53 protein-coding genes (1 of these 53 running past the window's edge) are annotated in these 57,671 nt (G+C 52.3%); 36 read left to right on the top strand and 17 right to left on the bottom strand.

The annotated features are described in order from the left end of the window. From mrcB to fhuB, 5 genes are all read left to right on the top strand, one after another. Nucleotides 1-2,248, top strand: partial view of a bifunctional glycosyl transferase/transpeptidase gene (gene mrcB, locus ACJHYR_RS10565; protein WP_000918166.1) — the 3' portion only. 287 nt of this gene lie to the left of the window's left edge; the window shows 2,248 of its 2,535 coding nt (coding positions 288-2,535); the start codon falls outside the window, past its left edge; the stop codon is at nt 2,246-2,248. A 219-nt stretch (nt 2,249-2,467) separates the two neighbouring features. Next, a complete protein-coding gene (fhuA, locus tag ACJHYR_RS10560) occupies nt 2,468-4,717 on the top strand; it encodes a ferrichrome porin FhuA (protein WP_000124396.1) in 2,250 nt (749 codons plus the stop codon). 50 nt (nt 4,718-4,767) lie between these two features. After that, nucleotides 4,768-5,565, top strand: a complete 798-nt coding sequence (gene fhuC, locus ACJHYR_RS10555) for a Fe3+-hydroxamate ABC transporter ATP-binding protein FhuC (RefSeq protein WP_001158929.1) — start codon at nt 4,768-4,770, stop codon at nt 5,563-5,565. After that, nucleotides 5,565-6,455: a Fe(3+)-hydroxamate ABC transporter substrate-binding protein FhuD gene (gene fhuD, locus ACJHYR_RS10550; RefSeq protein WP_001295787.1), complete on the top strand. Its 891-nt coding sequence runs from the start codon at nt 5,565-5,567 to the stop codon at nt 6,453-6,455. The genes fhuC and fhuD overlap by 1 nt, the downstream gene beginning before the upstream one ends. Beyond that, the gene (gene fhuB, locus ACJHYR_RS10545) at nt 6,452-8,434 is read left to right on the top strand and encodes a Fe(3+)-hydroxamate ABC transporter permease FhuB (protein WP_000044040.1); all 1,983 of its coding nucleotides are present in this window, start codon (nt 6,452-6,454) and stop codon (nt 8,432-8,434) included. Before fhuD ends, fhuB begins: the two co-directional genes overlap by 4 nt. Nucleotides 8,435-8,468: 34 nt before the next feature. Here the strand turns inward: fhuB and hemL are convergent, their stop codons facing one another. Next, entirely contained in the window at nt 8,469-9,749 is a 1,281-nt protein-coding gene (hemL, locus tag ACJHYR_RS10540) for a glutamate-1-semialdehyde 2,1-aminomutase (protein WP_000045291.1), read from the bottom strand. Nucleotides 9,750-9,914: 165 nt separating this feature from the next. On the opposite strand from hemL, the gene yadX reads away from it, so the two are divergent. From yadX to erpA, 4 genes are read left to right on the top strand one after another with little or no spacing between them, the layout of a single operon-like run. Then, a complete protein-coding gene (gene yadX / locus ACJHYR_RS10535) occupies nt 9,915-9,962 on the top strand; it encodes a protein YadX (RefSeq protein WP_211180485.1) in 48 nt (15 codons plus the stop codon). A gap of 11 nt (nt 9,963-9,973) precedes the next feature. Further along, a complete protein-coding gene (gene clcA / locus ACJHYR_RS10530) occupies nt 9,974-11,395 on the top strand; it encodes a H(+)/Cl(-) exchange transporter ClcA (protein ID WP_000845394.1) in 1,422 nt (473 codons plus the stop codon). 23 nt (nt 11,396-11,418) lie between these two features. Continuing rightward, nucleotides 11,419-11,484, top strand: a complete 66-nt coding sequence (gene yadW / locus ACJHYR_RS10525; RefSeq protein WP_120795373.1) for a small protein YadW — start codon at nt 11,419-11,421, stop codon at nt 11,482-11,484. Continuing rightward, nucleotides 11,477-11,821, top strand: a complete 345-nt coding sequence (gene erpA / locus ACJHYR_RS10520) for an iron-sulfur cluster insertion protein ErpA (protein ID WP_001295564.1) — start codon at nt 11,477-11,479, stop codon at nt 11,819-11,821. Before yadW ends, erpA begins: the two co-directional genes overlap by 8 nt. Nucleotides 11,822-11,867: 46 nt before the next feature. On the opposite strand, the gene ACJHYR_RS10515 is transcribed toward erpA, so the two are convergent. Genes ACJHYR_RS10515 through mtnN form a run of 3 tightly spaced genes read right to left on the bottom strand, consistent with a single transcriptional unit; the run spans nt 11,868 to nt 14,020 of the window. After that, a complete protein-coding gene (locus tag ACJHYR_RS10515) occupies nt 11,868-12,491 on the bottom strand; it encodes a TRIC cation channel family protein (protein ID WP_000964221.1) in 624 nt (207 codons plus the stop codon). A 37-nt stretch (nt 12,492-12,528) separates the two neighbouring features. Further along, nucleotides 12,529-13,329: a vitamin B12 ABC transporter substrate-binding protein BtuF gene (gene btuF / locus ACJHYR_RS10510; RefSeq protein ID WP_059328303.1), complete on the bottom strand. Its 801-nt coding sequence runs from the start codon at nt 13,327-13,329 to the stop codon at nt 12,529-12,531. Then, complete coding sequence (gene mtnN / locus ACJHYR_RS10505; RefSeq protein WP_000689844.1) at nt 13,322-14,020, bottom strand: 5'-methylthioadenosine/S-adenosylhomocysteine nucleosidase; 699 nt, start codon at nt 14,018-14,020, stop codon at nt 13,322-13,324. The genes btuF and mtnN overlap by 8 nt, the downstream gene beginning before the upstream one ends. Before the next feature lie 83 nt (nt 14,021-14,103). Here mtnN and dgt point away from each other — a divergent pair, with 83 nt between their 5' ends. From dgt to cdaR, 3 genes are all read left to right on the top strand, one after another. After that, complete coding sequence (gene dgt / locus ACJHYR_RS10500; RefSeq protein ID WP_000057067.1) at nt 14,104-15,621, top strand: dGTPase; 1,518 nt, start codon at nt 14,104-14,106, stop codon at nt 15,619-15,621. Between the two features lie 129 nt (nt 15,622-15,750). Then, entirely contained in the window at nt 15,751-17,175 is a 1,425-nt protein-coding gene (degP, locus tag ACJHYR_RS10495) for a serine endoprotease DegP (RefSeq protein ID WP_000753946.1), read from the top strand. Between the two features lie 154 nt (nt 17,176-17,329). Beyond that, the gene (cdaR, locus tag ACJHYR_RS10490) at nt 17,330-18,487 is read left to right on the top strand and encodes a DNA-binding transcriptional regulator CdaR (protein WP_000929439.1); all 1,158 of its coding nucleotides are present in this window, start codon (nt 17,330-17,332) and stop codon (nt 18,485-18,487) included. A 53-nt stretch (nt 18,488-18,540) separates the two neighbouring features. Here cdaR and ACJHYR_RS10485 read toward each other — a convergent pair whose 3' ends face one another. The 4 genes from ACJHYR_RS10485 to map all read right to left on the bottom strand — a co-directional run bounded on the left by ACJHYR_RS10485 (nt 18,541) and on the right by map (nt 23,624). After that, complete coding sequence (locus tag ACJHYR_RS10485; protein ID WP_000272188.1) at nt 18,541-18,927, bottom strand: DUF3461 family protein; 387 nt, start codon at nt 18,925-18,927, stop codon at nt 18,541-18,543. A 313-nt stretch (nt 18,928-19,240) separates the two neighbouring features. Next, nucleotides 19,241-20,065 (bottom strand): 2,3,4,5-tetrahydropyridine-2,6-dicarboxylate N-succinyltransferase, encoded by an 825-nt coding sequence (gene dapD / locus ACJHYR_RS10480; RefSeq protein WP_001186656.1) that lies wholly within the window; start codon nt 20,063-20,065, stop codon nt 19,241-19,243. 30 nt (nt 20,066-20,095) lie between these two features. Then, nucleotides 20,096-22,768: a bifunctional uridylyltransferase/uridylyl-removing protein GlnD gene (gene glnD, locus ACJHYR_RS10475; RefSeq protein ID WP_001094548.1), complete on the bottom strand. Its 2,673-nt coding sequence runs from the start codon at nt 22,766-22,768 to the stop codon at nt 20,096-20,098. 61 nt (nt 22,769-22,829) lie between these two features. Beyond that, nucleotides 22,830-23,624, bottom strand: a complete 795-nt coding sequence (gene map, locus ACJHYR_RS10470) for a type I methionyl aminopeptidase (RefSeq protein WP_001018194.1) — start codon at nt 23,622-23,624, stop codon at nt 22,830-22,832. A 367-nt stretch (nt 23,625-23,991) separates the two neighbouring features. On the opposite strand from map, the gene rpsB reads away from it, so the two are divergent. The 20 genes from rpsB to tilS all read left to right on the top strand — a co-directional run bounded on the left by rpsB (nt 23,992) and on the right by tilS (nt 47,745). Then, nucleotides 23,992-24,717, top strand: coding sequence for a 30S ribosomal protein S2 (gene rpsB, locus ACJHYR_RS10465; protein ID WP_000246882.1), 726 nt, complete (start codon nt 23,992-23,994; stop codon nt 24,715-24,717). A 257-nt stretch (nt 24,718-24,974) separates the two neighbouring features. Then, nucleotides 24,975-25,826, top strand: coding sequence for a translation elongation factor Ts (tsf, locus tag ACJHYR_RS10460; RefSeq protein ID WP_000818114.1), 852 nt, complete (start codon nt 24,975-24,977; stop codon nt 25,824-25,826). A 146-nt stretch (nt 25,827-25,972) separates the two neighbouring features. Next, a complete protein-coding gene (gene pyrH, locus ACJHYR_RS10455; RefSeq protein WP_000224573.1) occupies nt 25,973-26,698 on the top strand; it encodes a UMP kinase in 726 nt (241 codons plus the stop codon). Nucleotides 26,699-26,989: 291 nt separating this feature from the next. Then, nucleotides 26,990-27,547, top strand: coding sequence for a ribosome recycling factor (gene frr / locus ACJHYR_RS10450; RefSeq protein ID WP_000622418.1), 558 nt, complete (start codon nt 26,990-26,992; stop codon nt 27,545-27,547). Nucleotides 27,548-27,638: 91 nt separating this feature from the next. Beyond that, nucleotides 27,639-28,835, top strand: coding sequence for a 1-deoxy-D-xylulose-5-phosphate reductoisomerase (gene ispC / locus ACJHYR_RS10445; RefSeq protein WP_032204246.1), 1,197 nt, complete (start codon nt 27,639-27,641; stop codon nt 28,833-28,835). 188 nt (nt 28,836-29,023) lie between these two features. Further along, entirely contained in the window at nt 29,024-29,782 is a 759-nt protein-coding gene (gene ispU / locus ACJHYR_RS10440) for a (2E,6E)-farnesyl-diphosphate-specific ditrans,polycis-undecaprenyl-diphosphate synthase (RefSeq protein ID WP_001295562.1), read from the top strand. Between the two features lie 12 nt (nt 29,783-29,794). Next, nucleotides 29,795-30,652, top strand: coding sequence for a phosphatidate cytidylyltransferase (gene cdsA / locus ACJHYR_RS10435; RefSeq protein ID WP_000922446.1), 858 nt, complete (start codon nt 29,795-29,797; stop codon nt 30,650-30,652). 11 nt (nt 30,653-30,663) lie between these two features. Next, the gene (gene rseP / locus ACJHYR_RS10430; protein ID WP_001306222.1) at nt 30,664-32,016 is read left to right on the top strand and encodes a sigma E protease regulator RseP; all 1,353 of its coding nucleotides are present in this window, start codon (nt 30,664-30,666) and stop codon (nt 32,014-32,016) included. Between the two features lie 29 nt (nt 32,017-32,045). Further along, the gene (bamA, locus tag ACJHYR_RS10425; RefSeq protein WP_001240896.1) at nt 32,046-34,478 is read left to right on the top strand and encodes an outer membrane protein assembly factor BamA; all 2,433 of its coding nucleotides are present in this window, start codon (nt 32,046-32,048) and stop codon (nt 34,476-34,478) included. 121 nt (nt 34,479-34,599) lie between these two features. Further along, the gene (gene skp, locus ACJHYR_RS10420) at nt 34,600-35,085 is read left to right on the top strand and encodes a molecular chaperone Skp (RefSeq protein WP_000758956.1); all 486 of its coding nucleotides are present in this window, start codon (nt 34,600-34,602) and stop codon (nt 35,083-35,085) included. Nucleotides 35,086-35,088: 3 nt separating this feature from the next. Then, nucleotides 35,089-36,114 (top strand): UDP-3-O-(3-hydroxymyristoyl)glucosamine N-acyltransferase, encoded by a 1,026-nt coding sequence (lpxD, locus tag ACJHYR_RS10415; protein ID WP_001139298.1) that lies wholly within the window; start codon nt 35,089-35,091, stop codon nt 36,112-36,114. Nucleotides 36,115-36,218: 104 nt separating this feature from the next. Then, complete coding sequence (gene fabZ / locus ACJHYR_RS10410) at nt 36,219-36,674, top strand: 3-hydroxyacyl-ACP dehydratase FabZ (protein ID WP_000210739.1); 456 nt, start codon at nt 36,219-36,221, stop codon at nt 36,672-36,674. A gap of 3 nt (nt 36,675-36,677) precedes the next feature. After that, nucleotides 36,678-37,466, top strand: a complete 789-nt coding sequence (lpxA, locus tag ACJHYR_RS10405) for an acyl-ACP--UDP-N-acetylglucosamine O-acyltransferase (RefSeq protein ID WP_000565966.1) — start codon at nt 36,678-36,680, stop codon at nt 37,464-37,466. After that, nucleotides 37,466-38,614: a lipid-A-disaccharide synthase gene (gene lpxB, locus ACJHYR_RS10400; RefSeq protein WP_000139686.1), complete on the top strand. Its 1,149-nt coding sequence runs from the start codon at nt 37,466-37,468 to the stop codon at nt 38,612-38,614. Before lpxA ends, lpxB begins: the two co-directional genes overlap by 1 nt. Further along, nucleotides 38,611-39,207 (top strand): ribonuclease HII, encoded by a 597-nt coding sequence (gene rnhB, locus ACJHYR_RS10395; RefSeq protein WP_000569441.1) that lies wholly within the window; start codon nt 38,611-38,613, stop codon nt 39,205-39,207. The genes lpxB and rnhB overlap by 4 nt, the downstream gene beginning before the upstream one ends. Nucleotides 39,208-39,243: 36 nt before the next feature. Continuing rightward, on the top strand, nt 39,244-42,726 hold the full coding sequence (gene dnaE, locus ACJHYR_RS10390; protein ID WP_001294757.1) for a DNA polymerase III subunit alpha: 3,483 nt from the start codon (nt 39,244-39,246) through the stop codon (nt 42,724-42,726). A 12-nt stretch (nt 42,727-42,738) separates the two neighbouring features. Further along, nucleotides 42,739-43,698 carry an acetyl-CoA carboxylase carboxyl transferase subunit alpha gene (gene accA, locus ACJHYR_RS10385; RefSeq protein ID WP_000055746.1) on the top strand — a complete coding sequence of 320 codons (960 nt, stop codon included), beginning with the start codon at nt 42,739-42,741 and terminating at the stop codon, nt 43,696-43,698. A 99-nt stretch (nt 43,699-43,797) separates the two neighbouring features. Beyond that, complete coding sequence (gene ldcC, locus ACJHYR_RS10380) at nt 43,798-45,939, top strand: lysine decarboxylase LdcC (RefSeq protein WP_059328301.1); 2,142 nt, start codon at nt 43,798-43,800, stop codon at nt 45,937-45,939. A 56-nt stretch (nt 45,940-45,995) separates the two neighbouring features. Then, entirely contained in the window at nt 45,996-46,385 is a 390-nt protein-coding gene (locus ACJHYR_RS10375; RefSeq protein WP_000901098.1) for a VOC family protein, read from the top strand. A gap of 64 nt (nt 46,386-46,449) precedes the next feature. Next, nucleotides 46,450-47,745 (top strand): tRNA lysidine(34) synthetase TilS, encoded by a 1,296-nt coding sequence (tilS, locus tag ACJHYR_RS10370; protein WP_059328300.1) that lies wholly within the window; start codon nt 46,450-46,452, stop codon nt 47,743-47,745. Nucleotides 47,746-47,793: 48 nt separating this feature from the next. Here the strand turns inward: tilS and rof are convergent, their stop codons facing one another. Further along, nucleotides 47,794-48,054, bottom strand: a complete 261-nt coding sequence (rof, locus tag ACJHYR_RS10365; RefSeq protein WP_000062315.1) for a Rho-binding antiterminator — start codon at nt 48,052-48,054, stop codon at nt 47,794-47,796. After that, complete coding sequence (locus ACJHYR_RS10360) at nt 48,041-48,241, bottom strand: YaeP family protein (protein ID WP_000417058.1); 201 nt, start codon at nt 48,239-48,241, stop codon at nt 48,041-48,043. Before ACJHYR_RS10360 ends, rof begins: the two co-directional genes overlap by 14 nt. Before the next feature lie 165 nt (nt 48,242-48,406). Here ACJHYR_RS10360 and ACJHYR_RS10355 point away from each other — a divergent pair, with 165 nt between their 5' ends. Genes ACJHYR_RS10355 through nlpE form a run of 3 tightly spaced genes read left to right on the top strand, consistent with a single transcriptional unit; the run spans nt 48,407 to nt 50,095 of the window. Beyond that, nucleotides 48,407-48,952, top strand: coding sequence for a YaeQ family protein (locus ACJHYR_RS10355; protein ID WP_001185300.1), 546 nt, complete (start codon nt 48,407-48,409; stop codon nt 48,950-48,952). After that, nucleotides 48,949-49,371, top strand: coding sequence for an alternative ribosome rescue aminoacyl-tRNA hydrolase ArfB (gene arfB, locus ACJHYR_RS10350; RefSeq protein WP_000635534.1), 423 nt, complete (start codon nt 48,949-48,951; stop codon nt 49,369-49,371). Before ACJHYR_RS10355 ends, arfB begins: the two co-directional genes overlap by 4 nt. Nucleotides 49,372-49,384: 13 nt before the next feature. Next, a complete protein-coding gene (gene nlpE, locus ACJHYR_RS10345; RefSeq protein ID WP_000239179.1) occupies nt 49,385-50,095 on the top strand; it encodes an envelope stress response activation lipoprotein NlpE in 711 nt (236 codons plus the stop codon). A gap of 29 nt (nt 50,096-50,124) precedes the next feature. On the opposite strand, the gene ACJHYR_RS10340 is transcribed toward nlpE, so the two are convergent. The 7 genes from ACJHYR_RS10340 to metN form a co-directional block, all read right to left on the bottom strand. Continuing rightward, nucleotides 50,125-50,949, bottom strand: coding sequence for a YaeF family permuted papain-like enzyme (locus ACJHYR_RS10340; RefSeq protein ID WP_000360445.1), 825 nt, complete (start codon nt 50,947-50,949; stop codon nt 50,125-50,127). Between the two features lie 52 nt (nt 50,950-51,001). Beyond that, on the bottom strand, nt 51,002-52,720 hold the full coding sequence (gene proS, locus ACJHYR_RS10335; protein ID WP_001260707.1) for a proline--tRNA ligase: 1,719 nt from the start codon (nt 52,718-52,720) through the stop codon (nt 51,002-51,004). Nucleotides 52,721-52,830: 110 nt separating this feature from the next. Next, entirely contained in the window at nt 52,831-53,538 is a 708-nt protein-coding gene (gene tsaA, locus ACJHYR_RS10330; protein ID WP_000094026.1) for a tRNA (N6-threonylcarbamoyladenosine(37)-N6)-methyltransferase TrmO, read from the bottom strand. Continuing rightward, nucleotides 53,535-53,939 carry an Rcs stress response system protein RcsF gene (gene rcsF, locus ACJHYR_RS10325; protein WP_001202329.1) on the bottom strand — a complete coding sequence of 135 codons (405 nt, stop codon included), beginning with the start codon at nt 53,937-53,939 and terminating at the stop codon, nt 53,535-53,537. The genes tsaA and rcsF overlap by 4 nt, the downstream gene beginning before the upstream one ends. Before the next feature lie 117 nt (nt 53,940-54,056). Then, the gene (gene metQ, locus ACJHYR_RS10320; protein ID WP_000874224.1) at nt 54,057-54,872 is read right to left on the bottom strand and encodes a methionine ABC transporter substrate-binding lipoprotein MetQ; all 816 of its coding nucleotides are present in this window, start codon (nt 54,870-54,872) and stop codon (nt 54,057-54,059) included. Between the two features lie 39 nt (nt 54,873-54,911). Then, nucleotides 54,912-55,565 (bottom strand): methionine ABC transporter permease MetI, encoded by a 654-nt coding sequence (locus ACJHYR_RS10315; RefSeq protein WP_001294600.1) that lies wholly within the window; start codon nt 55,563-55,565, stop codon nt 54,912-54,914. Beyond that, nucleotides 55,558-56,589, bottom strand: coding sequence for a methionine ABC transporter ATP-binding protein MetN (metN, locus tag ACJHYR_RS10310; protein ID WP_000593994.1), 1,032 nt, complete (start codon nt 56,587-56,589; stop codon nt 55,558-55,560). Before metN ends, ACJHYR_RS10315 begins: the two co-directional genes overlap by 8 nt. Before the next feature lie 187 nt (nt 56,590-56,776). On the opposite strand from metN, the gene gmhB reads away from it, so the two are divergent. Continuing rightward, nucleotides 56,777-57,349: a D-glycero-beta-D-manno-heptose 1,7-bisphosphate 7-phosphatase gene (gene gmhB, locus ACJHYR_RS10305; RefSeq protein ID WP_001140178.1), complete on the top strand. Its 573-nt coding sequence runs from the start codon at nt 56,777-56,779 to the stop codon at nt 57,347-57,349. The last annotated feature ends 322 nt before the right edge of the window (nt 57,350-57,671 follow it).

Raw genomic sequence — 57,671 nt, 5'->3', positions numbered from 1 at the left:
TGGCAAGGTCTGGCAATTGCCCGCGGCAGTTTATGGCCGGATGGTCAACCTTGAGCCAGACATGACCATCAGCAAGAACGAGATGGTGAAGCTGCTGGAGGCGACCCAGTATCGTCAGGTGTCGAAAATGACCCGTCCTGGCGAATTTACCGTGCAGGCCAACAGCATTGAGATGATCCGCCGTCCGTTTGATTTCCCGGACAGCAAAGAAGGGCAGGTGCGCGCGCGTCTGACCTTTGATGGCGATCATCTGGCAACGATCGTCAATATGGAGAACAACCGTCAGTTCGGTTTCTTCCGTCTTGATCCGCGTCTGATCACCATGATCTCTTCGCCAAACGGTGAGCAGCGTCTGTTTGTGCCGCGCAGTGGTTTCCCTGATTTGCTGGTGGATACTTTGCTGGCGACAGAAGACCGTCATTTCTACGAGCATGATGGGATCAGTCTCTACTCCATCGGACGTGCGGTGCTGGCAAACCTGACAGCCGGACGCACGGTGCAGGGTGCGAGTACGCTGACGCAACAGCTGGTGAAAAACCTGTTCCTCTCCAGCGAGCGCTCTTACTGGCGTAAAGCGAACGAAGCTTACATGGCGCTGATCATGGACGCGCGTTACAGCAAAGACCGTATTCTTGAGCTGTATATGAACGAGGTGTATCTCGGTCAGAGCGGCGACAACGAAATCCGCGGCTTCCCGCTGGCAAGCTTGTATTACTTTGGTCGCCCGGTAGAAGAGCTAAGCCTCGACCAGCAGGCGCTGTTAGTCGGTATGGTGAAAGGGGCGTCCATCTACAACCCGTGGCGTAACCCGAAACTGGCGCTGGAGCGACGTAATCTGGTGCTGCGTCTGCTGCAACAGCAACAGATTATTGATCAAGAACTCTATGACATGTTGAGTGCACGTCCGCTGGGTGTTCAGCCGCGCGGTGGGGTGATCTCTCCTCAGCCAGCCTTTATGCAGCTGGTGCGTCAGGAGTTGCAGGCAAAACTGGGCGATAAGGTAAAAGATCTCTCCGGCGTGAAGATCTTCACTACCTTTGACTCGGTGGCCCAGGACGCGGCAGAAAAAGCCGCCGTGGAAGGCATTCCGGCACTGAAGAAACAGCGTAAGTTGAGCGATCTTGAAACTGCGATTGTGGTCGTCGACCGCTTTAGTGGTGAAGTTCGTGCGATGGTCGGTGGTTCTGAGCCGCAGTTTGCGGGCTACAACCGTGCGATGCAGGCGCGTCGTTCGATTGGTTCCCTTGCAAAACCAGCGACTTATCTGACGGCTTTAAGCCAGCCGAAAATCTATCGCCTGAACACGTGGATTGCCGATGCGCCAATCGCGCTGCGTCAGCCGAATGGCCAGGTCTGGTCACCGCAGAATGATGACCGTCGTTATAGCGAAAGTGGCAGAGTGATGCTGGTGGATGCGTTGACCCGTTCGATGAACGTGCCGACGGTGAATCTGGGGATGGCGCTGGGGCTGCCTGCGGTTACGGAGACCTGGATCAAACTGGGCGTACCGAAAGATCAGCTGCATCCGGTTCCGGCAATGCTGCTGGGGGCGTTGAACTTAACGCCAATCGAAGTGGCGCAGGCATTCCAGACCATCGCCAGCGGTGGTAACCGTGCACCGCTTTCTGCGCTGCGTTCGGTAATCGCGGAAGATGGCAAAGTGCTGTATCAGAGCTTCCCGCAGGCGGAACGCGCTGTTCCGGCGCAGGCGGCGTATCTGACACTATGGACCATGCAGCAGGTTGTACAACGCGGTACGGGTCGTCAGCTTGGGGCGAAATACCCGAACCTGCATCTGGCAGGGAAAACAGGGACTACCAACAATAACGTAGATACCTGGTTTGCGGGCATTGACGGCAGCACGGTGACCATCACCTGGGTAGGCCGTGATAACAACCAGCCGACCAAACTGTATGGAGCCAGCGGGGCAATGTCGATTTATCAGCGTTATCTGGCTAACCAGACGCCAACACCGCTGAATCTTGTTCCGCCAGAAGATATTGCAGATATGGGCGTGGACTACGACGGCAACTTTGTTTGCAGCGGTGGCATGCGTGTCTTGCCGGTCTGGACCAGCGATCCGCAATCGCTGTGCCAGCAGAGTGAGATGCAGCAGCAGCCGTCAGGCAATCCGTTTGATCAGTCTTCACAGCCGCAGCAACAGCCGCAACAGCAACCTGCTCAGCAAGAGCAGAAAGACAGCGACGGTGTAGCCGGTTGGATTAAAGATATGTTTGGTAGTAATTAACGTCTAAGCGTGAAATACCGGATGGCGAGTTGCCATCCGGTAAAATAACATCCCACCCAAAGTATTAACCCTTTCTTTTCATCTGGTTGTTTATTAACCCTTCAGGAGCGCTCAGATTGCGTACCGCTTGCGAACCCGCCAGCGTTTCGAATATTATCTTATCTTTATAATAATCATTCTCGTTTACGTTATCATTCACTTTACATCAGAGATATACCAATGGCGCGTTCCAAAACTGCTCAGCCAAAACACTCACTGCGTAAAATCGCAGTTGTAGTAGCCACAGCGGTTAGCGGCATGTCTGTTTATGCACAGGCAGCGGTTGAACCGAAAGAAGACACTATCACCGTTACCGCTGCACCTGCGCCGCAAGAAAGCGCATGGGGGCCTGCTGCAACTATTGCGGCGCGACAGTCAGCTACCGGCACTAAAACCGATACGCCGATTCAAAAAGTGCCACAGTCTATTTCTGTTGTGACCGCCGAAGAGATGGCGCTGCATCAGCCGAAGTCGGTAAAAGAAGCGCTTAGCTACACTCCTGGCGTTGCCGTGGGAACTCGTGGCGCATCCAACACTTACGATTACCTGATCATCCGCGGATTCGCCGCTGACGGCCAAAGCCAGAACAACTATCTGAATGGCCTGAAGATGCAGGGCAACTTCTATAACGATGCGGTTATTGACCCATATATGCTGGAGCGCGCTGAAATCATGCGTGGCCCGGTTTCCGTGCTGTATGGGAAAAGCAGCCCAGGTGGCCTGTTGAACATGGTCAGCAAGCGCCCGACCACTGAACCGTTGAAAGAAGTTCAGTTTAAGGCCGGTACTGACAGCCTGTTCCAGACCGGTTTTGACTTCAGCGATGCGCTGGATGATGACGGCGTTTACTCTTATCGTCTGACCGGTCTTGCGCGCTCTGCCAATGCCCAGCAAAAGGGCGCGGAAGAGCAGCGTTATGCCATTGCGCCAGCGTTCACCTGGCGTCCGGACGATAAAACCAATTTCACCTTCCTCTCTTACTTCCAGAACGAGCCGGAAACCGGTTATTACGGCTGGTTGCCGAAAGAGGGAACCGTTGAGCCGCTGCCGAACGGTAAGCGTCTGCCGACAGACTTTAACGAAGGGGCGAAGAACAACACCTATTCTCGTAATGAGAAGATGATTGGCTATAGCTTCGACCACGAATTTAACGACACCTTTACCGTACGTCAGAACCTTCGCTTTGCGCAAAATAAAGTTTCGCAAAAGAGCGTATATGGCTACGGCATGTGTTCAGATCCTCTCTATTCCTCAAACCCCTCTTCGAGTCCATGTGCCAACGTGCCGCAGTCTCAATGGGGCCATACACTGACTCGTCAGTACGTTATCGATAATGAGAAGTTAGAAAACTTCTCTGTTGATACTCAGTTGCAAAGCAAATTCGCAACCGGTTCAGTGGATCACACTCTGCTGACTGGCGTTGACTTTATGCGTATGCGTAATGACATCGACTCCTGGTTCGGATATGCCGGTTCAGTTGCACCATCTGATATCTATAATTTAGACCGTAGTGACTTTGATTTTGGCGCTCACCCAAATCCGTCGGGTCCATACCGCGTTCTGCTGAAACAGAAACAAACCGGTCTGTATGTTCAGGATCAGGCGCAGTGGGATAAAGTGCTGGTTACGCTTGGCGGTCGCTATGACTGGGCCGATCAGTCATCTTTCAACCGTGATTACGGTAATAAATCCGATCGCGATGATAAACAGTTCACCTGGCGTGGCGGTGTTAACTATCTGTTCGACAACGGCGTAACGCCTTATTTCAGCTACAGTGAATCGTTTGAACCCGCTTCGCAGACCGATGCAAACGGCGATCTGTTTGCACCTTCGAAAGGCAAACAGTATGAAGTCGGCGTGAAATATGTGCCAGAAGATCGCCCAATTGTGGTGACTGGCGCACTGTATCAGCTTACCAAAACTAATAACCTGATGGCGGATCCGAACGGTTCACTGTTCTCGGTTGAAGGCGGTGAGATTCGTGCGCGTGGCGTAGAGCTGGAAGCGAAAGCGGCACTATCGGCGAGTGTTAACTTAGTTGGTTCTTACACCTACACCGATGCGGAATACACCACCGACACTACCTATAAAGGCAATACGCCTGCACAGGTGCCAAAACACATGGCTTCGCTGTGGGCTGACTATACCTTCTTTGACGGTCCGCTTTCAGGTCTGACGCTGGGCACCGGTGGTCGTTATACTGGCTCCAGCTATGGTGATCCGGCTAACTCCTTTAAAGTGGGAAGTTATACGGTCGTGGATGCGTTAGTGCGTTATGATCTGGCACGAGTCGGCATGGCTGGCTCCAACGTGGCGCTGCATGTCAACAACCTGTTCGATCGTGAATACGTCGCCAGCTGCTTTAACACCTATGGCTGCTTCTGGGGCGCAGAACGTCAGGTCGTTGCAACCGCAACCTTCCGCTTCTAATTTCTCTTTTGGGGCACGGATTTCCGTGCCCGTTTCACAAGTTGGCTGTTATGCAGGAATACACGAATCATTCCGATACCACTTTTGCACTGCGTAATATCTCCTTTCGTGTGCCAGGGCGCACGCTTTTGCATCCGCTGTCGTTAACCTTTCCTGCCGGGAAAGTGACTGGTCTGATTGGTCACAACGGTTCTGGTAAATCCACTCTGCTCAAAATGCTTGGCCGTCATCAGCCACCGTCGGAAGGCGAAATTCTTCTTGATGCCCAGCCGCTGGAAAGCTGGAGCAGCAAAGCGTTTGCCCGCAAAGTGGCTTATTTACCGCAGCAGCTTCCTCCGGCAGAAGGGATGACCGTGCGTGAACTGGTGGCGATTGGTCGTTACCCGTGGCATGGCGCGCTGGGGCGCTTTGGGGCGGCAGATCGCGAAAAAGTCGAGGAAGCTATCTCGCTGGTTGGCTTAAAACCGCTGGCGCATCGGCTGGTTGATAGTCTCTCTGGCGGCGAACGTCAGCGGGCGTGGATCGCCATGCTGGTGGCGCAGGATAGCCGTTGTCTGTTGCTCGACGAACCGACCTCGGCGCTGGATATCGCCCACCAGGTTGATGTGCTGGCGCTGGTGCACCGTTTAAGTCAGGAGCGTGGCCTGACGGTCATTGCCGTGTTGCACGATATCAATATGGCGGCGCGCTACTGTGATTATCTGGTCGCCCTGCGCGGTGGTGAAATGATTGCTCAGGGAACGCCTGCGGAAATTATGCGCGGCGAAACCCTCGAAATGATTTATGGCATCCCGATGGGTATTCTGCCGCATCCGGCGGGTGCTGCACCTGTGAGTTTTGTTTATTGATGAGCGGCTTACCTCTTATTTCGCGCCGTCGACTGTTAACGGCGATGGCGCTTTCTCCGTTGTTATGGCAGATGAATACCGCCCACGCGGCGGTTATTGATCCCAATCGTATTGTGGCGCTGGAGTGGTTGCCGGTGGAATTACTGCTGGCGCTCGGCATCGTGCCTTACGGCGTGGCGGACACCATCAACTATCGCCTGTGGGTCAGCGAACCGCCATTGCCGGACTCAGTGATTGACGTTGGTTTGCGTACAGAACCCAACCTTGAACTGCTGACCGAAATGAAACCATCGTTTATGGTCTGGTCGGCAGGATATGGCCCTTCACCAGAAATGCTGGCACGTATTGCGCCGGGGCGTGGATTTAACTTCAGCGACGGCAAACAGCCGCTGGCGATGGCGCGTAAATCACTGACGGAAATGGCAGATTTACTTAACCTGCAAAGCGCAGCAGAAACGCATTTAGCGCACTATGAAGACTTTATCCGCAGCATGAAACCCCGCTTTGTGAAGCGTGGTGCGCGCCCGTTATTGCTGACGACACTTATCGATCCGCGCCATATGCTGGTCTTCGGTCCAAACAGCTTGTTCCAGGAAATTCTTGATGAGTACGGCATCCCAAATGCCTGGCAAGGGGAAACCAACTTCTGGGGCAGTACCGCCGTCAGTATCGATCGTCTGGCAGCGTATAAAGACGTTGATGTGCTCTGTTTTGATCACGACAACAGCAAAGACATGGATGCGCTAATGGCAACCCCGCTGTGGCAGGCCATGCCGTTTGTCCGTGCAGGACGTTTTCAGCGCGTTCCGGCGGTCTGGTTCTATGGCGCGACGCTTTCGGCAATGCACTTTGTGCGTATTCTGGATAACGCCATCGGAGGTAAAGCGTGAGTAAACGAATTGCGCTTTTCCCGGCGTTATTGCTGGCGCTGCTGGTTATTGTCGCAGCGGCGCTCACCTGGATGAACTTTTCGCAAGCGCTGCCGCGTAGCCAGTGGGCGCAGGCTGCCTGGTCGCCGGATATTGACGTCATCGAGCAGATGATTTTTCACTACAGCTTGTTGCCGCGTCTGGCGATTTCGCTGCTGGTGGGCGCGGGCCTGGGGCTGGTGGGTGTGCTGTTTCAGCAAGTGCTGCGTAACCCGCTGGCGGAACCGACGACGTTGGGCGTTGCAACAGGCGCGCAACTGGGGATTACCGTCACTACGCTCTGGGCGATCCCCGGTGCGATGGCGAGCCAGTTTGCTGCGCTGGCAGGGGCTTGTGTGGTTGGCTTAATCGTCTTTGGCGTCGCGTGGGGGAAACGGCTTTCGCCGGTAACGCTGATCCTCGCGGGGCTGGTGGTGAGCCTTTATTGCGGGGCAATCAATCAGTTACTGGTTATCTTCCATCACGACCAGCTACAAAGCATGTTCCTCTGGAGCACCGGAACGCTGACGCAAACCGACTGGGGCGGCGTTGAGCGTTTATGGCCGCAGCTGCTGGGCGGCGTGATGCTGACGTTACTGCTACTTCGTCCGTTAACCCTGATGGGGCTTGATGATGGCGTGGCGCGCAACCTCGGGCTGGCCTTGTCGCTCGCGCGTCTGGCGGCGCTGTCGCTGGCGATAGTCATCAGTGCGCTGCTGGTGAACGCAGTGGGGATTATCGGCTTTATCGGGTTGTTCGCGCCGCTGCTGGCAAAAATGCTGGGGGCGCGGCGTTTGTTGCCACGATTGATGCTGGCGTCGCTGATTGGTGCGTTAATTCTGTGGCTTTCTGATCAAATCATCCTCTGGCTGACTCGCGTATGGATGGAGGTTTCCACCGGTTCGGTCACTGCATTGATAGGTGCGCCGCTGCTGTTGTGGCTGCTGCCGCGTTTACGCAGCATTAGCGCGCCGGATATGAAGGTCAACGATCGTGTCGCGACTGAACGCCAACATGTGCTGGCGTTTGCCCTCGCGGGCGGCGTGCTGCTGTTGATGGCTGTGGTAGTGGCGCTGTCGTTTGGTCGTGATGCGCACGGCTGGACGTGGGCGAGCGGGGCGTTGCTCGAGGATTTAATGCCCTGGCGCTGGCCGCGAATTATGGCGGCGCTGTTTGCGGGCGTCATGCTGGCGGTGGCGGGCTGTATTATTCAGCGGCTGACCGGAAACCCGATGGCAAGCCCGGAAGTGCTGGGGATTAGCTCCGGCGCGGCGTTTGGCGTGGTGTTGATGCTGTTTCTGGTGCCGGGTAATGCCTTTGGCTGGCTGTTACCTGCAGGCAGTCTCGGCGCGGCGGTGACGCTGTTGATCATTATGATCGCCGCCGGACGCGGTGGATTTTCCCCACACCGCATGTTACTGGCGGGGATGGCGTTAAGTACCGCGTTCACCATGCTTTTGATGATGTTGCAGGCAAGTGGTGACCCGCGAATGGCGCAAGTTCTGACCTGGATTTCCGGTTCGACCTACAACGCGACCGATGCGCAGGTCTGGCGTACCGGAATTGTGATGGTGATTTTGCTGGCGATTACCCCGCTGTGCCGCCGCTGGCTGACCATTTTACCGCTGGGAGGTGATACCGCACGAGCCGTGGGGATGGCGCTGACGCCGACGCGAATTGCGCTGCTGCTGTTAGCGGCTTGCCTGACAGCGACTGCGACAATGACCATTGGACCGTTGAGTTTTGTTGGTTTAATGGCACCGCATATTGCGCGGATGATGGGCTTTCGACGGACGATGCCACACATCGTAATTTCGGCGCTGGTGGGAGGATTACTGCTGGTGTTCGCTGACTGGTGTGGGCGGATGGTGCTGTTTCCATTCCAGATCCCAGCGGGGCTGCTGTCGACCTTTATCGGCGCGCCATATTTTATCTATTTGTTGAGAAAGCAGAGCCGTTAATTGAATGCCTCGCCCGGTGGGCGAGGCAAAATCATCACAACTTCGCAAACACCCGACGTGCAGCATCGATGGTGTTATTGATATCTTCCATGCTGTGCGCCACAGACATAAAGCCCGCTTCAAACGCTGACGGTGCCAGATAAACACCTTCGTCCAGCATCATATGGAAGAAACGCTTAAAGCGTTCCACGTCACAGGCCATCACATCCTGATAGCACGTCACGGACTCGGCGTCGGTAAAGAAAATACCGAACATGCCGCCAACGTGGTTTACCACCAGCGGAATTCCGGCTTCTTCTGCCGCTTCCAGCAGACCTTCTGCCAGACGTGTTGTCAGCTCATCCAGCGTTTCGTGAACGCCCGGCTGCGCGACTTCATTCAGACAGGCGAAACCAGCAGCCATCGCAATCGGGTTACCGGAAAGCGTACCCGCCTGATAGACCGGACCGGTCGGGGCCAGCGCATCCATTACATCACGACGACCACCGAATGCGCCTACCGGCATTCCACCGCCGATGATTTTGCCGAGGCAGGTGAGATCCGGTTCCACACCGTAATAATCCTGTGCGCCAGCTAGCGCTACGCGGAAACCGGTCATCACTTCATCGATGATCAGCAACGCGCCAAATTCGTCGCACAGCGCGCGCAGACCTGGCAGGAACTCTGGCAGCGGTGGAACGCAGTTCATATTGCCTGCCACCGGCTCGACGATAATACAGGCAATCTCTTGCGGGTATTGCTCAAACGCGGCGCGTACAGAGGCCAGATCGTTATAAGTACAGGTTAAGGTATGTTTGGCGAAATCTGCCGGAACGCCCGGCGAGTTTGGCTGGCCTAACGTGAGTGCGCCAGAACCGGCTTTCACCAGCAGGCAGTCAGCGTGACCGTGGTAACAACCTTCAAATTTAATAATTTTGTCGCGACCGGTAAAACCACGGGCCAGGCGGATGGCGCTCATTGTCGCTTCAGTGCCGGAGTTCACCATGCGCACCATATCCATGGTCGGGACCAGTTCGGTCACCAGTTGCGCCATTTTCACTTCCATTTCGGTTGGTGCACCAAAGCTTAAACCACGCTCGGCGGCTTCAATCACGGCATTGCGGATCGCCGGATGGTTATGGCCCAGCACCATCGGCCCCCAGGAACCGACATAATCGATATAGGCTTTGCCATCAACATCGTACAGATAAGCGCCGTCCGCTTTTTCGATAAACAGTGGAGTGCCGCCCACGCCAGTAAAGGCGCGAACAGGGGAGTTCACACCGCCAGGGATCAGCTCGCGCGCTGCGCTGTAAAGATTTTCAGACTTACTCATGGAGGGTTCCTGATTCGTAGAAAAAGTGAATGGCTGCTATTCTATGTTATTCATAACAAGTTAAATACTCGTCAAACATCAGGCTGCTTGTACTGGTGCAATCCTGATTTCTTAGAGTATAAAAGTTTTGTGCATTTGAAACATTACGCTTTGCAAAGGATTTTCATGGAACGTGCGAGTAAAATGCCGTCATCTTATTTGTATGACCAATAAGTGATCATTGGATGAAAACTGATACTCCCTCTTTAGAAACACCGCAGGCCGCGCGCCTGCGACGCAGACAACTGATTCGCCAACTTCTTGAGCGCGATAAAACCCCGTTAGCCATTTTGTTTATGGCGGCAGTCGTCGGCACGCTTGTCGGGCTGGCTGCGGTTGCTTTTGACAAAGGTGTCGCCTGGTTGCAGAACCAGCGTATGGGGGCGCTGGTACATACTGCTGATAATTATCCGCTTCTGTTAACCGTCGCTTTTCTCTGTTCGGCGGTGCTGGCGATGTTCGGCTACTTTTTGGTGCGCAAATACGCGCCGGAAGCAGGTGGTTCGGGGATCCCGGAAATTGAAGGGGCGCTGGAAGATCAACGTCCCGTTCGCTGGTGGCGTGTGTTGCCGGTGAAATTCTTTGGCGGGCTGGGAACACTCGGCGGAGGCATGGTGCTGGGCCGCGAAGGGCCAACCGTACAGATCGGCGGCAATATCGGTCGCATGGTGCTTGATATTTTCCGCCTGAAAGGTGATGAAGCGCGCCATACGCTGCTGGCAACCGGTGCTGCGGCGGGGCTGGCTGCGGCCTTTAACGCCCCGCTGGCGGGTATTTTGTTTATTATCGAAGAGATGCGTCCGCAGTTTCGCTATACGTTAATTTCGATTAAAGCGGTATTTATTGGCGTCATTATGTCGACCATTATGTACCGGATTTTTAATCATGAAGTTGCGTTGATTGACGTCGGTAAACTTTCTGACGCGCCGCTTAATACGCTGTGGCTTTATCTGATCCTCGGTATTATTTTTGGCATTTTCGGCCCTATTTTTAATAAATGGGTGCTGGGGATGCAGGATTTGCTGCACCGTGTGCACGGCGGCAATATTACCAAATGGGTACTGATGGGCGGTGCGATTGGCGGTCTGTGTGGATTGCTGGGGTTTGTGGCACCAGCAACGTCGGGCGGCGGTTTTAACCTGATTCCTATCGCTACCGCGGGGAATTTCAGCATGGGAATGCTGGTGTTTATCTTCGTCGCGCGGGTCATTACCACCTTACTCTGCTTCTCTTCCGGCGCGCCGGGCGGTATTTTTGCCCCGATGCTGGCGCTGGGTACTGTGCTGGGAACCGCTTTCGGAATGGTTGCCGTTGAGCTGTTTCCGCAATATCACCTTGAGGCGGGGACATTTGCTATTGCCGGAATGGGGGCATTACTGGCGGCATCTATTCGCGCGCCGTTAACGGGGATCATTCTGGTTCTGGAGATGACCGATAACTACCAGCTCATTTTGCCAATGATTATTACCGGTCTTGGCGCAACACTATTAGCGCAATTTACCGGCGGGAAACCGCTATACTCGGCGATTCTTGCGCGCACGCTGGCAAAACAGGAAGCTGAGCAACTGGCGCGAAGCAAGGCCGCATCAGCCAGCGAGAATACTTGAACGAAATACCAGGGTATTAGATAATGGCGATTATTATTGGGTTAGAATTTGCCCAATTGCCGATGTCGTTTGGAGCAAAATATGAGTGATGACGTAGCACTGCCGCTGGAGTTTACCGACGCAGCAGCCAACAAAGTTAAAAGCCTGATCGCTGACGAAGATAACCCGAATCTGAAATTACGCGTGTATATCACCGGTGGCGGTTGCAGCGGCTTCCAGTATGGTTTCACCTTTGATGATCAGGTGAACGAAGGCGATATGACCATCGAAAAACAGGGCGTTGGCCTGGTGGTTGATCCGATGAGCCTGCAATATCTGGTCGGCGGTTCCGTTGACTATACCGAAGGTCTGGAAGGTTCTCGTTTCATCGTGACCAACCCGAACGCGAAAAGCACCTGCGGTTGCGGTTCTTCCTTTAGCATCTAATCTGTTGTTCATGTGCCGGATAAACTATCCGGCACATCTTCTCTCTTCAACGCCCATTCTCATCCAGCGCAAACGTCGGTAGCTTAAGATGCCAACGAATAGCCGCCAGCCGAATCAATAGCGTCACGACCATGCCCATCATACTGGCTGTTTCCAGTGGTACGGAAAATGTGTAATAAGCCGTAGCGTGGACAATACCGCCGATAATACAGGCAGTTGCGTAAATTTCTGTACGTAAAATCATGGGGATTTCGCGGGCCAGTACATCACGAATGATCCCGCCGCCAACGCCAGTAATGACGCCCATACAAACCGCGATTAACGGACCGGCTTCCGCATTAAAGGCTTTATTCACGCCAATGCCGACAAACACCGCCAGACCAACGGCGTCCAGCACCGGCAACATCCATTTTGGTAAGCGTCTTGGCTGGCGCACCAGCACGATGGTCAGCATGCTGGTGACCATTGCAACGACCAGATCGGTGGGATCTTTCACCCAAAATACCGGGCCGTGATCCAGCGCCATGTCGCGAATTGTCCCGCCGCCTACTGCGGTAACCACGCCCAGTACCAGAACACCAAAAGGGTCCATACGCAATTTTCCGGCTAACAAAACGCCGGAGATGGCAAATACCGCTGTGCCGACTATATCCAGCCAATAGACGAGCATTGTTCAATCCCCACTGAGCACCTGAAAAGGTCAGGCGCTAATCTACCTGTGAAAGCGCATTACAGAGCTGTTGTGCAGCGAGGATAATACGTGGGCTTGCACGTTCAAACCAGTCACTCGTGAGAGGAATAACGGGAATTTTGAGCTGTTCACCCCAGTATTGTTTGATTTTAGGAATTTGGTCCGGTCCGCCTGTAATGACTATCGCCTGTGGCGCGCGTGCTAACACCTGTTCGCGGCTAACTTGCGGCCAGGGAACCCGGCTATCTTTAAAGATGTTTTCTCCGCCACAAACTTCGAGTACCTGGTTCTGAATCGACTCTTTTCCACTGGTAAATGGCGGATTAATGCCGAATTGCAGAAAAACACGTTTTTTAGGTTTATCAGCATATTGCGCTTTCAATTGCGCGTACTGATCCTGCAGGGATTGCGCGGCTTGTTCGGCCTTGTCTGGTTGCGGACTCCAGGGGGCCAGTTGACGTAACGCATTGGCAATTTGTTCAATGCTTGTCGCATCGACCCACATCACTTTTATTCCCAGCGAAGCCAGCTGGTCAACCTGCCGCTCGGCATTACCTCCACGCCAGGCAATCACCAGATCGGGTTTCAGCGCCACAATGCGTTCCAGATTCATCCCCTGCCAGGTGGAAACCTGCTCAATCTTTTGCGCTTGTGGAGGATAGTCGGAATAGCTGCTGACCCCAACCGGCGTGATCCCGGCGGCAAAGGCAAGTTCAGTGTTGGCGGGAGAAAGCGTGATGACGCGCGGCGCGGCGTTGAGCCATAGTGGCGCGAGAAAAGACAGGGCGACCAGCGCCCTGAACAGTGACTTAGCCATGTGCCAGTTTCTGCACCAGTGACTCAACCATCAGGCTGGACTGTTTAGCGGCAACAGCCAGGAACTCATCGAAGCTAAGATGAGACTGTTGATCGGCCACGTCGGAGATGGCGCGTACTACGACAAACGGGACGTTGAAATTGTGGCAGACATGGGCGATTGCCGTCGCTTCCATCTCTACAGCAATGGCCTGTGGGAAGTTGTGGCGGATTTTCGCCAGACCAACAGAACCGTTGATGAATGCGTCGCCGCTAACAATCAGGCCACGTACAGCGTTAAGATTCAGTTCGGCAATGCAGGCCTCAGCGGCAGCGATCAGTTTATCGTCAGCTTTAAAGCCTGCCGGGCAGCCTGGTAACTGACCGTATTCATAACCAAATGCCGTGACATCCGCGTCGTGATAACGTGCTTCGTCCGAGACAACGATATCGCCCACTTTCAGCGTTGGTGCCAGGCCACCGGCAGAACCGGTGTTAATAATCACATCTGGCTTGCAGTGTTCCAACAGCAGAGTGGCACCCAGCGCCGCAGCGACTTTACCGATGCCCGATTTCAGAAGCGCAACCTCGGTTCCATTCAGTTGGCCGGTATAGATTTCGCAACCGCCGAGACTGATAGTTTGACGGTTTTCGATTTTGTCACGCAGCAGCGTAACTTCTTCTTCCATTGCACCAATGATGCCGATTTTCATAGATTTACTCGCGATAAGCCCGATTTGAAGGCATAGTTTACCATGCGCTTACGGGGAAGCGTATTTCTCACGCGGGAGAGGACATGGCACAGATTGATTTCCGAAAAAAAATAAACTGGCATCGTCGTTACCGTTCACCACAGGGCGTTAAAACCGAACATGAGATCCTGCGGATCTTCGAGAGCGATCGCGGGCGTATCATCAACTCTCCGGCAATTCGTCGTCTGCAACAAAAGACCCAGGTTTTTCCACTGGAGCGCAATGCTGCCGTGCGCACGCGTCTTACCCACTCAATGGAAGTCCAGCAGGTGGGGCGCTACATCGCCAAAGAAATTTTAAGCCGTCTGAAAGAGCTTAAATTGCTGGAAGCATACGGCCTGGATGAACTGACCGGCCCCTTTGAAAGCATTGTTGAGATGTCATGCCTGATGCACGATATCGGCAATCCGCCGTTTGGTCATTTTGGCGAAGCGGCGATAAATGACTGGTTTCGCCAGCGTTTGCACCCGGAAGATGCCGAAAGCCAGCCTCTGACTGACGATCGCTGCAGCGTGGCAGCACTACGTTTACGGGACGGGGAAGAACCGCTTAACGAGCTGCGGCGCAAAATACGTCAGGACTTATGTCATTTTGAGGGGAATGCACAAGGCATTCGTCTGGTGCATACATTGATGCGGATGAACCTCACCTGGGCACAGGTTGGCGGTATTTTAAAATATACTCGTCCGGCGTGGTGGCGTGGTGAAACGCCTGAGACACATCACTATTTAATGAAAAAGCCGGGTTATTATCTTTCTGAGGAAGCCTATATTGCCCGGTTGCGTAAAGAACTTAATTTGGCGCTTTACAGTCGTTTTCCATTAACGTGGATTATGGAAGCTGCCGACGACATCTCCTATTGTGTGGCAGATCTTGAAGATGCGGTAGAGAAAAGAATATTTACCGTTGAGCAGCTTTATCATCATTTGCACGAGGCGTGGGGCCAGCATGAGAAAGGTTCGCTCTTTTCGCTGGTGGTTGAAAATGCCTGGGAAAAATCACGCTCAAATAGTTTAAGCCGCAGTACGGAAGATCAGTTTTTTATGTATTTACGGGTAAACACCCTAAATAAACTGGTACCCTACGCGGCACAACGATTTATTGATAATCTGCCTGCGATTTTCGCCGGAACGTTTAATCATGCATTATTGGAAGATGCCAGCGAATGCAGCGATCTTCTTAAGCTATATAAAAATGTCGCTGTAAAACATGTGTTTAGCCATCCAGATGTCGAGCAGCTTGAATTGCAGGGCTATCGGGTCATTAGCGGATTATTAGAGATTTATCGTCCTTTATTAAGCCTGTCGTTATCAGACTTTACTGAACTGGTAGAAAAAGAACGGGTGAAACGTTTCCCTATTGAATCGCGCTTATTCCACAAACTCTCGACGCGCCATCGGCTGGCCTATGTCGAGGCTGTCAGTAAATTACCGTCAGATTCTCCTGAGTTTCCGCTATGGGAATATTATTACCGTTGCCGCCTGCTGCAGGATTATATCAGCGGTATGACCGACCTCTATGCCTGGGATGAATACCGACGTCTGATGGCCGTAGAACAATAACCAGGCTTTTGTAAAGACGAACAATAAATTTTTACCTTTTGCAGAAACTTTAGTTCGGAACTTCGCGCTATAAAACGAATCTGAAGAACACAGCAATTTTGCGTTATCTGTTAATCGAGACTGAAATACATGAAAAAAACCACATTAGCACTGAGTGCACTGGCTCTGAGTTTAGGTTTGGCGTTATCTCCGCTCTCTGCAACGGCGGCTGAGACTTCTTCAGCAACGACAGCCCAGCAGATGCCAAGCCTTGCACCGATGCTCGAAAAGGTGATGCCTTCAGTGGTCAGCATTAACGTAGAAGGTAGCACAACCGTTAATACGCCGCGTATGCCGCGTAATTTCCAGCAGTTCTTCGGTGATGATTCTCCGTTCTGCCAGGAAGGTTCTCCGTTCCAGAGCTCTCCGTTCTGCCAGGGGGGCCAGGGCGGTAATGGCGGCGGCCAGCAACAGAAATTCATGGCGCTGGGTTCCGGCGTCATCATTGATGCCGATAAAGGCTATGTCGTCACCAACAACCACGTTGTTGATAACGCGACGGTGATTAAAGTCCAGCTGAGCGATGGTCGTAAGTTCGACGCGAAGATGGTTGGCAAAGATCCGCGCTCTGATATCGCGCTGATCCAGATCCAGAACCCGAAAAACCTGACCGCAATTAAGATGGCGGATTCTGATGCACTGCGCGTGGGTGATTACACCGTAGCGATTGGTAACCCGTTTGGTCTGGGCGAGACGGTAACTTCCGGGATTGTCTCTGCGCTGGGGCGTAGCGGCCTGAATGCTGAAAACTACGAAAACTTCATCCAGACCGATGCCGCGATCAACCGTGGTAACTCCGGTGGTGCGTTGGTTAACCTGAACGGCGAACTGATCGGTATCAACACCGCGATCCTCGCACCGGACGGCGGCAACATCGGTATCGGTTTTGCTATCCCGAGTAACATGGTGAAAAACCTGACCTCGCAGATGGTGGAATACGGCCAGGTGAAACGCGGTGAGCTGGGTATTATGGGGACTGAGCTGAACTCTGAACTGGCGAAAGCGATGAAAGTTGACGCCCAGCGCGGTGCTTTCGTAAGCCAGGTTCTGCCTAATTCCTCCGCTGCAAAAGCGGGCATTAAAGCGGGTGATGTGATCACCTCACTGAACGGTAAGCCGATCAGCAGCTTTGCCGCCCTGCGTGCTCAGGTGGGTACTATGCCGGTGGGCAGCAAACTGACCCTGGGCTTACTGCGCGACGGTAAGCAGGTTAACGTGAACCTGGAACTGCAGCAGAGCAGCCAGAATCAGGTTGATTCCAGCTCCATCTTCAACGGCATTGAAGGCGCTGAGATGAGCAACAAAGGCAAAGATCAGGGCGTGGTAGTGAACAACGTGAAAACGGGCACTCCGGCTGCGCAGATCGGCCTGAAAAAAGGTGATGTGATTATTGGCGCGAACCAGCAGGCAGTGAAAAACATCGCTGAACTGCGTAAAGTTCTCGACAGCAAACCGTCTGTGCTGGCACTGAACATTCAGCGCGGCGACAGCACCATCTACCTGTTAATGCAGTAATCTCCCTCAACCCCTTCCTGAATACGGGAAGGGGTTCTCCTTACAATCTGTGAACTTCGCCACAACTCCATACATCTTCATCATCCTTTGGGCATTTGCACAATGCCGTACGTTACGTACTTCCTTATGCTAAGCCGTGCATAACGGAGGACTTATGGCTGGCTGGCATCTTGATACCAAAATGGCGCAGGATATCGTGGCACGTACCATGCGCATCATCGATACCAATATCAACGTAATGGATGCCCGCGGGCGAATTATCGGCAGCGGCGATCGTGAGCGTATTGGTGAATTGCACGAAGGTGCATTGCTGGTACTTTCACAGGGACGAGTCGTCGATATCGATGACGCGGTGGCACGTCATCTGCACGGTGTGCGGCAAGGGATTAATCTACCGTTACGGCTGGAAGGTGAAATTGTCGGCGTAATTGGCCTGACTGGTGAACCAGAGAACCTGCGTAAATATGGCGAACTGGTCTGCATGACGGCTGAAATGATGCTGGAACAGTCGCGGTTGATGCACCTGTTGGCGCAGGATAGCCGTTTGCGGGAAGAACTGGTGATGAACCTGATTCAGGCTGAGGAGAATACTCCCGCACTTACGGAATGGGCGCAACGGCTGGGGATCGATCTCAATCAACCGCGAGTGGTGGCTATTGTTGAGGTCGACAGCGGTCAGCTTGGCGTGGACAGCGCAATGGCGGAGTTACAACAACTGCAAAACGCGCTGACTACGCCCGAGCGTAATAATCTGGTGGCAATTGTTTCGCTAACCGAAATGGTGGTGTTGAAACCGGCGTTGAACTCTTTTGGGCGCTGGGATGCAGAAGATCATCGTAAGCGAGTTGAACAACTCATTACCCGCATGAAAGAGTACGGCCAGCTGCGTTTTCGCGTTTCGCTGGGCAACTATTTTACCGGACCGGGCAGTATTGCCCGATCCTATCGTACGGCGAAAACGACGATGGTGGTGGGTAAACAGCGGATGCCAGAAAGTCGCTGCTATTTTTATCAGGATCTGATGTTGCCTGTGTTACTCGACAGTTTGCGTGGCGACTGGCAGGCCAACGAACTGGCGCGACCGCTGGCGCGGCTGAAAGCGATGGATAATAACGGCTTGCTGCGACGTACGCTGGCGGCGTGGTTTCGCCACAATGTGCAACCGCTGGCTACGTCAAAGGCGCTGTTTATTCATCGTAATACCCTGGAGTATCGGCTTAATCGTATATCGGAACTGACCGGGCTTGATTTGGGCAATTTTGATGACAGGTTGCTGCTGTATGTGGCGTTGCAACTGGATGAAGAGCGGTAGGTCGATGATAAAATTACAGCCGGGTGAGACTTTACCCGGCCCACAGAATGGCATTATTTACGCGTCAGTTTTTCCAGATCGGCTTCAATCTCGCTGATCTTATTGGTTACTACTGACTCCAGATGACGTAAGTCGTCGAGGATCTTACGCTTAAGATCAACTTCGCTGCGGTCACGCTGGCAGATTTGATCTAACTCATCAATGATATAGCGAAGATTAGGGCTAATCTCCTGCACTTCTTTATAACCCTGACCCACACCATCGGCGACGACCGTTTTACGCTGACGCGGATATTTAAATTTCACGCTCTTGGCGAAAAACTCGCCTTTGTCTTTCTGGAAATAGATTTTCAGAATATCGTTGTTGGCTTCCTGCCGGAGGCTGTAACGATCAATTTCTTCAGGATTGGTAATACCCAGACTTTTCAGATTGTCGTACATAGCGTTACCTCAAAATGAGTCAGTAAATTGTGCTTATTTTAGCATTTGGCCTGGCCCGCCCGGCTCGACTGTGATCGCAGAAAGCCTTTTTCTTCCAGACTTCTATCATGGCGTAAAAATCAAAAAATTACCTGCTTTATTGTGGCGATATTCCATGGGATGGATTAGCACATTTATCTTCGTTTTGCGAATTACATGACAGTCCGAAACAAGATGAAAAAGTATTTAAAAAAGGGGGAGGAAGAATGAGTAGGACGAATTATTCTGAACCAGAAAGCAATCGGGCAGCGTCGTGCTGCCCGTGTGCATACTTTTAGTCGATGGTACGAAGCAGTTCGTTAATGCCGACTTTGCCGCGAGTTTTCGCGTCAACTTTCTTAACGATAACCGCACAGTAGAGGCTGTATTTGCCATCTTTCGACGGCAGATTACCTGAAACAACCACAGATCCCGCCGGAACGCGACCGTAGTGGATTTCGCCGGTTTCACGGTCGTAAATACGGGTGCTCTGACCAATGTATACGCCCATAGAGATGACGGAACCTTCTTCGACAATCACCCCTTCAACCACTTCAGAGCGCGCGCCGATGAAGCAGTTATCTTCAATAATGGTCGGGTTAGCCTGCAGCGGCTCCAGCACGCCGCCGATGCCCACACCACCGGAAAGGTGGACGTTTTTACCAATCTGCGCACAGGAACCGACGGTGGCCCAGGTATCAACCATCGTGCCTTCATCAACATATGCGCCGATGTTGACGTAAGACGGCATCAGCACGGTGTTACGGGCAATGAACGCGCCCTGACGCACCGCCGCTGGTGGCACAACGCGGAAGCCTTCTTTCTGAAAACGCGCTTCGTCGTAGTTAGCGAATTTCATCGGCACTTTATCGAAGTAGCGGCTTTCTGCCCCTTCGATTACCTGATTATCATTAATACGGAAAGAGAGCAGCACCGCTTTTTTCAACCACTGATGCGTCACCCACTGACCGTCAATTTTTTCCGCTACACGCAGTGCGCCGGAATCCAGCAGGGCGATCACCTGATTTACCGCTTCGCGGGTAACGGTGTCTGCGTTGGCTGGCGTGATCTCGGCACGGCGTTCAAAAGCGGTTTCAATAATGTTCTGTAACTGCTGCATTGTTAAACTCTTTTCATATCAGTAAACACATCACCCTTTATCGTTTGGATTGAGGGCCTCTGTCAACCGCTGATGCACTTCCTGCTGCAACTCGTTATTAAGCGCACGCCGGTCAGCGGTGGCAATTATGAATAAATCTTCTACTCGCTCGCCAATGGTTGTAATTCGGGCGCCATGAAGCGAAATTCCCAGATCGGCAAAAATTTTCCCAACTCGCGCCAGCAGACCTGGTTGGTCGAGGGCGATCAGTTCGAGGAACGATTTGCGGTCGGTATGGGTCGGCAAAAACGTTACTTCGGTTTCAACAGTAAAATGGCGCAATTTGGCAGGTTGGCGACGTGGCTGCGGTGGCTGCCAGCTACTTTGTGTCAGTACTTGCTCCAGACCAAACCGAATAACCTCATGCCGATCTGCGGATAGCGGGCTGCCATCGGGTTCCAGCACGATGAAGGTATCCATCGCCATACCGTCGCGAGTGGTGAAAATTTGTGCGTCGTGGACACTTAAATTGCGGCGGTCTAATTCGGCACAGACGGCGGCAAACAGATAGGGGCGGTCCGGGCTCCAGATAAAAATCTCGGTGCCTCCACGCGTAGCCTGCGGACTAAGCAATACCAGCGGTTTGCTTAAATCATGCTGTAATAAATGGCGCGCATGCCAGGCCAGTTGATTTGGGCTATGGCGGACAAAATAGTTAGCACGACAGCGTGACCAAATTTGGTGCAGCGCCTCTTCGTCGATGTTATCCATGCGCAGTAGTGCCAGCGCCTGGAGTTGGTGATGGCGAACCCGTTCGCGCATATCCGGCGTGTTTTGCATTCCGCGTCGTAGCTGCTTTTCGGTGGCGAAATAGAGTTCGCGCAACAGACTTTGCTTCCAGCTATTCCACAGCGTTTCGTTGGTGGCGCAAATGTCAGCCACTGTCAGGCATACCAGATAACGAAGTCGGTTTTCTGTTTGCACTTCTTCGGCAAACTGCTTGATCACTTCCGGGTCCTGAATATCGCGGCGTTGGGCGGTCACCGACATCAACAGGTGCTGGCGAACCAGCCACGCCACCAGCTGTGTTTCGCGCGAGTTAAGCCCGTGGAGTTCGGCAAAATGCACCACGTCTTGTGCACCGAGAATGGAGTGGTCGCCGCCACGCCCTTTGGCGATATCGTGAAACAGCGCGGCGATGAAAATCAGCTCAGTTGACGGCAGGCGCGGCCAGACGTCCACACACAACGGATGGCGCTGGCGTGTTTCTTCACTGGCAAAACTCTCCAGTTTCAGCATCACGCGAATAGTATGTTCATCCACCGTGTAGGCGTGGAACAGGTCAAACTGCATCTGCCCGACGATATGCGACCATTGAGGCATATACGCGCCGAGCACGCTATGACGATGCATCGGTAATAGTCCGCGACGCACCGCACCAGGGTGACGCAGAATGCTCAAAAACAGTTTTCGCGCTTCCGGAATATTACACAGCGGTTGTTGCAAATGGCGACGGGCGTGGCGTAACTGGCGCAGCGTAGTAGAGTAAATGCCAGTGATCGCACTGTTGCGCACCATGGTGTAGAACATACGCAAGATGGCTTCCGGCTGGCGCATAAATAGTGTTTCATCACGCAGGTCGATTAGCGTACCGCGTAGCTGAAACTCATCGTCGATTGGACGTGGTTTTTCGTCGGCGGGAAGGGCGAGGATGGCTTCATCGAACAGTTGCAGCAGCATCTGGTTGAGTTCACTGACGCGGCGTGTAACGCGGAAGTAATCCTTCATCATCCGCTCGACCGGTTCGTTACCTTCGCCACTGTAATTCAGACGCTGGGCGACGCTAAGCTGGCGATCAAACAGCAGGCGATTATCGTAACGGCTGACGACCAGATGCAGGGCAAAGCGAATGCGCCACAATATATGCAGACATTCGTTTAATTCTGCCCGCTCCGCTGAGGTTAAGAAGCCAAACCCGACCATTTCATCCAGCGATGTTGCGCCAAAATGACGGCGGGCCACCCATTGCAGAGTGTGAATATCGCGCAAGCCGCCAGGACTACTTTTGATGTCTGGTTCAAGGTTGTAGCTGGTGCCGTGGTAACGCTGATGGCGCTGGTTCTGTTCTTCAACTTTCGCTGCGTAGAACTTGTCGGAAGGCCAGAATCCTTCGCTGAAAATATGTTTTTGCAGTTCGAGGAACAGCGCAACATCGCCAATTAATAAGCGGGATTCGATTAAATTGGTGGCGACGGTTAAATCCGATAACCCTTCCAGCATGCACTCTTCAAGCGTGCGCACGCTATGACCGACTTCCAGCTTCACATCCCAGAGCAGCGTTAACAGCTCGCCCACTTTTTGCGCCTGATCATCCGGGAGCTTTTTACGGCTTAAAATCAGTAAATCGATGTCGGAAAGTGGATGCAGCTCGCCACGACCATAACCACCGACGGCAACCAATGCCAGGTCGGCAATCTGGCTGAATCCCGCTTCAATCCATAATCGTTGCAGGAGCTGGTCTATGAACTCGGTACGTGCCTCAATCAACTGTTCTGCGGAGATCCCATTGTCAAAGGCATCACCCAGCCAACGCTGGAAAGTATCGATATGGGCTTTTATCCCACAGACGGTTAATTCATCACGGGGCCAGGCGCATGGATTTTGCGGTTGACCGGGCAGGGTGGGGAGAGCGGTGTTTGCGTACTGTTCTGGAAGGGTATTCATTGTGCGCCACCCATAAGATTAAATTATCGCATTAAAAAAGCCGGCATTCGCCGGCTTCATCTTATTCGTCGTGCGAGATTATCGCCGGGATGGTGTCATCCTTGCGTAACGTCAGAATTTCGCAGCCGTTATCAGTCACCACAATAGTATGCTCATATTGTGCAGACAAGCTGCGATCTTTGGTTTTTACCGTCCAGCCATCTTTCATGGTGCGGATCTCTTTTTTACCCGCGTTGACCATTGGCTCGATGGTGAACGTCATCCCCGGTTTCAGCACGACGTTGGTTTCACGGGAGTCATAGTGCAGCACCTGCGGTTCTTCATGGAAGCCGCGACCAATACCGTGTCCGCAATATTCACGAACGACGGAGAAGCCTTCTGCTTCGACAAATTTCTGAATTGCCGCACCGATTTCGCGCAGATTAATGCCAGGTTTTACCATGCGCAGCGCCAGGTACAGGCTTTCTTGCGTGATGCGGCACAGACGTTCGCCCATGATGGTCGGCTTACCGACGATAAACATTTTCGATGTATCGCCGTGGAAACCATCTTTGATTACGGTGACATCAATGTTAACGATATCGCCATCTTTCAGCAGCTTAGCATCATCCGGAATACCGTGGCACACCACTTCATTAATAGAAATGCAAACGGATTTCGGATAGCCGTGATAGCCGAGGCAGGCAGAAACCGCGTGTTGTTCATTAACAATGTAATCATTACAGATGCGATCCAGCTCGCCGGTGCTGACGCCCGGTTTAACATACGGTTCGATCATCTCCAGCACTTCGGCAGCCAGTCGGCCAGCGACGCGCATTTTTTCGATATCTTCTGGGGTCTTGATTGAGATAGCCATTAATTCTGTCCATCAGCGTCGGTGATACCGACAATATATATGTAAGTGCTGTCAATGGTATCACACCCGGGCAAATTGAGAATCATTCTGAATTTCGCCAAACGTGCCACTGAAGGTTTTCTATAATAGAAAATTCAACGTCTGATGCTGTACACAGCGCCAACAATTATTGGTGTCCACGACGTATTTGTGGTATAAAGCGCGCCGGACTTCCGATCCATTTCGTATACACAGACTGGACGGAAGCGACAATCTCACTTTGTGTAACAACACACACGTATCGGCACATATTCCGGGGTGCCCTTTGGGGTCGGTAATATGGGATACGTGGAGGCATAACCCCAACTTTTATATAGAGGTTTTAATCATGGCAACTGTTTCCATGCGCGACATGCTCAAGGCTGGTGTTCACTTCGGTCACCAGACCCGTTACTGGAACCCGAAAATGAAGCCGTTCATCTTCGGTGCGCGTAACAAAGTTCACATCATCAACCTTGAGAAAACTGTACCGATGTTCAACGAAGCTCTGGCTGAACTGAACAAGATTGCTTCTCGCAAAGGTAAAATCCTTTTCGTTGGTACTAAACGCGCTGCAAGCGAAGCGGTGAAAGACGCTGCTCTGAGCTGCGACCAGTTCTTCGTGAACCATCGCTGGCTGGGCGGTATGCTGACTAACTGGAAAACCGTTCGTCAGTCCATCAAACGTCTGAAAGACCTGGAAACTCAGTCTCAGGACGGTACTTTCGACAAGCTGACCAAGAAAGAAGCGCTGATGCGCACTCGTGAGCTGGAGAAACTGGAAAACAGCCTGGGCGGTATCAAAGACATGGGCGGTCTGCCGGACGCTCTGTTTGTAATCGATGCTGACCACGAACACATTGCTATCAAAGAAGCAAACAACCTGGGTATTCCTGTATTTGCTATCGTTGATACCAACTCTGATCCGGACGGTGTTGACTTCGTTATCCCGGGTAACGACGACGCAATCCGTGCTGTGACCCTGTACCTGGGCGCTGTTGCTGCAACCGTACGTGAAGGCCGTTCTCAGGATCTGGCTTCCCAGGCGGAAGAAAGCTTCGTAGAAGCTGAGTAATAAGGCTTGATAACTCCCCCAAAATAGTTCGAGTTGCAGAAAGGCGGCAAGCTCGAGAATTCCCGGGAGCTTACATCAGTAAGTGACCGGGATGAGCGAGCGAAGATAACGCATCTGCGGCGCGAAATATGAAGGGGGAGAGCCCTTATAGACCAGGTAGTACACGTTTGGTTAGGGGGCCTGCATATGGCCCCCTTTTTCACTTTTATATCTGTGCGGTTTAATGCCGGGCAGATCACATCTCCGAGGATTTTAGAATGGCTGAAATTACCGCATCCCTGGTAAAAGAGCTGCGTGAGCGTACTGGCGCAGGCATGATGGATTGCAAAAAAGCACTGACTGAAGCTAACGGCGACATCGAGCTGGCAATCGAAAACATGCGTAAGTCTGGTGCTATTAAAGCAGCGAAAAAAGCAGGCAACGTTGCTGCTGACGGCGTGATCAAAACCAAAATCGACGGCAACTACGGCATCATTCTGGAAGTTAACTGCCAGACTGACTTCGTTGCAAAAGACGCTGGTTTCCAGGCGTTCGCAGACAAAGTTCTGGACGCAGCTGTTGCTGGCAAAATCACTGACGTTGAAGTTCTGAAAGCACAGTTCGAAGAAGAACGTGTTGCGCTGGTAGCGAAAATTGGTGAAAACATCAACATTCGCCGCGTTGCTGCGCTGGAAGGCGACGTTCTGGGTTCTTATCAGCACGGTGCGCGTATCGGTGTTCTGGTTGCTGCTAAAGGCGCTGACGAAGAGCTGGTTAAACACATCGCTATGCACGTTGCTGCAAGCAAGCCAGAATTCATCAAACCAGAAGACGTATCCGCTGAAGTGGTAGAAAAAGAATACCAGGTACAGCTGGATATCGCGATGCAGTCTGGTAAGCCGAAAGAAATCGCAGAGAAAATGGTTGAAGGCCGCATGAAGAAATTCACCGGCGAAGTTTCTCTGACCGGTCAGCCGTTCGTTATGGAACCAAGCAAAACTGTTGGTCAGCTGCTGAAAGAGCATAACGCTGAAGTGACTGGCTTCATCCGCTTCGAAGTGGGTGAAGGCATCGAGAAAGTTGAGACTGACTTTGCAGCAGAAGTTGCTGCGATGTCCAAGCAGTCTTAATTATCGAAAAGGAGCCGCCTGAGGGCGGCTTCTTTTTGTGCCCATCTTGTAAATTCAGCTAACCCTTGTGGGGCTGCGCTGAAAAGCGACGTACAATGTCGCTAGTATTAATTCATTTCAATCGTTGACAGTCTCAGGAAAGAAACATGGCTACCAATGCAAAACCCGTCTATAAACGCATTCTGCTTAAGTTGAGTGGCGAAGCTCTGCAGGGCACTGAAGGCTTCGGTATTGATGCAAGCATACTGGATCGCATGGCTCAGGAAATCAAAGAACTGGTTGAACTGGGTATTCAGGTTGGTGTGGTGATTGGTGGGGGTAACCTGTTCCGTGGCGCTGGTCTGGCGAAAGCGGGTATGAACCGCGTTGTGGGCGACCACATGGGGATGCTGGCGACCGTAATGAACGGCCTGGCAATGCGTGATGCACTGCACCGCGCCTATGTGAACGCTCGTCTGATGTCCGCTATTCCATTGAATGGCGTGTGCGACAGCTACAGCTGGGCAGAAGCTATCAGCCTGTTGCGCAACAACCGTGTGGTGATCCTCTCCGCCGGTACAGGTAACCCGTTCTTTACCACCGACTCAGCAGCGTGCCTGCGTGGTATCGAAATTGAAGCCGATGTGGTGCTGAAAGCAACCAAAGTTGACGGTGTGTTTACTGCTGATCCGGCGAAAGATCCAACTGCAACCATGTACGAGCAACTGACTTACAGCGAAGTGCTGGAAAAAGAGCTGAAAGTCATGGACCTGGCGGCCTTCACGCTGGCTCGTGACCATAAATTACCGATTCGTGTTTTCAACATGAACAAACCGGGTGCGCTGCGCCGTGTGGTAATGGGTGAAAAAGAAGGGACTTTAATCACGGAATAATTCCCGTGATGGATAAATAAGGGTAAGATTCCGCGTAAGTATCGCGGGGGCGTAAGTCTGGTTATAAGGCGTTATTGTTGCAGGCAGTTTGGTCACGGCCAGCGCGCAGCAACCGGAGCGTACACAAGTACGTGAGGATGGCGAGCACTGCCCGGGGCCAAAATGGCAAATAAAATAGCCTAATAATCCAGACGATTACCCGTAATATGTTTAATCAGGGCTATACTTAGCACACTTCCACTGTGTGTGACTGTCTGGTCTGACTGAGACAAGTTTTCAAGGATTCGTAACGTGATTAGCGATATCAGAAAAGATGCTGAAGTACGCATGGACAAATGCGTAGAAGCGTTCAAAACCCAAATCAGCAAAATACGCACGGGTCGTGCTTCTCCCAGCCTGCTGGATGGCATTGTCGTGGAATATTACGGCACGCCGACGCCGCTGCGTCAGCTGGCAAGCGTAACGGTAGAAGATTCCCGTACTCTGAAAATCAACGTGTTTGATCGTTCAATGTCTCCGGCCGTTGAAAAAGCGATTATGGCGTCCGATCTTGGCCTGAACCCGAACTCTGCGGGTAGCGACATCCGTGTTCCGCTGCCGCCGCTGACGGAAGAACGTCGTAAAGATCTGACCAAAATCGTTCGTGGTGAAGCAGAACAAGCGCGTGTTGCAGTACGTAACGTGCGTCGTGACGCGAACGACAAAGTGAAAGCACTGTTGAAAGATAAAGAGATCAGCGAAGACGACGATCGCCGTTCTCAGGACGATGTACAGAAACTGACTGATGCTGCAATCAAGAAAATTGAAGCGGCGCTGGCAGACAAAGAAGCAGAACTGATGCAGTTCTGATTTCTTGAACGACAAAAACGCCGCTCAGTAGATCCTTGCGGATCGGCTGGCGGCGTTTTGCTTTTTATTCTGTCTCAACTCTGGATGTTTCATGAAGCAACTCACCATTCTGGGCTCGACCGGCTCGATTGGTTGCAGCACGCTGGACGTGGTGCGCCATAATCCCGAACACTTCCGCGTAGTTGCGCTGGTGGCAGGCAAAAATGTCACTCACATGGTAGAACAGTGCCTGGAATTCTCTCCCCGCTATGCCGTAATGGACGATGAAGCGAGTGCGAAACTTCTTAAAACGATGCTACAGCAACAGGGTAGCCGCACCGAAGTCTTAAGTGGGCAACAAGCCGCTTGCGATATGGCAGCGCTTGAGGATGTTGATCAGGTGATGGCAGCCATTGTTGGCGCTGCTGGGCTGTTACCTACGCTTGCTGCGATCCGCGCGGGTAAAACCATTTTGCTGGCCAATAAAGAATCACTGGTTACCTGCGGACGTCTGTTTATGGACGCCGTAAAGCAGAGCAAAGCGCAATTGTTACCGGTCGATAGCGAACATAACGCCATTTTTCAGAGTTTACCGCAACCTATCCAGCATAATCTGGGATACGCTGACCTTGAGCAAAATGGCGTGGTGTCCATTTTACTTACCGGGTCTGGTGGCCCTTTCCGTGAGACGCCATTGCGCGATTTGGCAACAATGACGCCGGATCAAGCCTGCCGTCATCCGAACTGGTCGATGGGGCGTAAAATTTCTGTCGATTCGGCTACCATGATGAACAAAGGTCTGGAATACATTGAAGCGCGTTGGCTGTTTAACGCCAGCGCCAGCCAGATGGAAGTGCTGATTCACCCGCAGTCAGTGATTCACTCAATGGTGCGCTATCAGGACGGCAGTGTTCTGGCGCAGCTGGGGGAACCGGATATGCGTACGCCAATTGCCCACACCATGGCATGGCCGAATCGCGTGAACTCTGGCGTGAAGCCGCTCGATTTTTGCAAACTAAGTGCGTTGACATTTGCCGCACCGGATTATGATCGTTATCCATGCCTGAAACTGGCGATGGAGGCGTTCGAACAAGGCCAGGCAGCGACGACAGCATTGAATGCCGCAAACGAAATCACCGTTGCTGCTTTTCTTGCGCAACAAATCCGCTTTACGGATATCGCCGCGTTGAATTTATCCGTACTGGAAAAAATGGATATGCGCGAACCACAATGTGTGGACGATGTGTTATCTGTTGATGCGAACGCGCGTGAAGTCGCCAGAAAAGAGGTGATGCGTCTCGCAAGCTGAGGATAATCCGGCTACAGAGAGTCGCGCTATTTGTTAGCGTAGGGCTTCAGTGATATAGTCTGCGCCATCTGATCGTAAGTAGTTGGCTTTATAAGGTCAGGTATGCCGTGGTTTTACACGGCTTTTTTTTGTATAGGCTTCAGTATTCCTGAGTACCGTAAACCCTGTCAGGGAATAAAAAACGCGTGATGTTGTCTGCTACTCAACCACTTAGCGAAAAATTGCCAGCGCATGGCTGTCGTCATGTTGCGATCATTATGGACGGCAATGGTCGCTGGGCAAAAAAGCAAGGGAAGATTCGTGCCTTTGGGCATAAAGCCGGGGCAAAATCCGTCCGCCGGGCTGTCTCTTTTGCGGCCAACAACGGTATTGAGGCGTTAACTCTGTATGCCTTTAGTAGTGAAAACTGGAACCGACCAGCGCAGGAAGTCAGTGCGTTAATGGAACTGTTTGTGTGGGCGCTTGATAGCGAAGTAAAGAGTCTGCACCGACATAACGTGCGTCTGCGTATTATTGGCGATACCAGTCGCTTTAACTCGCGTTTGCAAGAACGTATTCGTAAATCTGAAGCGCTAACAGCCGGGAATACCGGTCTGACGCTGAATATTGCGGCGAACTACGGTGGACGTTGGGATATAGTCCAGGGAGTCAGGCAACTGGCTGAAAAGGTGCAGCAAGGAAACCTGCAACCAGATCAGATAGATGAAGAGATGCTAAACCAGCATGTCTGTATGCATGAACTGGCCCCTGTAGATTTAGTAATTAGGACTGGGGGGGAGCATCGCATTAGTAACTTTTTGCTTTGGCAAATTGCCTATGCCGAACTTTACTTTACAGATGTTCTCTGGCCCGATTTCGATGAACAAGACTTTGAAGGGGCGTTAAATGCCTTTGCTAATCGAGAGCGTCGTTTCGGCGGTACCGAGCCCGGTGATGAAACAGCCTGATGGGGGTCGCTTTTGCTGAAGTATCGCCTGATATCTGCTTTTGTGTTAATACCCGTCGTCATCGCGGCGTTGTTTCTGTTGCCGCCGGTGGGGTTCGCCATTGTAACGCTGGTGGTCTGCATGCTGGCAGCGTGGGAATGGGGACAGCTTAGCGGTTTTACCACTCGCTCGCAGCGAGTATGGTTGGCGGTGTTATGCGGGTTATTGTTGGCGCTGATGCTTTTTCTGTTGCCGGAATATCACCGAAATATTCATCAACCGCTGGTTGAAATCTCACTTTGGGCTTCGCTGGGTTGGTGGATTGTCGCGCTATTGCTGGTGCTGTTTTACCCAGGTTCCGCAGCAATCTGGCGTAACTCTAAAACATTGCGCCTTATTTTTGGCGTGCTAACCATTGTTCCCTTCTTCTGGGGCATGCTGGCGTTACGGGCCTGGCACTACGACGAGAATCATTACAGTGGCGCAATATGGCTGCTCTATGTCATGATCCTGGTATGGGGCGCTGACTCTGGCGCATATATGTTTGGCAAATTGTTTGGTAAACATAAGCTGGCACCGAAGGTTTCTCCGGGTAAAACCTGGCAAGGCTTTATAGGTGGACTCGCGACTGCAGCGGTAATCTCATGGGGTTATGGCATGTGGGCGAATCTCGACGTCGCTCCCGTCACCTTACTCATTTGCTCTATTGTCGCAGCGTTAGCCTCAGTGCTCGGCGATCTGACCGAGAGTATGTTTAAGCGTGAAGCAGGAATTAAGGACAGCGGTCATTTAATTCCAGGACACGGTGGTATTTTAGATCGTATTGATAGCCTGACGGCTGCGGTACCGGTCTTTGCTTGCTTGTTGTTACTGGTATTCAGGACGCTTTAACGGAAGGTAATATGCTGAGTTTTCTCTGGGATTTGGCTTCGTTCATCGTTGCACTGGGTGTACTTATCACCGTGCATGAATTTGGTCATTTCTGGGTTGCCCGGCGTTGTGGTGTTCGCGTTGAGCGTTTCTCAATAGGGTTTGGTAAGGCGCTCTGGCGGCGAACTGATAAGCTCGGCACCGAATATGTTATCGCCCTGATCCCGTTGGGCGGTTATGTCAAAATGCTGGATGAGCGCGCAGAACCGGTCCTTCCGGAACTCCGCCACCATGCCTTCAATAATAAATCTGTCGGCCAACGAGCGGCGATTATTGCCGCAGGTCCGGTTGCAAACTTCATTTTTGCTATCTTTGCCTACTGGCTGGTTTTTATTATTGGTGTGCCTGGCGTACGTCCGGTGGTTGGCGAAATAGCAGCCAATTCGATAGCTGCGGAAGCACAAATTGCACCAGGTACGGAACTAAAAGCCGTAGATGGTATCGAAACGCCTGATTGGGATGCCGTGCGTTTGCAGTTGGTCGATAAAATTGGCGATGAAAGCACCACCATTACGGTAGCGCCATTTGGCAGCGACCAACGGCAAGATGTAAAGCTCGATTTACGTCACTGGGCGTTTGAGCCTGATAAAGAAGATCCGGTAACTTCGCTGGGGATTCGTCCTCGTGGGCCGCAAATTGAACCTGTACTGGAAAATGTGCAGCCAAACTCGGCGGCAAGCAAGGCAGGTTTGCAAGCAGGCGACAGGATCGTTAAAGTCGATGGTCAGCCCTTAACGCAGTGGGTGACCTTTGTGATGCTTGTCCGGGATAACCCGGGTAAATCCTTAGCGTTAGAAATCGAAAGGCAGGGGAGTCCCTTGTCTTTGACATTAATCCCGGAGAGTAAACCGGGTAATGGTAAAGCGATTGGTTTTGTCGGTATTGAGCCGAAAGTCATTCCTTTGCCTGATGAGTATAAAGTTGTACGCCAGTATGGGCCGTTCAACGCCATCGTCGAAGCCACGGACAAAACGTGGCAGTTGATGAAGCTGACGGTCAGTATGCTGGGAAAATTGATCACCGGTGATGTGAAACTGAACAACCTCAGTGGGCCGATCTCTATCGCCAAGGGGGCTGGGATGACAGCGGAACTCGGGGTTGTTTATTACCTGCCGTTTCTTGCGCTTATTAGCGTGAACTTAGGGATAATTAACCTGTTTCCGTTGCCCGTACTTGACGGGGGGCATCTGCTGTTCCTTGCGATCGAAAAGATCAAGGGCGGACCGGTATCCGAGCGGGTTCAAGACTTTTGTTATCGCATTGGCTCGATTTTGCTGGTGCTGTTAATGGGGCTTGCACTTTTCAATGATTTCTCTCGGTTATGAGAGTTAGTTAGGAAGAACGCATAATAACGATGGCGATGAAAAAGTTGCTCATAGCGTCGCTGCTGTTTAGCAGCGCCACCGTATACGGTGCTGAAGGGTTCGTAGTGAAAGATATTCATTTCGAAGGCCTTCAGCGTGTCGCCGTTGGTGCGGCCCTCCTCAGTATGCCGGTGCGCACAGGCGACACGGTTAATGATGAAGATATCAGTAATACCATTCGCGCTCTGTTTGCTACCGGCAACTTTGAGGATGTTCGCGTCCTTCGTGATGGTGATACCCTTCTGGTTCAGGTAAAAGAACGTCCGACCATTGCCAGCATTACTTTCTCCGGTAACAAATCGGTGAAAGATGACATGCTGAAGCAAAACCTCGAGGCTTCTGGCGTGCGTGTGGGCGAATCCCTCGATCGCACCACCATTGCCGATATCGAGAAAGGTCTGGAAGACTTCTACTACAGCGTCGGTAAATATAGCGCCAGCGTTAAAGCTGTCGTGACCCCGCTGCCGCGCAACCGTGTTGACCTAAAACTGGTGTTCCAGGAAGGTGTGTCAGCTGAAATCCAGCAAATTAACATTGTTGGTAACCATGCTTTCACCACCGACGAACTGATCTCTCATTTCCAACTGCGTGACGAAGTGCCGTGGTGGAACGTGGTCGGCGATCGTAAATACCAGAAACAGAAACTGGCGGGCGACCTTGAAACCCTGCGCAGTTACTATCTGGATCGCGGTTATGCCCGTTTCAACATCGACTCTACCCAGGTCAGTCTGACGCCAGATAAAAAAGGTATTTACGTCACGGTGAACATCACCGAAGGCGATCAGTACAAGCTTTCTGGCGTTGAAGTGAGCGGCAACCTTGCCGGGCACTCCGCTGAAATTGAGCAGCTGACTAAGATCGAGCCGGGCGAGCTGTATAACGGCACCAAAGTGACCAAAATGGAAGATGACATTAAAAAGCTTCTTGGTCGCTATGGTTATGCCTATCCGCGCGTACAGTCGATGCCTGAAATTAACGATGCCGACAAAACCGTTAAATTACGCGTGAACGTTGATGCGGGTAACCGTTTCTACGTGCGTAAGATCCGTTTTGAAGGTAACGATACCTCGAAAGATGCCGTCCTGCGTCGCGAAATGCGTCAGATGGAAGGTGCATGGCTGGGGAGCGATCTGGTCGATCAGGGTAAGGAGCGTCTGAATCGTCTGGGCTTCTTTGAAACTGTCGATACCGATACCCAACGTGTTCCGGGTAGCCCGGACCAGGTTGATGTAGTCTACAAGGTGAAAGAACGTAACACCGGTAGCTTCAACTTCGGGATTGGTTACGGTACTGAAAGTGGCGTGAGCTTCCAGGCTGGTGTGCAACAGGATAACTGGTTAGGTACGGGTTATGCTGTTGGTATCAACGGGACCAAAAACGATTACCAGACCTATGCTGAACTGTCGGTAACCAACCCGTACTTCACCGTAGATGGCGTAAGCCTCGGTGGTCGTCTCTTCTATAATGACTTCCAGGCAGATGACGCCGACCTGTCCGACTATACCAACAAGAGTTATGGTACAGACGTGACGTTGGGCTTCCCGATCAACGAATATAACTCGCTGCGTGCAGGTCTGGGTTATGTACATAACTCCCTGTCCAACATGCAGCCTCAGGTTGCGATGTGGCGTTATCTGTACTCTATGGGTGAACATCCGAGCACCTCTGATCAGGATAACAGCTTCAAAACGGACGACTTCACGTTCAACTATGGTTGGACCTACAACAAGCTTGACCGTGGTTACTTCCCGACAGATGGTTCACGGGTCAACCTGACCGGTAAAGTGACCATTCCGGGATCGGATAACGAATACTACAAAGTGACGTTAGACACGGCGACTTATGTGCCGATCGATGACGATCACAAATGGGTTGTTCTGGGTCGTACCCGCTGGGGCTATGGTGATGGTTTAGGCGGCAAAGAGATGCCGTTCTACGAGAACTTCTATGCCGGTGGTTCCAGCACCGTGCGTGGCTTCCAGTCCAATACCATTGGTCCGAAAGCAGTTTACTTCCCGCATCAGGCTAGTAATTATGATCCGGACTATGATTACGAATGTGCGACTCAGGACGGCGCGAAAGACCTGTGTAAATCGGATGATGCTGTAGGCGGTAACGCTATGGCGGTTGCCAGCCTCGAGTTCATCACCCCGACGCCGTTCATTAGCGACAAGTATGCTAACTCGGTTCGTACTTCCTTCTTCTGGGATATGGGTACCGTTTGGGATACAAACTGGGATTCCAGCCAATATTCTGGATATCCGGACTATAGTGATCCAAGCAATATCCGTATGTCTGCGGGTATCGCATTACAATGGATGTCCCCATTGGGGCCGTTGGTGTTCTCCTACGCCCAGCCGTTCAAAAAGTACGATGGAGACAAGGCAGAACAGTTCCAGTTTAACATCGGTAAAACCTGGTAAGTGTTCTCCACAAAGGAATGTAGTGGTAGTGTAGCGATGACTTTAGGCGATCAATATAAGATCGCCGGGCCACGCAAAGAACTGCACCCTCCGGTGCAAATGGGATGGTAAGGAGTTTATTGTGAAAAAGTGGTTATTAGCTGCAGGTCTCGGTTTAGCACTGGCAACTTCTGCTCAGGCGGCTGACAAAATTGCAATCGTCAATATGGGCAGCCTGTTCCAGCAGGTAGCGCAGAAAACCGGTGTTTCTAACACGCTGGAAAATGAGTTCAAAGGCCGTGCCAGCGAACTGCAGCGTATGGAAACCGATCTGCAGGCTAAAATGAAAAAACTGCAGTCCATGAAAGCGGGCAGCGATCGCACCAAACTGGAAAAAGACGTGATGGCTCAGCGCCAGACTTTTGCTCAGAAAGCGCAGGCTTTTGAGCAGGATCGCGCACGTCGTTCCAACGAAGAACGCGGCAAACTGGTTACTCGTATCCAGACTGCTGTGAAATCCGTTGCCAACAGCCAGGATATCGATCTGGTTGTTGATGCAAACGCCGTTGCTTACAACAGCAGCGATGTAAAAGACATCACTGCCGACGTACTGAAACAGGTTAAATAAGTAATGCCTTCAATTCGACTGGCTGATTTAGCGCAGCAGTTGGATGCAGAACTACACGGTGATGGCGATATCGTCATCACCGGCGTTGCGTCCATGCAATCTGCACAAACAGGTCACATCACGTTCATGGTTAACCCAAAATACCGTGAGCATTTAGGCTTGTGCCAGGCGTCCGCGGTTGTCATGACCCAGGACGATCTTCCTTTCGCGAAAAGTGCCGCGGTGGTAGTGAAGAATCCCTACCTGACTTACGCGCGCATGGCGCAAATTTTAGATACCACGCCGCAGCCCGCGCAGAACATTGCACCCAGTGCGGTGATCGACGCGACGGCGAAGCTGGGTAACAACGTATCGATTGGCGCTAACGCGGTGATTGAGTCCGGCGTTGAACTGGGCGATAACGTGATTATCGGTGCCGGTTGCTTCGTAGGTAAAAACAGCAAAATCGGTGCAGGTTCGCGTCTCTGGGCGAATGTAACCATTTACCATGAGATCCAGATCGGTCAGAATTGCCTGATCCAGTCCGGAACAGTGGTAGGCGCAGACGGCTTTGGTTATGCCAACGATCGTGGTAACTGGGTGAAGATCCCACAGATTGGTCGCGTAATTATTGGCGATCGTGTGGAGATCGGCGCATGTACTACCATCGATCGCGGCGCGCTGGATGACACTGTTATTGGCAATGGCGTGATCATTGATAACCAGTGCCAGATTGCACATAACGTCGTGATTGGCGACAATACGGCAGTTGCCGGTGGCGTCATTATGGCGGGCAGCCTGAAAATTGGTCGTTACTGCATGATCGGCGGAGCCAGCGTAATCAACGGGCATATGGAAATATGCGACAAAGTGACGGTTACGGGCATGGGTATGGTGATGCGTCCCATCACTGAACCAGGCGTCTATTCCTCAGGCATTCCGCTGCAACCCAACAAAGTCTGGCGCAAAACCGCGGCACTGGTGATGAACATTGATGACATGAGCAAGCGTCTGAAATCGCTTGAGCGCAAGGTTAATCAACAAGACTAACGTTCCATCTTTTGTTCGCCAAACTTTACGGCCTGTCTCATTCTTACGATTGCGGCAGGCCGTGTTATTATTGTCGTTTCTTATATTTTGACAGGAAGAGTATCTTGACTACTAACACTCATACTCTGCAGATTGAAGAGATTTTAGAACTTCTGCCGCACCGTTTCCCGTTCTTACTGGTGGATCGCGTGCTGGATTTTGAAGAAGGTCGTTTTCTGCGCGCAGTAAAAAATGTCTCTGTCAATGAGCCATTCTTCCAGGGCCATTTCCCTGGAAAACCGATTTTCCCGGGTGTGCTGATTCTGGAAGCAATGGCACAGGCAACAGGTATTCTGGCGTTTAAAAGCGTAGGAAAACTGGAACCGGGTGAGCTGTACTACTTCGCCGGTATTGACGAAGCGCGCTTCAAGCGCCCGGTCGTGCCTGGCGATCAAATGATCATGGAAGTCACTTTCGAAAAAACGCGCCGCGGCCTGACCCGTTTTAAAGGGGTTGCTCTGGTCGACGGTAAAGTAGTTTGCGAAGCAACGATGATGTGTGCTCGTAGCCGGGAGGCCTGATACGTGATTGATAAATCCGCCTTTGTGCATCCAACCGCCATTGTGGAAGAGGGCGCGTCGATTGGCGCTAACGCTCACATTGGTCCTTTTTGTATCGTTGGACCCCATGTCGAAATTGGTGAGGGTACCGTACTGAAATCTCACGTTGTCGTGAATGGTCATACTAAAATTGGCCGCGATAATGAGATTTATCAGTTCGCCTCCATCGGCGAAGTTAACCAGGATCTGAAATATGCTGGCGAACCGACCCGCGTGGAAATCGGCGATCGTAACCGCATTCGCGAAAGCGTCACCATTCATCGTGGCACAGTCCAGGGCGGTGGATTGACGAAGGTGGGCAGCGACAACTTACTGATGATCAACGCGCACATTGCGCACGATTGTACGGTAGGTAACCGCTGTATTCTCGCCAACAACGCAACGCTGGCGGGTCACGTATCGGTTGACGACTTCGCGATCATCGGCGGCATGACCGCAGTCCATCAGTTCTGCATCATTGGTGCGCATGTGATGGTTGGCGGCTGCTCCGGTGTGGCGCAGGACGTCCCTCCTTATGTCATTGCGCAGGGTAACCACGCAACACCGTTCGGTGTCAATATCGAAGGGCTGAAGCGCCGCGGATTCAGCCGTGAGGCGATTACCGCTATCCGCAATGCGTATAAGCTGATTTATCGTAGCGGTAAAACGCTCGATGAAGTGAAACCGGAAATTGCTGAACTGGCGGAAACATATCCGGAAGTGAAAGCCTTTACCGATTTCTTTGCACGCTCAACGCGCGGTCTGATTCGTTAATGACTGAACAGCGTCCATTAACGATTGCCCTGGTCGCCGGAGAAACCTCCGGCGATATCCTGGGGGCCGGTTTAATCCGCGCTCTGAAAGAACGTGTGCCCAACGCCCGCTTTGTTGGTGTTGCCGGGCCACGAATGCAGGCTGAAGGCTGCGAAGCCTGGTACGAAATGGAAGAACTGGCGGTGATGGGCATTGTTGAAGTGCTCGGGCGTCTGCGTCGCTTACTGCATATTCGTGCCGATCTGACAACGCGTTTTGGCGAACTGAAGCCAGATGTTTTTGTCGGTATTGATGCCCCTGACTTCAATATTACCCTTGAAGGTAACCTCAAAAAGCAGGGTATCAAAACCATTCATTACGTCAGTCCGTCCGTCTGGGCGTGGCGACAGAAACGCGTTTTCAAAATAGGCAGAGCCACCGATCTGGTGCTCGCATTTCTGCCTTTCGAAAAAGCGTTTTATGACAAATACAACGTACCGTGCCGCTTTATCGGTCATACCATGGCTGATGCCATGCCATTAGATCCAGATAAAAATGGTGCCCGTGATGTACTGGGGATCCCTCACGATGCCCACTGTCTGGCATTGTTGCCGGGCAGCCGTGGTGCAGAAGTCGAAATGCTTAGTGCCGATTTCCTGAAAACAGCCCAGCTTTTGCGCCAGACATATCCGGATCTCGAAATCGTGGTGCCGCTGGTGAATGCCAAACGCCGCGAGCAGTTTGAACGCATCAAAGCTGAAGTTGCGCCAGACCTGTCGGTTCATATGCTGGATGGGATGGGCCGTGAGGCGATGGTCGCCAGTGATGCGGCACTACTGGCGTCGGGGACGGCAGCACTGGAGTGCATGCTGGCGAAATGCCCGATGGTAGTGGGATATCGCATGAAGCCTTTTACCTTCTGGCTGGCGAAGCGACTGGTGAAAACTGATTATGTCTCTCTACCCAATTTGCTGGCGGGCAGAGAGTTAGTCAAAGAGTTATTGCAGGAAGAGTGTGAGCCGCAAAAACTGGCTGCGGCGCTGTTACCGCTGTTGGCGAACGGGAAAACCAGCCACGCGATGCACGACACCTTCCGTGAACTGCATCAGCAGATCCGCTGCAATGCCGATGAGCAGGCGGCACAAGCCGTTCTGGAGTTAGCACAATGATCGAATTTGTTTATCCGCACACGCAGCTGGTTGCGGGTGTGGATGAAGTCGGACGCGGGCCGTTAGTTGGCGCGGTCGTCACCGCTGCGGTGATCCTTGACCCATCGCGCCCGATTGCCGGGCTGAATGATTCCAAAAAGCTGAGCGAAAAACGCCGTCTGGCGCTCTATGAAGAGATCAAAGAGAAAGCGTTGAGCTGGAGTCTGGGCCGCGCGGAACCCCACGAAATCGACGAGCTGAATATTTTACACGCGACCATGCTGGCGATGCAGCGTGCCGTCGCTGGGCTGCATATTGCGCCGGAATATGTGTTGATTGATGGTAACCGCTGCCCGAAATTACCGATGCCTGCGATGGCTGTGGTGAAAGGCGATAGCCGCGTACCGGAAATCAGTGCCGCGTCTATCCTGGCGAAAGTGACGCGTGACGCCGAAATGGCGGCGCTGGATATTGTTTTCCCGCAATATGGTTTTGCCCAACACAAAGGGTATCCAACTGCTTTTCATCTGGAAAAACTGGCTGAATATGGCGCGACTGAACATCATCGTCGCAGCTTTGGGCCTGTCAAACGCGCACTGGGACTTGCGTCCTGATTCTTGTGTCGAGATTAAGTAAACCGGAATCTGAAGATGTCTGAACCACGTTTCGTACACCTGCGGGTGCACAGCGACTACTCGATGATCGATGGCCTGGCCAAAACCGCGCCGCTGGTAAAAAAGGCGGCGGCGTTAGGGATGCCAGCACTGGCGATCACCGATTTCACCAACCTTTGCGGTCTGGTGAAGTTCTACGGAGCGGGACATGGCGCAGGGATTAAGCCTATCGTCGGGGCAGATTTTAATGTCCAGTGCGACCTGCTGGGTGATGAGTTAACTCACCTGACGGTGCTGGCGGCGAACAATACCGGCTATCAGAATCTGACGTTGCTGATCTCAAAAGCGTATCAGCGCGGGTACGGTGCTGCCGGGCCGATCATCGATCGCGACTGGCTTATCGAATTAAACGAAGGGCTGATCCTTCTTTCTGGCGGGCGCATGGGCGACGTCGGACGCAGTCTTTTGCGTGGTAACAGCGCGCTGGTAGATGAGTGTGTCGCGTTTTATGAAGAACACTTCCCGGATCGCTATTTTCTCGAGCTGATCCGCACCGGAAGGCCGGACGAAGAAAGCTATCTGCACGCTGCGGTGGAACTGGCGGAAGCGCGCGGTTTGCCCGTCGTAGCGACCAACGACGTGCGCTTTATCGACAGCAGCGACTTTGACGCACACGAAATCCGCGTCGCGATCCACGACGGCTTTACCCTAGATGATCCTAAACGCCCGCGTAACTATTCGCCGCAGCAATATATGCGTAGCGAAGAGGAGATGTGCGAGCTGTTTGCCGACATCCCCGAAGCCCTTGCCAACACCGTTGAGATCGCCAAACGCTGTAACGTAACTGTGCGTCTTGGTGAATACTTCCTGCCGCAGTTCCCGACCGGGGACATGAGCACCGAAGATTATCTGGTCAAGCGTGCAAAAGAAGGCCTGGAAGAGCGTCTGGCCTTTTTATTCCCTGATGAGGAAGAACGTCTTAAGCGCCGCCCGGAATATGACGAACGTCTGGAGACTGAACTTCAGGTTATCAACCAGATGGGCTTCCCGGGCTACTTCCTCATCGTTATGGAATTTATCCAGTGGTCGAAAGATAACGGCGTACCGGTAGGGCCAGGCCGTGGCTCCGGTGCGGGTTCACTGGTGGCCTACGCGCTGAAAATCACCGACCTTGATCCGCTGGAATTTGACCTGCTGTTCGAACGTTTCCTTAACCCGGAACGTGTCTCCATGCCTGACTTTGACGTTGACTTCTGTATGGAGAAACGCGATCAGGTTATCGAACACGTGGCGGACATGTACGGTCGTGATGCGGTATCGCAGATCATCACCTTCGGTACGATGGCGGCGAAAGCGGTGATCCGCGACGTAGGTCGCGTGCTGGGGCATCCGTACGGCTTTGTCGATCGTATCTCGAAACTGATCCCGCCCGATCCGGGGATGACGCTGGCGAAAGCGTTTGAAGCCGAGCCGCAGCTGCCGGAAATCTACGAAGCGGATGAAGAAGTTAAGGCGCTGATCGACATGGCGCGCAAACTGGAAGGGGTCACCCGTAACGCCGGTAAGCACGCCGGTGGGGTGGTTATCGCACCGACCAAAATTACCGATTTTGCGCCGCTTTACTGCGATGAAGAGGGCAAACATCCGGTCACCCAGTTTGATAAAAGCGACGTTGAATACGCCGGACTGGTGAAGTTCGACTTCCTTGGTTTGCGTACGCTCACCATCATCAACTGGGCGCTGGAGATGATCAACAAGCGGCGGGCGAAGAATGGCGAGCCGCCGCTGGATATCGCCGCGATCCCGCTGGATGATAAGAAAAGCTTCGACATGCTGCAACGCTCGGAAACCACGGCGGTATTCCAGCTTGAATCGCGCGGTATGAAAGACCTGATCAAGCGTCTGCAACCTGACTGCTTCGAAGATATGATCGCACTGGTGGCACTGTTCCGCCCTGGTCCGTTGCAGTCAGGGATGGTGGATAACTTTATCGACCGTAAACATGGTCGCGAAGAGATCTCCTATCCGGACGTACAGTGGCAGCATGAAAGCCTGAAACCGGTACTGGAGCCAACCTACGGCATCATCCTGTATCAGGAACAGGTCATGCAGATTGCGCAGGTGCTTTCTGGTTATACCCTCGGTGGCGCGGATATGCTGCGTCGTGCGATGGGTAAGAAAAAGCCGGAAGAGATGGCTAAGCAGCGTTCTGTATTTGCTGAAGGTGCAGAAAAGAACGGAATCAACGCTGAACTGGCGATGAAAATCTTCGACCTGGTGGAAAAATTCGCTGGTTACGGATTTAACAAATCGCACTCTGCGGCCTATGCTTTGGTGTCATATCAAACGTTATGGCTGAAAGCGCACTATCCGGCGGAGTTTATGGCGGCGGTAATGACCGCCGATATGGACAACACCGAGAAGGTGGTGGGCCTGGTGGATGAGTGCTGGCGGATGGGGCTGAAAATCCTGCCACCAGATATAAACTCCGGTCTTTACCATTTCCACGTCAACGACGACGGCGAAATCGTGTATGGTATTGGCGCGATCAAAGGGGTCGGTGAAGGTCCGATTGAGGCCATCATCGAAGCCCGTAATAAAGGCGGCTACTTCCGCGAACTGTTTGATCTCTGCGCCCGAACCGACACCAAAAAGTTAAACCGGCGGGTGCTGGAAAAACTGATCATGTCCGGGGCGTTTGACCGTCTTGGGCCACACCGCGCGGCGCTGATGAACTCGCTGGGCGATGCGTTAAAAGCGGCAGATCAACACGCGAAAGCGGAAGCTATCGGTCAGGCCGATATGTTCGGCGTGCTGGCCGAAGAGCCGGAACAAATTGAACAATCCTACGCCAGCTGCCAACCGTGGCCGGAGCAGGTGGTGTTAGATGGGGAACGTGAAACGTTAGGTCTGTACCTGACGGGACACCCTATCAACCAGTATTTAAAAGAGATTGAGCGTTATGTCGGAGGCGTAAGGCTGAAAGACATGCACCCGACAGAACGTGGTAAAGTCATCACGGCTGCGGGGCTCGTTGTTGCCGCGCGGGTTATGGTCACCAAGCGCGGCAATCGTATCGGTATCTGCACGCTGGATGACCGTTCCGGGCGGCTGGAAGTGATGTTGTTTACTGACGCCCTGGATAAATACCAGCAATTGCTGGAAAAAGACCGCATACTTATCGTCAGCGGACAGGTCAGCTTTGATGACTTCAGCGGTGGGCTTAAAATGACCGCTCGCGAAGTGATGGATATTGACGAAGCCCGGGAAAAATATGCTCGCGGGCTTGCTATCTCGCTGACGGACAGGCAAATTGATGACCAGCTTTTAAACCGACTCCGTCAGTCTCTGGAACCCCACCGCTCTGGGACAATTCCAGTACATCTCTACTATCAGAGGGCGGATGCACGCGCGCGGTTGCGTTTTGGCGCGACGTGGCGTGTCTCTCCGAGCGATCGTTTATTAAACGATCTCCGTGGCCTCATTGGTTCGGAGCAGGTGGAACTGGAGTTTGACTAATACAGGAATACTATGAGTCTGAATTTCCTTGATTTTGAACAGCCGATTGCAGAGCTGGAAGCGAAAATCGATTCTCTGACTGCGGTTAGCCGTCAGGATGAGAAACTGGATATTAACATCGATGAAGAAGTGCATCGTCTGCGTGAAAAAAGCGTAGAACTGACGCGTAAAATCTTCGCCGATCTTGGTGCATGGCAGATTGCGCAACTGGCACGCCATCCACAGCGTCCTTATACCCTGGATTACGTTCGCCTGGCATTTGATGAATTTGACGAACTGGCTGGCGACCGCGCGTATGCAGACGATAAAGCTATCGTCGGTGGTATCGCCCGTCTCGATGGTCGTCCGGTGATGATCATTGGTCATCAAAAAGGTCGTGAAACCAAAGAAAAAATTCGCCGTAACTTTGGTATGCCAGCGCCAGAAGGTTACCGCAAAGCACTGCGTCTGATGCAAATGGCTGAACGCTTTAAGATGCCAATCATCACCTTTATCGACACCCCGGGGGCTTATCCGGGCGTGGGCGCAGAAGAGCGCGGTCAGTCTGAAGCCATTGCACGCAACCTGCGTGAAATGTCTCGCCTTAGCGTACCGACTATTTGTACCGTTATCGGTGAAGGTGGTTCTGGCGGCGCGCTGGCGATTGGCGTGGGCGATAAAGTGAATATGCTGCAATACAGCACCTATTCCGTTATCTCGCCGGAAGGTTGTGCGTCCATTCTGTGGAAGAGCGCCGACAAAGCGCCGCTGGCGGCTGAAGCGATGGGTATCATTGCTCCGCGTCTGAAAGAACTGAAACTGATCGACTCCATCATCCCGGAACCGCTGGGTGGTGCTCACCGTAACCCGGAAGCGATGGCGGCATCGTTGAAAGCGCAACTGCTGGCGGATCTGGCCGATCTCGACGTGTTAAGCACTGAAGATTTAAAAAATCGTCGTTATCAGCGCCTGATGAGCTACGGTTACGCGTAATTCGCAAAAGTTCTGAAAAAGGGGTCACTTCGGTGGCCCTTTTTTATCGCCACGGTTTGAGCAGGCTATGATTAAGGAAGGATTTTCCAGGAGGAACACATGAACATCATTGCCATTATGGGACCGCATGGCGTCTTTTATAAAGATGAGCCCATCAAAGAACTGGAGTCGGCGCTGGTGGCGCAAGGCTTTCAGATTATCTGGCCACAAAACAGCGTTGATTTGCTGAAATTTATCGAACATAACCCACGAATTTGCGGCGTGATTTTTGACTGGGATGAGTACAGTCTCGATTTATGTAGCGATATCAATCAACTTAATGAATATCTTCCGCTTTATGCCTTTATCAACACCCACTCGACGATGGATGTCAGCGTGCAGGATATGCGGATGGCGCTCTGGTTTTTTGAATATGCGCTGGGGCAGGCAGAAGATATCGCCATTCGTATTCGTCAGTACACTAACGAATATCTTGATAACATTACACCGCCGTTCACGAAAGCCTTGTTTACCTACGTCAAAGAGCGGAAGTACACCTTTTGTACGCCGGGTCATATGGGCGGCACCGCATATCAAAAAAGCCCGGTTGGCTGTCTGTTTTATGATTTTTTCGGCGGGAATACTCTTAAGGCTGATGTCTCTATTTCGGTTACCGAGCTTGGTTCGTTGCTCGACCACACCGGGCCACACCTGGAAGCGGAAGAGTACATCGCGCGGACTTTTGGCGCGGAACAGAGTTATATTGTTACCAACGGAACATCGACGTCGAACAAAATTGTGGGTATGTACGCCGCGCCATCCGGCAGTACGCTGTTGATCGACCGCAATTGTCATAAATCGCTGGCGCATCTGTTGATGATGAACGATGTAGTGCCAGTCTGGCTGAAACCGACGCGTAATGCGTTGGGGATTCTTGGTGGGATCCCGCGCCGTGAATTTACTCGCGACAGCATCGAAGAGAAAGTCGCTGCTACCACGCAAGCACAATGGCCGGTTCATGCGGTGATTACCAACTCCACCTATGATGGCTTGCTCTACAACACCGACTGGATCAAACAGACGCTGGATGTCCCGTCGATTCACTTCGATTCTGCCTGGGTGCCGTACACCCATTTTCATCCGATCTACCAGGGTAAAAGTGGTATGAGCGGCGAGCGTGTTGCGGGAAAAGTGATCTTCGAAACGCAATCGACCCACAAAATGCTGGCGGCGTTATCGCAGGCTTCGCTGATCCACATTAAAGGCGAGTATGACGAAGAGGCGTTTAACGAAGCCTTTATGATGCATACCACCACCTCGCCCAGTTATCCCATTGTTGCTTCGGTTGAGACGGCGGCGGCGATGCTGCGTGGTAATCCGGGCAAACGGCTGATTAACCGTTCGGTGGAGCGGGCGCTGCATTTTCGCAAAGAGGTCCAGCGGCTGCGGGAAGAGTCTGACGGTTGGTTTTTCGATATCTGGCAACCGCCGCAGGTGGATGAAGCCGAATGCTGGCCCGTTGCGCCTGGCGAACAGTGGCACGGCTTTAACGATGCGGATGCCGATCATATGTTTCTCGATCCGGTTAAAGTCACTATTTTGACACCGGGGATGGACGAGCAGGGCAATATGAGCGAGGAGGGGATCCCGGCGGCGCTGGTAGCAAAATTCCTCGACGAACGAGGGATCGTAGTAGAGAAAACCGGTCCTTATAACCTGCTGTTTCTCTTTAGTATTGGAATCGATAAAACCAAAGCAATGGGATTATTGCGTGGGTTGACGGAATTTAAGCGCTCTTACGATCTCAACCTGCGGATCAAAAATATGCTACCCGATCTCTATGCTGAAGATCCCGATTTCTACCGCAATATGCGCATTCAGGATCTGGCGCAAGGGATCCATAAGCTGATTCGTAAACACGATCTTCCCGGTTTGATGTTGCGGGCATTTGATACCTTGCCGGAGATGATCATGACGCCACATCAGGCATGGCAGAGGCAAATTAAAGGCGAAGTAGAAACCATTGCGCTGGAACAACTGGTCGGTAGAGTATCGGCAAATATGATCCTGCCTTATCCACCTGGCGTACCGCTGCTGATGCCAGGAGAAATGCTGACCGAGGAGAGCCGCACGGTACTCGATTTTCTACTGATGCTTTGTTCTGTAGGGCAACATTACCCCGGTTTTGAAACGGATATTCACGGCGCGAAACAGGACGAAGACGGCGTTTACCGCGTACGAGTCCTAAAAATGGCGGGATAACTTGCCAGAGCGGCTTCCGGGCGAGTAACGTGCTGTTAACAAATAAAGGAGACGTTATGCTGGGTTTAAAACAGGTTCACCATATTGCGATTATTGCGACGGATTATGCGGTGAGCAAAGCGTTTTACTGCGATATTCTTGGTTTCACGCTGCAAAGCGAAGTCTATCGCGAAGCGCGCGATTCGTGGAAAGGGGATTTGGCGCTTAATGGGCAATATGTGATTGAGCTTTTCTCATTTCCGTTCCCGCCGGAGCGCCCCAGCCGACCGGAAGCTTGCGGCCTGCGTCATCTGGCTTTTAGCGTTGATGATATCGATGCGGCAGTGGCGCACCTTGAAAGCCATAACGTGAAGTGTGAAGCCATCCGTGTCGATCCATACACGCAAAAACGCTTCACGTTCTTTAACGATCCGGACGGGCTGCCGCTGGAACTGTATGAGCAGTAAGGCTTGTCATCGCCACATTTGCCCGGTAACGTGCCGGGCATTGCTACTGTAAAATCGCATCATCATGACACTCACGCTCAATAGACAACTTCTCACCTCACGCCAGATTCTGGTGGCCTTTAGCGGCGGGCTTGACTCTACCGTTCTGCTGCATCAGTTGGTGCAGTGGCGGGCGGAAAATCCGGGCGTCACTCTGCGCGCTATCCATGTGCATCACGGTTTAAGTGCCAATGCCGACGCCTGGGTTATGCATTGCGAGAACATCTGCCAACAGTGGCAGGTGCCGCTGGTGGTCGAGCGCGTGCAACTTGCGCAAGAAGGACTGGGCATTGAGGCCCAGGCGCGGCAGGCACGTTATCAGGCATTTGCCCGCACCTTGTTACCCGGTGAAGTGCTGGTCACCGCGCAACATCTCGACGATCAATGTGAAACCTTTCTGCTGGCGCTAAAACGCGGTAGCGGCCCTGCCGGGCTTTCGGCTATGGCGGAAGTCTCGGAGTTTGCCGGAACGCGGCTTATTCGCCCGTTGCTCGCCCGCACGCGGGGAGAACTGATGCAGTGGGCGCGTCAGTATGATTTACGCTGGATTGAAGACGAAAGTAATCAGGATGATAGCTACGATCGTAACTTCCTGCGCCTGCGCGTGGTGCCGTTATTGCAGCAGCGTTGGCCGCATTTTGCCGAAGCAACGGCCCGCAGCGCTGCGCTTTGCGCTGAACAAGAGAGCCTGTTAGATGAACTGCTGGCGGATGATATAGCGCACTGTCAAACGTCGCAGGGGACGCTGCAGATTGCGCCAATGCTGGCGATGAGTGATGCCCGCCGCGCGGCGATTATCCGCCGCTGGCTGGCAGGGAAGAATGCACCGATGCCTTCCCGCGACGCGTTGGTGAGGATCTGGCAGGAAGTGGCGCTGGCGCGGGAAGATGCTTCCCCCTGTTTACGCCTGGGCGCGTTTGAAATCCGCCGCTATCAGTCGCAACTGTGGTGGATTAAATCCGTCACTGGGCAAAGCGAAACCATTGTGCCGTGGCAGACGTGGCTACAACCGCTGGAATTACCGGCGGGACTGGGAAGTGTACAGCTTACTGCGGGAGGCGATATTCGCCCTCCGCGTGCAGACGAAGCGGTCAGCGTACGTTTCAAAGCGCCAGGATTGCTGCATATTATCGGGCGCAACGGCGGACGTAAGCTGAAGAAAATCTGGCAGGAGCTGGGCGTTCCGCCGTGGCTACGTGACACCACGCCACTGCTGTTTTATGGCGAAACGCTGATTGCGGCGGCAGGAGTATTTATGACGCAAGAAGGTATGGCTGAAAGTGAGAATGGAGTAAGTTTTGTCTGGCAGAGAAATGGTTAGTCAGTGAAGGCCGGATACGCATCAAACGTCGCATCCGGCAAAAGTCAATCAGGACTCGCTCACCACCACCGTACCGATTTCCGGGTGGCTAAAGCTGGTAATTTTATCCAGACGCAGCTCGCGGGTTGTACCAGCGGCCTCGACGACCAGATACTCCACATTTTTGCGGGAGACTAAATCGCTGGCCTTCGCCTGCAATTTTTCGCCATCTTTCAGCTCAAGTGTCAGCATTAAATGATGCTGGCAGGCGAGCTCAAGATTATCGTAATCATCACAATTGATTGGTTGATACGTATCATTCATTGACATAATCGCTCACCAGTAAGTTTGCCGCAGCGTATGCTGCTTTTTCCCTGACAGCCTCAGAAAGGGCGTCGTCGGCAGCCATTTCATTCAGCACTTTCAAAACGCAGCCCAGCGCGTCCGGAACGTATCCTAAGTCTCCGCTGGCGATTTCCGCGTACCGCTTGCGTATTAACTCACAATATTTTTCCACATGCCCTCCTGTCAGCACTCTGACTTAACCGTGGATGCAAGTCTAAGCCTACGAAGATAAACTCTGTTTCGCAAGGTGACTATACCACACTCATTTCTGCAATATCAGCGCCGCAACTGCACGTATTCCGTTACAATGGCCTCCTGATTCGAAAGGAGTTTTCTTATGGCGCTTAAAGCGACAATTTATAAAGCGACGGTTAATGTGGCCGATCTCGACCGCAACCAGTTTCTCGATGCCTCTCTGACGCTGGCGCGCCATCCTTCAGAAACCCAGGAGCGTATGATGCTGCGCCTGCTGGCGTGGCTAAAATATGCCGATGAACGTCTGCAATTTACCCGTGGCTTGTGTGCCGATGATGAGCCGGAAGCGTGGCGGCGTAACGATCATTTGGGCATTGATTTGTGGATTGAGCTGGGGCTGCCGGATGAGCGGCGGATTAAGAAAGCCTGCACCCAGGCCGCAGAAGTAGCGCTGTTTGCCTATAATAGTCGGGCGGCGCAAATCTGGTGGCAGCAAAATCAGAGCAAATGTGCGCAGTTTGCCAATCTTTCCGTCTGGTATCTGGACGATGAACAACTGGCGAAAGTAAGCGCCTTTGCCGATCGTACCATGACGCTGCAGGCAACGATTCAGGATGGCGTGATCTGGTTATCGGATGATAAGAATAATCTGGAAGTGAACTTAACCGTCTGGCAACAACCTTCATGATTGTGATTTCCCGACATGTTGCTATCCCCGATGGTGAGCTTGAGATCACCGCCATTCGTGCGCAGGGCGCGGGCGGGCAGCATGTTAATAAGACCTCAACGGCTATTCATCTGCGTTTTGACATTCGGGCGTCCAGCCTGCCAGAGTATTACAAAGAGCGTCTGCTCGCCGCCAGCCATCATTTGATCAGCAGTGATGGCGTGATTGTCATTAAGGCACAGGAATACCGCAATCAGGAGCTCAACCGCGAAGCGGCGCTGGCCCGGCTGGTGGCAGTGATTAAAGATTTAACAACAGAACAAAAAGCCCGACGACCCACGCGGCCCACCCGCGCATCAAAAGAGCGCAGGCTGGCATCGAAAGCACAAAAATCAAGCGTGAAGGCGATGCGCGGCAAAGTGCGCAGCGGTCGGGAATAAAAAGAAGGAATGGATGGTGAAAAAAGCGATAGTGACAGCGATGGCTGTAATCAGCCTCTTTACTCTGATGGGATGTAATAATCGGGCCGAAGTCGACACGCTTTCTCCGGCGCAGGCTGCCGAACTGAAACCGATGCCGCAAAGTTGGCGCGGCGTGCTGCCGTGTGCCGATTGCGAAGGGATCGAAACCTCTCTGTTCCTCGAAAAAGATGGAACCTGGGTGATGAATGAACGCTATCTTGGTGCGCGTGAAGAGCCTTCCTCTTTCGCTTCCTACGGTACATGGGCGCGAACCGCTGACAAGCTGGTATTAACCGACAGCAAAGGTGAAAAGTCATATTATCGGGCGAAAGGCGATGCGCTGGAGATGCTCGATCGTGAAGGTAATCCGATTGAATCGCAGTTCAACTATACGCTGGAACCGGCGCAATCCAGTTTACCCATGACGCCGATGACCCTGCGGGGCATGTATTTTTATATGGCTGATGCGGCGACCTTCACTGATTGCGCGACCGGAAAACGTTTCATGGTAGCGAATAATGCAGAGCTGGAGCGTGGCTACCTGGCGGCGCGCGGTCATAGTGAAAAACCGATGTTACTGTCAGTAGAAGGTCACTTTACGCTTGAGGCTAATCCGGATACCGGTGCGCCAACCAAAGTATTAGCGCCCGATACGGCAGGTAAATTTTACCCGAACCAGGATTGCAGTAGTTTGGGGCAGTAATTGAAAGCCGGAGCATTCTCCGGCTTTCATCACTGAGTCAGCCCAACAAAGCGACCCGCCTTGATATAAATCCCTGGCTTCAGGTGCCCAACATACTGTAACTGCGTTTCTGGCTTAAACGCAGAGACATCACCAATACGCATATGCATCAGATCGGCAGGGCTAATCCAGCCCGATTGCGCCAGGGTAAGCGGATGCCCGGCTTTGGCAAATGCATCAGTGACAAATTCCGAACAAAACCACGACTTTTTGTCTCCTTCGCCCACACTGCTTAACTGCGCTTTCGCCAGGCCGCTGACGCACTGTTGACGAAAATCCTCGGAGAACGGATTCAGTGAGCACATCTGGCGAGTCACCATAAAGGGAATAAATTCGACAATGCCGCGATAGTTGTAACCGCTATCTTTAATTTTGTTGGCGAACGCGGTGATTTCTGTGGCTTGTTGCGGGGTAAGATCCGGGACTCGTAAGACGAAAAGCTTATCGCTATGCTTCATCGCTTTTTTGAGGGAAACAATCTGGACGCCAGCGCCTGTCGCTTCTGCAACGTTATTTTCACCCAGATAGATTGCAACGTGACTCACAGAGGAAGTGCTGAAGACGCGGATTCCAAATGAGGTTACCCCAAGGCTTGAGGAGAACAGCAAATCGCCGGGTTTGAGATCAGGTTCCGTTATTTCTTTTATTGATTGTTCGGTAAAAGAGCTTTGATGCTGGAATTGGACTGCCCATGTTTTCGCCCCGGCATCTACCGCTGTGGCTGATGAGTCTGGCTGGCTGATATCTACGGTACAGGCCGAAAGGAAAAGAAAGCAGGGGAGAAGCAGGCAGCAATGCGCCTTTGGTTTATCCATTTTATACAAGCCATGTAAAAAAGGGCCCTGAAATTCAGGACCCTTTCTGGCATCAGCCTTTAATCTGTTTCACCAGATAATCGACGATGTCACCAGTCTTAATTAACTGTTTCTCGCCGTTACGACGATATTTATATTCGATATCGTCGTTGTCGAGGTTACGGTCGCCCAGCACAATAGTGTGCGGAATACCGATCAGTTCCATATCAGCAAACATCACGCCCGGACGCTCTTTGCGGTCATCCAGCAGCACTTCGATACCCTGCGCGCGCAGTTCGCTGTACAGTTTCTCAGCAAGCTCCTGTACGCGGAAGGATTTGTGCATGTTCATCGGCAGAATCGCCACCTGGAACGGTGCGATAGCGTCAGGCCATACGATGCCGCGTTCGTCGTAGTTCTGCTCAATCGCCGCAGCTACTACACGCGTTACTCCGATACCGTAGCAACCCATCGTCAGGATTTGATTACGGCCATCTTCACCCTGTACGGAGGCTTTCAGTGCTTCGGAGTACTTGGTACCCAGCTGGAAGATGTGACCAACTTCGATACCACGTTTGATCAGCAGTGTACCCTGGCCATCCGGGCTTGGATCGCCCGCCACCACGTTACGGATATCAGCAATTTCTGGGGTAGCGACATCGCGATCCCAGTTGATGCCGAAGTAGTGTTTACCATCGATGTTAGCACCAGCAGCGAAATCACTCATCGCTGCAACGGTACGGTCAATCACCACCGGAATCGGCATGTTTACCGGACCCAGTGAACCCGGACCTGCTTTAACCACGGCACGAATTTCTTCTTCGGTCGCAAAAGTCAGCGGGCTTGCAACCTGCGGCAGTTTTTCTGCTTTAACTTCGTTCAGCTCGTGGTCACCACGCACCAGCAGCGCAACCAGCGGGAAGCTACTGCCTTCAACCGCTTTAACCAGCAGAGTCTTCACCGTTTTCTCAATCGGCAGATTGAACTGTTCAACCAGTTCCGCGATGGTTTTCGCGTTCGGCGTATCAACCAGCGTCATTTCCTGGGTAGCAGCAGCGCGCGGTTCTTTCGGCGCGATAGCTTCTGCCAGCTCAATGTTCGCTGCATAGTCAGAGGTGTCGGAGAAGACCACATCGTCTTCACCGCTCTGCGCCAGCACCTGGAATTCGTGAGAGGCGCTACCGCCGATAGAACCGGTGTCGGCCTGTACGGCGCGGAAATCCAGCCCCATGCGGCTGAAGATTTTGCTGTAGGCCGCATACATTGCATCGTAGGTTTCCTGCAGGGATTCCTGAGAAGTATGGAAAGAGTAAGCATCTTTCATCAGGAATTCGCGGGAACGCATGACGCCGAAACGCGGACGCACTTCGTCGCGGAACTTGGTCTGGATCTGATAGAAGTTCAGCGGCAGCTGTTTGTAAGAGCTAAGCTCGTTACGAATCAGGTCTGTAATAACTTCTTCATGAGTTGGGCCGAGTACGAACGGACGCTCGCCACGGTCAACAAAACGCAGCAGTTCCGGACCGTACTGTTCCCAACGACCACTCTCTTGCCACAAATCGGCTGGCTGAACCACCGGCATCGACACCTCGATCGCACCGGCGTTGTTCATCTCTTCACGCACGATGTTTTCGACTTTTTTCAGAACGCGCACGCCGGTCGGCAGCCAGGTATATAACCCGGAGGCCAGCTTGCGGATCATCCCGGCGCGCAGCATCAGCTGATGGCTGATCACCTCGGCGTCGGCAGGTGTCTCCTTGAGAGTGGAGAGCAGGTATTGGCTAGTACGCATGTTGTTACGGTTCCAGTTGGAAGGTAGAACAGGCTCAAGGTGAGCCTGGGACAAAAAAAGTGATTTAGTTTACCAGTGCAAAAGAAATGTCAAAAGAGAAGGGCGTGAATTTAACGCGGTTCCAGCGCAAAGACTTCAAAACCTGCGTCGGTGACGCGCCAGCGAACGTTAAAATCATGCAGCCAGACGGCATAGGTTTTGCCCGTTTCCTCACCTTTACGATAGGCCGGGCGCGGGTCCTGCGCCAGTACTTCGCGGATAAACAGCGTTAACTGCGGATAACGCTTCTCCAGCGTCAAAAGCTGCTTTTCGACCTCTGCGGTAAAACTCACCGCCATCTCTGCAGCTGGCGCACTTTGCGCATAGCTGGCACTGGCATCGGGAAGCGATTCGGCAAAGGGGAGATACGGTTTGATATCCACCACCGGCGTCCCATCTACCAGATCCAGACTGCCGAGCTTCAGAATCACGCTGTCTTTATGGCAAACAACCTCTTTCAGCTCTACCAGCGACATACCAATCGGGTTAGGGCGGAAAGTGGAGCGCGTAGCGAAAACACCCATTCTGGTATTACCGCCGAGGCGCGGTGGACGCACAGTCGGACGCCAGCCGCCTTCCATCGTTTGATGAAAGACGAAAAGGATCCATAAATGGCTGAACGCTTCCAGGCCGCGAACGGCGTCGGCCTGGTTGTAGGGAGCAATGAGATGCAGTTCGCCGTTGGCGCTTTTTACCAGACCTGGCTGGCGCGGAACGGCGAATTTTTCTTTATAGGGCGAGCGAATAACGCCTATTTGCTCGAATTGGAAACTGCTCATTTCGCCGTGATGTTAAGCGCAGAACCGATACATACAGCCTGACGATAGCAACCTGGCGTACCGCTGGTGACTTCGCAGCTATGCAGTAATACCGCATTGGCTTTCATTTTAGAGGCGTTGATTTGCATCCGCTTACGTGCGGTTGGAATGCTCGGCGGAGAGTCCTGATTAGAGGCCTGGCAAGAGTCGCCACTGACTTCACCGAGATCGCGGAACGGTTTGCCGACTAATTCTTCTGCATTGGTATAAATTCGGACCGGCGTGGCGCGCGGCGCTTTCGGTTTTGCAGGCTCCGCTTTCGGCTGGGGTGCAGTGCTTTGAACGGGTTCGACAGGGGATCTGCTTAACATGGAACAGCCGCTTAGCATGAGTGCTACTAAACAGATCGGTAAAGCACGCATAGTATTTCCTCAATGTATGATCAAAACGTCAATATTGAATCAGGAGCTTGTAAAAATGACAAGACGGGCAAGCGCCCGTCCTGAATGATATTACAAATTGTGGAAACAGCCTAAAAATTACCAGCCTTTAACAGCGCCGCCGTTAAACACTTTGTTTGCTGCTTCGTAAACTTCGTCAGACTGATAAGCCTGGACGAATTTCTTCACGTTCTCGGCGTCTTTGTTATCTTCACGCGTCACGATCAGGTTTACGTACGGGGAGTCTTTATCTTCGACAAAGATACCGTCTTTCGCCGGAGTCAGGCCAATCTGGCTGGCATAGGTGGTATTGATAACTGCCAGAGCGATTTGCGCGTCGTCCAGAGAGCGAGGCAGCTGCGGTGCTTCCAGCTCAACAATTTTCAGATTTTTTGGGTTCTCAACAACATCAAGAACGGTCGGCAGCAGGCCAACGCCATCTTTCAGTTTGATCAAGCCCACTTTTTGCAGCAGCAGCAGTGAACGACCAAGGTTAGTTGGGTCGTTTGGCACGGCAACCTGCGAACCATCCTGCAGTTCATCCAGTGATTTGATTTTCTTGGAGTAACCTGCAATCGGATAAACAAAAGTGTTGCCTACTGCGACCAGTTTGTAGCCACGATCTTTCAGTTGCTGATCAAGGTACGGTTTATGCTGGAAGGCGTTGGCGTCGATATCGCCTTTGCTCAATGCTTCGTTTGGCAGAACATAGTCGTTGAAGGTTACCAGCTCAACGTCCAGGCCATATTTGTCTTTCGCAACTTTCTGCGCGACTTCTGCAACCTGCTGTTCGGCACCAACAATCACGCCGACTTTAATGTGGTTTGGATCTTTTTCATCCTGACCGCAGCCTACCAGTGCCAGTGATCCAATCAGGGCTCCCACTGCCGCAAAGGTTTTGAATTTGAACGCCATACCTTATTCCTTCTTCAATTATTTATGTTGTGTTGAACGTTACTTGCGAGTGACAGCCCGGACGATGCGGTCGCCTGCGAACTGAATTAAATAAACCAGAATGACCAGCAATACCAGTACCGTATTCATCACCGTCGCGTTGTAGCCGATGTAGCCATACTGATAGCCAATCTGACCTAAACCACCGGCACCGACTGCACCACCCATCGCGGAATAACCGACCAGGGTAATCAGGGTGATAGTCGCAGCATTCACCAGACCCGGCAATGCTTCCGGTAACAGCACTTTACGGACGATCTGCATCGGCGTGGCACCCATTGCGCGGGAAGCTTCAATTAGCCCGGTTGGGATCTCCAGCAGAGCGTTCTCGACCATACGGGCAATAAACGGTGCTGCACCAACGGTTAACGGAACAATCGCTGCCTGCAAACCAATCGATGTACCGACAATAACGCGGGTAAACGGAATCATCCATACCAGCAAGATAATGAACGGGATAGAACGGAAAATGTTCACAATCGCAGAAACGGTACGATACAGCTTCGCGTTAGCAATAATTTGCCCCGGGCGCGTAACATAAAGCAGGACGCCGACCGGCAGACCAATCACAAACCCAAAAAATCCGGATACGAAGGTCATTGCCAGCGTTTCCCATACGCCACGAACCAGCAGCCACATCATCGGCTCAGACATAACCCAGTACCTCTACTTTTACATGGTGTTCCTGCAGCCAGGCAATGGCGGCTTGCGTATCTTGTTGTGTGCCGTGCATTTCAGTCAGCATGATGCCGAACTTAACGCCACCGGCGTAATCCATCTGCGCGCTAATAATGTTGTTGTTGACGTTGAAACGACGCGCGGTTTCAGAAAGCAGTGGGGCATCGACCGATTGACCGGTAAACTCCAGACGCAGCATCGGCACGCAGTCAGTGAATGGCTCCGCTTGCAGACGCTCCTGATAATCTTCCGGGATATCCAGATGCAGGGTCGACTGAATAAACTTCTGCGCCAGCGGCGTTTTCGGATGCGAGAACACTTCACTTACCGTGTCCTGCTCGATCAGTTCGCCATTACTGATGACCGCCACGCAATCACAAATGCGCTTCACAACGTCCATTTCGTGGGTGATCAACAGAATCGTCAAACCCAGACGGCGGTTAATGTCTTTCAGCAGTTCGAGAATAGAACGTGTCGTTGCCGGGTCCAGCGCGCTGGTGGCTTCATCACACAGCAATACTTTGGGATTGCTGGCTAATGCACGGGCAATCGCCACACGTTGTTTCTGCCCACCGGAAAGATTCGACGGGTAGCTATCATGCTTATCGCCAAGACCAACCAATGACAGCAATTCCGTCACGCGACGTTTGATCTCGTCTTTCGGTGTATTGTCCAGCTCCAGCGGCAGAGCCACGTTGCCAAAAACAGTACGCGAAGAGAGCAGGTTAAAATGCTGGAAAATCATACCAATCTGGCGGCGAGCTTTGGTCAACTCGGATTCTGACAGCGTGGTCAGTTCCTGTCCATCGACCAGCACGCTACCCTCGGTTGGGCGCTCCAGCAGGTTTACACAACGTATAAGCGTACTCTTACCCGCGCCTGAGGCACCGATAACGCCATAAATTTGCCCAGCTGGCACATGCAGGCTGACGTTGTTCAACGCCTGGATGGTGCGGGTGCCCTGGTGGAACACTTTGGTGATATTCGAAAGTTTTATCATTGATTATTTATTATCGTCATTAAGTTAGTCGTGGCATTTCGAATGCCTGAAACGGGCAACGCCGTCAATGAAATGGATGTTAAGGCATCCAGACGTCTAAATCAATCAGGTTTATGCGAAGAGCACTTTCTTGCAGGTCGAAACATGCGATACTAGCGTCACATGCCTTATTAAGGAGCTATAAAAGGTGGCGAAGAGCGTACCCGCAATTTTTCTTGACCGTGATGGCACCATTAATGTCGATCACGGCTATGTCCATGAGATCGATAACTTTGAATTTATCGACGGTGTTATTGACGCCATGCGCGAGCTAAAAAAAATGGGCTTCGCGCTGGTGGTAGTCACCAACCAGTCTGGCATTGCTCGCGGTAAATTTACTGAAGCACAGTTTGAAACGCTGACCGAGTGGATGGACTGGTCGCTGGCGGACCGCGATGTCGATCTGGATGGTATCTATTATTGCCCGCATCATCCGCAGGGTAGTGTTGAAGAGTTTCGCCAGGTCTGCGACTGCCGCAAACCACATCCGGGGATGCTTTTGTCGGCACGCGATTATTTGCATATTGATATGGCTGCTTCTTATATGGTGGGCGATAAATTAGAAGATATGCAGGCAGCTGCTGCGGCGAACGTGGGAACAAAAGTGCTGGTGCGTACGGGTAAACCTGTTACGCCTGAAGCAGAAAACGCGGCGGATTGGGTGTTAAATAGCCTGGCAGACCTGCCGCAAGCGATAAAAAAGCAGCAAAAACCGGCGTAATGATTAAAAGATGAGCGGTTGAAATAAAAATGCATTTTTCCGCTTGTCTTCCTGAGCCGACTCCCTATAATGCGCCTCCATCGACACGGCGGATGTGAATCACTTCACACAAACAGTCGGTTCGGTTGAAGAGAAAAATCCTGAAATTCAGGGTTGACTCTGAAAGAGGAAAGCGTAATATACGCCACCTCGCGACAGTGAGCTGAAAGCCGCGTCGCAACTGCTCTTTAACAATTTATCAGACAATCTGTGTGGGCACTCGAAGATACGGATTCTTAACGTCGCAAGACGAAAAATGAATACCAAGTCTCAAGAGTGAACA

The organism is Escherichia sp. WS1450, assembly GCF_046487395.1.
Classification (GTDB): domain Bacteria; phylum Pseudomonadota; class Gammaproteobacteria; order Enterobacterales; family Enterobacteriaceae; genus Escherichia; species Escherichia coli.
Note: the sequence above shows the minus strand (reverse complement) of the source record. Positions and strands in the feature narration are given on the sequence as shown.

Coding starts and splice junctions, on each gene's coding strand:
- fhuA (WP_000124396.1), top strand. CDS start 2,468: ATGGCGCGTTCCAAAACTGCTCAGCCAAAACACTCACTGCGTAAAATC.
- fhuC (WP_001158929.1), top strand. CDS start 4,768: ATGCAGGAATACACGAATCATTCCGATACCACTTTTGCACTGCGTAAT.
- fhuD (WP_001295787.1), top strand. CDS start 5,565: ATGAGCGGCTTACCTCTTATTTCGCGCCGTCGACTGTTAACGGCGATG.
- hemL (WP_000045291.1), bottom strand. CDS start 9,749: ATGAGTAAGTCTGAAAATCTTTACAGCGCAGCGCGCGAGCTGATCCCT.
- clcA (WP_000845394.1), top strand. CDS start 9,974: ATGAAAACTGATACTCCCTCTTTAGAAACACCGCAGGCCGCGCGCCTG.
- erpA (WP_001295564.1), top strand. CDS start 11,477: ATGAGTGATGACGTAGCACTGCCGCTGGAGTTTACCGACGCAGCAGCC.
- ACJHYR_RS10515 (WP_000964221.1), bottom strand. CDS start 12,491: ATGCTCGTCTATTGGCTGGATATAGTCGGCACAGCGGTATTTGCCATC.
- btuF (WP_059328303.1), bottom strand. CDS start 13,329: ATGGCTAAGTCACTGTTCAGGGCGCTGGTCGCCCTGTCTTTTCTCGCG.
- mtnN (WP_000689844.1), bottom strand. CDS start 14,020: ATGAAAATCGGCATCATTGGTGCAATGGAAGAAGAAGTTACGCTGCTG.
- dgt (WP_000057067.1), top strand. CDS start 14,104: ATGGCACAGATTGATTTCCGAAAAAAAATAAACTGGCATCGTCGTTAC.
- degP (WP_000753946.1), top strand. CDS start 15,751: ATGAAAAAAACCACATTAGCACTGAGTGCACTGGCTCTGAGTTTAGGT.
- cdaR (WP_000929439.1), top strand. CDS start 17,330: ATGGCTGGCTGGCATCTTGATACCAAAATGGCGCAGGATATCGTGGCA.
- ACJHYR_RS10485 (WP_000272188.1), bottom strand. CDS start 18,927: ATGTACGACAATCTGAAAAGTCTGGGTATTACCAATCCTGAAGAAATT.
- dapD (WP_001186656.1), bottom strand. CDS start 20,065: ATGCAGCAGTTACAGAACATTATTGAAACCGCTTTTGAACGCCGTGCC.
- glnD (WP_001094548.1), bottom strand. CDS start 22,768: ATGAATACCCTTCCAGAACAGTACGCAAACACCGCTCTCCCCACCCTG.
- map (WP_001018194.1), bottom strand. CDS start 23,624: ATGGCTATCTCAATCAAGACCCCAGAAGATATCGAAAAAATGCGCGTC.
- rpsB (WP_000246882.1), top strand. CDS start 23,992: ATGGCAACTGTTTCCATGCGCGACATGCTCAAGGCTGGTGTTCACTTC.
- tsf (WP_000818114.1), top strand. CDS start 24,975: ATGGCTGAAATTACCGCATCCCTGGTAAAAGAGCTGCGTGAGCGTACT.
- pyrH (WP_000224573.1), top strand. CDS start 25,973: ATGGCTACCAATGCAAAACCCGTCTATAAACGCATTCTGCTTAAGTTG.
- ispC (WP_032204246.1), top strand. CDS start 27,639: ATGAAGCAACTCACCATTCTGGGCTCGACCGGCTCGATTGGTTGCAGC.
- ispU (WP_001295562.1), top strand. CDS start 29,024: ATGTTGTCTGCTACTCAACCACTTAGCGAAAAATTGCCAGCGCATGGC.
- rseP (WP_001306222.1), top strand. CDS start 30,664: ATGCTGAGTTTTCTCTGGGATTTGGCTTCGTTCATCGTTGCACTGGGT.
- bamA (WP_001240896.1), top strand. CDS start 32,046: ATGGCGATGAAAAAGTTGCTCATAGCGTCGCTGCTGTTTAGCAGCGCC.
- lpxD (WP_001139298.1), top strand. CDS start 35,089: ATGCCTTCAATTCGACTGGCTGATTTAGCGCAGCAGTTGGATGCAGAA.
- lpxB (WP_000139686.1), top strand. CDS start 37,466: ATGACTGAACAGCGTCCATTAACGATTGCCCTGGTCGCCGGAGAAACC.
- rnhB (WP_000569441.1), top strand. CDS start 38,611: ATGATCGAATTTGTTTATCCGCACACGCAGCTGGTTGCGGGTGTGGAT.
- dnaE (WP_001294757.1), top strand. CDS start 39,244: ATGTCTGAACCACGTTTCGTACACCTGCGGGTGCACAGCGACTACTCG.
- accA (WP_000055746.1), top strand. CDS start 42,739: ATGAGTCTGAATTTCCTTGATTTTGAACAGCCGATTGCAGAGCTGGAA.
- ldcC (WP_059328301.1), top strand. CDS start 43,798: ATGAACATCATTGCCATTATGGGACCGCATGGCGTCTTTTATAAAGAT.
- ACJHYR_RS10375 (WP_000901098.1), top strand. CDS start 45,996: ATGCTGGGTTTAAAACAGGTTCACCATATTGCGATTATTGCGACGGAT.
- tilS (WP_059328300.1), top strand. CDS start 46,450: ATGACACTCACGCTCAATAGACAACTTCTCACCTCACGCCAGATTCTG.
- rof (WP_000062315.1), bottom strand. CDS start 48,054: ATGTCAATGAATGATACGTATCAACCAATCAATTGTGATGATTACGAT.
- ACJHYR_RS10355 (WP_001185300.1), top strand. CDS start 48,407: ATGGCGCTTAAAGCGACAATTTATAAAGCGACGGTTAATGTGGCCGAT.
- arfB (WP_000635534.1), top strand. CDS start 48,949: ATGATTGTGATTTCCCGACATGTTGCTATCCCCGATGGTGAGCTTGAG.
- nlpE (WP_000239179.1), top strand. CDS start 49,385: ATGGTGAAAAAAGCGATAGTGACAGCGATGGCTGTAATCAGCCTCTTT.
- ACJHYR_RS10340 (WP_000360445.1), bottom strand. CDS start 50,949: ATGGATAAACCAAAGGCGCATTGCTGCCTGCTTCTCCCCTGCTTTCTT.
- proS (WP_001260707.1), bottom strand. CDS start 52,720: ATGCGTACTAGCCAATACCTGCTCTCCACTCTCAAGGAGACACCTGCC.
- tsaA (WP_000094026.1), bottom strand. CDS start 53,538: ATGAGCAGTTTCCAATTCGAGCAAATAGGCGTTATTCGCTCGCCCTAT.
- rcsF (WP_001202329.1), bottom strand. CDS start 53,939: ATGCGTGCTTTACCGATCTGTTTAGTAGCACTCATGCTAAGCGGCTGT.
- metQ (WP_000874224.1), bottom strand. CDS start 54,872: ATGGCGTTCAAATTCAAAACCTTTGCGGCAGTGGGAGCCCTGATTGGA.
- ACJHYR_RS10315 (WP_001294600.1), bottom strand. CDS start 55,565: ATGTCTGAGCCGATGATGTGGCTGCTGGTTCGTGGCGTATGGGAAACG.
- metN (WP_000593994.1), bottom strand. CDS start 56,589: ATGATAAAACTTTCGAATATCACCAAAGTGTTCCACCAGGGCACCCGC.